At 71.1% G+C, this 57671-nt stretch carries 49 protein-coding genes, 1 tRNA gene and 4 pseudogenes (2 of these 54 running past the window's edge); 38 read left to right on the plus strand and 16 right to left on the minus strand.

Going from position 1 to position 57671, the window contains the following annotated elements; genetic code table 11:
- From ACIBJC_RS00570 to ACIBJC_RS00610, 9 genes and pseudogenes are all read left to right on the plus strand, one after another.
- Nucleotides 1-868: the 3' portion of a sugar-binding transcriptional regulator gene (locus tag ACIBJC_RS00570; protein ID WP_399285811.1), read on the plus strand. The gene continues 98 nt to the left of window position 1, outside the view; 868 of the gene's 966 nt are visible here — the last part of the coding sequence; its start codon lies beyond the left edge, outside the window; its stop codon occupies nt 866-868.
- Between the two features lie 35 nt (nt 869-903).
- Nucleotides 904-2520: a sugar ABC transporter ATP-binding protein gene (locus ACIBJC_RS00575; protein ID WP_399285813.1), complete on the plus strand. Its 1617-nt coding sequence runs from the start codon at nt 904-906 to the stop codon at nt 2518-2520.
- Nucleotides 2517-3530 carry an ABC transporter permease gene (locus ACIBJC_RS00580; RefSeq protein ID WP_399285815.1) on the plus strand — a complete coding sequence of 338 codons (1014 nt, stop codon included), beginning with the start codon at nt 2517-2519 and terminating at the stop codon, nt 3528-3530. Before ACIBJC_RS00575 ends, ACIBJC_RS00580 begins: the two co-directional genes overlap by 4 nt.
- A gap of 34 nt (nt 3531-3564) precedes the next feature.
- Entirely contained in the window at nt 3565-4497 is a 933-nt protein-coding gene (deoC, locus tag ACIBJC_RS00585; RefSeq protein ID WP_399288014.1) for a deoxyribose-phosphate aldolase, read from the plus strand.
- Between the two features lie 16 nt (nt 4498-4513).
- The gene (locus ACIBJC_RS00590; RefSeq protein ID WP_399285817.1) at nt 4514-5974 is read left to right on the plus strand and encodes an aldehyde dehydrogenase family protein; all 1461 of its coding nucleotides are present in this window, start codon (nt 4514-4516) and stop codon (nt 5972-5974) included.
- Nucleotides 5967-6875, plus strand: coding sequence for an aldehyde dehydrogenase family protein (locus tag ACIBJC_RS00595; protein WP_399285819.1), 909 nt, complete (start codon nt 5967-5969; stop codon nt 6873-6875). Before ACIBJC_RS00590 ends, ACIBJC_RS00595 begins: the two co-directional genes overlap by 8 nt.
- Before the next feature lie 95 nt (nt 6876-6970).
- Nucleotides 6971-8095, plus strand: a pseudogene (locus ACIBJC_RS00600) (IS630 family transposase).
- A 45-nt stretch (nt 8096-8140) separates the two neighbouring features.
- Complete coding sequence (locus ACIBJC_RS00605) at nt 8141-8611, plus strand: maleylpyruvate isomerase N-terminal domain-containing protein (RefSeq protein ID WP_399285821.1); 471 nt, start codon at nt 8141-8143, stop codon at nt 8609-8611.
- 260 nt (nt 8612-8871) lie between these two features.
- The gene (locus tag ACIBJC_RS00610; RefSeq protein ID WP_399285823.1) at nt 8872-9363 is read left to right on the plus strand and encodes a GNAT family N-acetyltransferase; all 492 of its coding nucleotides are present in this window, start codon (nt 8872-8874) and stop codon (nt 9361-9363) included.
- Between the two features lie 15 nt (nt 9364-9378).
- Here the strand turns inward: ACIBJC_RS00610 and ACIBJC_RS00615 are convergent, their stop codons facing one another.
- Nucleotides 9379-10344, minus strand: a complete 966-nt coding sequence (locus ACIBJC_RS00615) for a helix-turn-helix transcriptional regulator (protein WP_399285825.1) — start codon at nt 10342-10344, stop codon at nt 9379-9381.
- Nucleotides 10345-10407: 63 nt separating this feature from the next.
- Here ACIBJC_RS00615 and ACIBJC_RS00620 point away from each other — a divergent pair, with 63 nt between their 5' ends.
- Entirely contained in the window at nt 10408-10794 is a 387-nt protein-coding gene (locus tag ACIBJC_RS00620) for a VOC family protein (protein ID WP_399285827.1), read from the plus strand.
- Between the two features lie 2 nt (nt 10795-10796).
- Nucleotides 10797-11120 (plus strand): putative quinol monooxygenase, encoded by a 324-nt coding sequence (locus ACIBJC_RS00625; RefSeq protein ID WP_399285829.1) that lies wholly within the window; start codon nt 10797-10799, stop codon nt 11118-11120.
- 58 nt (nt 11121-11178) lie between these two features.
- On the opposite strand, the gene ACIBJC_RS00630 is transcribed toward ACIBJC_RS00625, so the two are convergent.
- The 4 genes from ACIBJC_RS00630 to ACIBJC_RS00645 are packed head-to-tail and all read right to left on the minus strand — an operon-like array spanning nt 11179 to nt 12966.
- Nucleotides 11179-11751, minus strand: a complete 573-nt coding sequence (locus tag ACIBJC_RS00630) for a DUF6262 family protein (protein ID WP_399285831.1) — start codon at nt 11749-11751, stop codon at nt 11179-11181.
- Nucleotides 11748-12305 (minus strand): hypothetical protein, encoded by a 558-nt coding sequence (locus tag ACIBJC_RS00635; RefSeq protein WP_399285833.1) that lies wholly within the window; start codon nt 12303-12305, stop codon nt 11748-11750. The genes ACIBJC_RS00630 and ACIBJC_RS00635 overlap by 4 nt, the downstream gene beginning before the upstream one ends.
- Nucleotides 12248-12721, minus strand: a complete 474-nt coding sequence (locus tag ACIBJC_RS00640; protein WP_399285835.1) for a hypothetical protein — start codon at nt 12719-12721, stop codon at nt 12248-12250. The genes ACIBJC_RS00635 and ACIBJC_RS00640 overlap by 58 nt, the downstream gene beginning before the upstream one ends.
- Before the next feature lie 47 nt (nt 12722-12768).
- Nucleotides 12769-12966 carry a site-specific integrase gene (locus ACIBJC_RS00645; RefSeq protein WP_399285837.1) on the minus strand — a complete coding sequence of 66 codons (198 nt, stop codon included), beginning with the start codon at nt 12964-12966 and terminating at the stop codon, nt 12769-12771.
- A 68-nt stretch (nt 12967-13034) separates the two neighbouring features.
- Here ACIBJC_RS00645 and ACIBJC_RS00650 point away from each other — a divergent pair.
- The 4 genes and pseudogenes from ACIBJC_RS00650 to ACIBJC_RS00665 form a co-directional block, all read left to right on the plus strand.
- Nucleotides 13035-13385, plus strand: a pseudogene (locus tag ACIBJC_RS00650) (IS701 family transposase); the annotation flags it as partial.
- A gap of 94 nt (nt 13386-13479) precedes the next feature.
- On the plus strand, nt 13480-13797 hold the full coding sequence (locus ACIBJC_RS00655) for a hypothetical protein (RefSeq protein WP_399288185.1): 318 nt from the start codon (nt 13480-13482) through the stop codon (nt 13795-13797).
- A 144-nt stretch (nt 13798-13941) separates the two neighbouring features.
- Nucleotides 13942-14151 carry a hypothetical protein gene (locus ACIBJC_RS00660; RefSeq protein WP_399285839.1) on the plus strand — a complete coding sequence of 70 codons (210 nt, stop codon included), beginning with the start codon at nt 13942-13944 and terminating at the stop codon, nt 14149-14151.
- A 66-nt stretch (nt 14152-14217) separates the two neighbouring features.
- Entirely contained in the window at nt 14218-14907 is a 690-nt protein-coding gene (locus tag ACIBJC_RS00665) for a restriction endonuclease (RefSeq protein ID WP_399288016.1), read from the plus strand.
- A 206-nt stretch (nt 14908-15113) separates the two neighbouring features.
- On the opposite strand, the gene ACIBJC_RS00670 is transcribed toward ACIBJC_RS00665, so the two are convergent.
- Nucleotides 15114-15890: a methyltransferase domain-containing protein gene (locus tag ACIBJC_RS00670; RefSeq protein WP_399285841.1), complete on the minus strand. Its 777-nt coding sequence runs from the start codon at nt 15888-15890 to the stop codon at nt 15114-15116.
- Between the two features lie 437 nt (nt 15891-16327).
- On the opposite strand from ACIBJC_RS00670, the gene ACIBJC_RS00675 reads away from it, so the two are divergent.
- On the plus strand, nt 16328-17203 hold the full coding sequence (locus ACIBJC_RS00675) for an NAD(P)-dependent oxidoreductase (protein ID WP_399285843.1): 876 nt from the start codon (nt 16328-16330) through the stop codon (nt 17201-17203).
- Between the two features lie 26 nt (nt 17204-17229).
- On the opposite strand, the pseudogene ACIBJC_RS00680 reads toward ACIBJC_RS00675, so the two are convergent.
- A pseudogene (locus tag ACIBJC_RS00680) lies at nt 17230-17808 on the minus strand (transposase); the annotation flags it as partial.
- 316 nt (nt 17809-18124) lie between these two features.
- On the opposite strand from ACIBJC_RS00680, the gene ACIBJC_RS00685 reads away from it, so the two are divergent.
- Together ACIBJC_RS00685 and ACIBJC_RS00690 are read left to right on the plus strand one after the other, a co-directional pair.
- Nucleotides 18125-18196: transfer RNA gene (locus ACIBJC_RS00685), tRNA-Gln, on the plus strand.
- A 3-nt stretch (nt 18197-18199) separates the two neighbouring features.
- Nucleotides 18200-20503 carry a hypothetical protein gene (locus tag ACIBJC_RS00690; protein WP_399285845.1) on the plus strand — a complete coding sequence of 768 codons (2304 nt, stop codon included), beginning with the start codon at nt 18200-18202 and terminating at the stop codon, nt 20501-20503.
- A gap of 680 nt (nt 20504-21183) precedes the next feature.
- Here ACIBJC_RS00690 and ACIBJC_RS00695 read toward each other — a convergent pair.
- Nucleotides 21184-22289, minus strand: a pseudogene (locus ACIBJC_RS00695) (DUF11 domain-containing protein).
- Between the two features lie 639 nt (nt 22290-22928).
- Between ACIBJC_RS00695 and ACIBJC_RS00700 the strand changes: the two are divergent.
- The 6 genes from ACIBJC_RS00700 (at nt 22929) to ACIBJC_RS00725 (ending at nt 30183) form a co-directional block, all read left to right on the plus strand.
- The gene (locus tag ACIBJC_RS00700; protein WP_399285847.1) at nt 22929-23333 is read left to right on the plus strand and encodes a nuclear transport factor 2 family protein; all 405 of its coding nucleotides are present in this window, start codon (nt 22929-22931) and stop codon (nt 23331-23333) included.
- 316 nt (nt 23334-23649) lie between these two features.
- Nucleotides 23650-24939: an ABC transporter substrate-binding protein gene (locus ACIBJC_RS00705; RefSeq protein WP_399285849.1), complete on the plus strand. Its 1290-nt coding sequence runs from the start codon at nt 23650-23652 to the stop codon at nt 24937-24939.
- Nucleotides 24940-25191: 252 nt separating this feature from the next.
- Nucleotides 25192-26139 carry a carbohydrate ABC transporter permease gene (locus ACIBJC_RS00710; RefSeq protein WP_399285851.1) on the plus strand — a complete coding sequence of 316 codons (948 nt, stop codon included), beginning with the start codon at nt 25192-25194 and terminating at the stop codon, nt 26137-26139.
- Nucleotides 26140-26166: 27 nt separating this feature from the next.
- On the plus strand, nt 26167-27009 hold the full coding sequence (locus ACIBJC_RS00715; protein ID WP_399285853.1) for a carbohydrate ABC transporter permease: 843 nt from the start codon (nt 26167-26169) through the stop codon (nt 27007-27009).
- 71 nt (nt 27010-27080) lie between these two features.
- Complete coding sequence (locus tag ACIBJC_RS00720) at nt 27081-28082, plus strand: LacI family DNA-binding transcriptional regulator (protein ID WP_399288019.1); 1002 nt, start codon at nt 27081-27083, stop codon at nt 28080-28082.
- A 166-nt stretch (nt 28083-28248) separates the two neighbouring features.
- Nucleotides 28249-30183 (plus strand): cellulase family glycosylhydrolase, encoded by a 1935-nt coding sequence (locus ACIBJC_RS00725; RefSeq protein ID WP_399285855.1) that lies wholly within the window; start codon nt 28249-28251, stop codon nt 30181-30183.
- Nucleotides 30184-30490: 307 nt separating this feature from the next.
- Here the strand turns inward: ACIBJC_RS00725 and ACIBJC_RS00730 are convergent, their stop codons facing one another.
- Complete coding sequence (locus tag ACIBJC_RS00730) at nt 30491-30763, minus strand: zinc-binding dehydrogenase (protein WP_399285857.1); 273 nt, start codon at nt 30761-30763, stop codon at nt 30491-30493.
- 57 nt (nt 30764-30820) lie between these two features.
- The gene (locus tag ACIBJC_RS00735; protein ID WP_399285859.1) at nt 30821-31918 is read right to left on the minus strand and encodes a serine hydrolase domain-containing protein; all 1098 of its coding nucleotides are present in this window, start codon (nt 31916-31918) and stop codon (nt 30821-30823) included.
- Nucleotides 31919-32263: 345 nt separating this feature from the next.
- Between ACIBJC_RS00735 and ACIBJC_RS00740 the strand changes: the two genes are divergently transcribed.
- From ACIBJC_RS00740 to ACIBJC_RS00770, 7 genes are all read left to right on the plus strand, one after another.
- The gene (locus tag ACIBJC_RS00740) at nt 32264-33286 is read left to right on the plus strand and encodes an LD-carboxypeptidase (protein WP_399285861.1); all 1023 of its coding nucleotides are present in this window, start codon (nt 32264-32266) and stop codon (nt 33284-33286) included.
- Between the two features lie 209 nt (nt 33287-33495).
- Nucleotides 33496-34800, plus strand: coding sequence for an alginate lyase family protein (locus ACIBJC_RS00745; protein WP_399285862.1), 1305 nt, complete (start codon nt 33496-33498; stop codon nt 34798-34800).
- 111 nt (nt 34801-34911) lie between these two features.
- A complete protein-coding gene (locus ACIBJC_RS00750) occupies nt 34912-35808 on the plus strand; it encodes a helix-turn-helix domain-containing protein (RefSeq protein WP_399288022.1) in 897 nt (298 codons plus the stop codon).
- Between the two features lie 120 nt (nt 35809-35928).
- Nucleotides 35929-36852 (plus strand): ABC transporter ATP-binding protein, encoded by a 924-nt coding sequence (locus ACIBJC_RS00755; protein WP_399285864.1) that lies wholly within the window; start codon nt 35929-35931, stop codon nt 36850-36852.
- The gene (locus ACIBJC_RS00760) at nt 36849-37907 is read left to right on the plus strand and encodes an iron-siderophore ABC transporter substrate-binding protein (RefSeq protein WP_399285866.1); all 1059 of its coding nucleotides are present in this window, start codon (nt 36849-36851) and stop codon (nt 37905-37907) included. The genes ACIBJC_RS00755 and ACIBJC_RS00760 overlap by 4 nt, the downstream gene beginning before the upstream one ends.
- A complete protein-coding gene (locus tag ACIBJC_RS00765) occupies nt 37904-40006 on the plus strand; it encodes an iron ABC transporter permease (RefSeq protein WP_399285868.1) in 2103 nt (700 codons plus the stop codon). Before ACIBJC_RS00760 ends, ACIBJC_RS00765 begins: the two co-directional genes overlap by 4 nt.
- Nucleotides 40007-40065: 59 nt before the next feature.
- Entirely contained in the window at nt 40066-41157 is a 1092-nt protein-coding gene (locus ACIBJC_RS00770; RefSeq protein ID WP_399285870.1) for a peptidase C39 family protein, read from the plus strand.
- A gap of 87 nt (nt 41158-41244) precedes the next feature.
- Here the strand turns inward: ACIBJC_RS00770 and ACIBJC_RS00775 are convergent, their stop codons facing one another.
- Nucleotides 41245-41742 carry an RrF2 family transcriptional regulator gene (locus tag ACIBJC_RS00775; RefSeq protein WP_399285872.1) on the minus strand — a complete coding sequence of 166 codons (498 nt, stop codon included), beginning with the start codon at nt 41740-41742 and terminating at the stop codon, nt 41245-41247.
- A gap of 108 nt (nt 41743-41850) precedes the next feature.
- Between ACIBJC_RS00775 and ACIBJC_RS00780 the strand changes: the two genes are divergently transcribed.
- Complete coding sequence (locus ACIBJC_RS00780; RefSeq protein WP_399285874.1) at nt 41851-42972, plus strand: NADH:flavin oxidoreductase; 1122 nt, start codon at nt 41851-41853, stop codon at nt 42970-42972.
- A gap of 170 nt (nt 42973-43142) precedes the next feature.
- Here the strand turns inward: ACIBJC_RS00780 and ACIBJC_RS00785 are convergent, their stop codons facing one another.
- From ACIBJC_RS00785 to ACIBJC_RS00805, 5 genes are all read right to left on the minus strand, one after another.
- Nucleotides 43143-43841, minus strand: coding sequence for a hypothetical protein (locus tag ACIBJC_RS00785; protein WP_399285876.1), 699 nt, complete (start codon nt 43839-43841; stop codon nt 43143-43145).
- A gap of 231 nt (nt 43842-44072) precedes the next feature.
- Complete coding sequence (locus ACIBJC_RS00790) at nt 44073-44840, minus strand: DUF1775 domain-containing protein (RefSeq protein ID WP_399285878.1); 768 nt, start codon at nt 44838-44840, stop codon at nt 44073-44075.
- 49 nt (nt 44841-44889) lie between these two features.
- Complete coding sequence (locus tag ACIBJC_RS00795; RefSeq protein ID WP_399285880.1) at nt 44890-45546, minus strand: DsbA family protein; 657 nt, start codon at nt 45544-45546, stop codon at nt 44890-44892.
- Between the two features lie 246 nt (nt 45547-45792).
- On the minus strand, nt 45793-46467 hold the full coding sequence (locus ACIBJC_RS00800) for a hypothetical protein (protein WP_399285882.1): 675 nt from the start codon (nt 46465-46467) through the stop codon (nt 45793-45795).
- A gap of 174 nt (nt 46468-46641) precedes the next feature.
- Nucleotides 46642-48516, minus strand: a complete 1875-nt coding sequence (locus tag ACIBJC_RS00805; protein ID WP_399285884.1) for an amino acid adenylation domain-containing protein — start codon at nt 48514-48516, stop codon at nt 46642-46644.
- 345 nt (nt 48517-48861) lie between these two features.
- On the opposite strand from ACIBJC_RS00805, the gene ACIBJC_RS00810 reads away from it, so the two are divergent.
- The 6 genes from ACIBJC_RS00810 to ACIBJC_RS00835 all read left to right on the plus strand — a co-directional run.
- Entirely contained in the window at nt 48862-53583 is a 4722-nt protein-coding gene (locus ACIBJC_RS00810; RefSeq protein ID WP_399285886.1) for an amino acid adenylation domain-containing protein, read from the plus strand.
- Nucleotides 53584-53585: 2 nt separating this feature from the next.
- A complete protein-coding gene (locus ACIBJC_RS00815) occupies nt 53586-54395 on the plus strand; it encodes a class I SAM-dependent methyltransferase (RefSeq protein WP_399285888.1) in 810 nt (269 codons plus the stop codon).
- A 21-nt stretch (nt 54396-54416) separates the two neighbouring features.
- Entirely contained in the window at nt 54417-55028 is a 612-nt protein-coding gene (locus ACIBJC_RS00820) for a phosphopantetheine-binding protein (protein ID WP_399285890.1), read from the plus strand.
- Nucleotides 55012-55830 carry a hypothetical protein gene (locus tag ACIBJC_RS00825; RefSeq protein WP_399285892.1) on the plus strand — a complete coding sequence of 273 codons (819 nt, stop codon included), beginning with the start codon at nt 55012-55014 and terminating at the stop codon, nt 55828-55830. Before ACIBJC_RS00820 ends, ACIBJC_RS00825 begins: the two co-directional genes overlap by 17 nt.
- Before the next feature lie 87 nt (nt 55831-55917).
- Nucleotides 55918-56229 carry a helix-turn-helix transcriptional regulator gene (locus ACIBJC_RS00830; RefSeq protein ID WP_399285894.1) on the plus strand — a complete coding sequence of 104 codons (312 nt, stop codon included), beginning with the start codon at nt 55918-55920 and terminating at the stop codon, nt 56227-56229.
- 40 nt (nt 56230-56269) lie between these two features.
- Nucleotides 56270-57671, plus strand: partial view of an amino acid adenylation domain-containing protein gene (locus tag ACIBJC_RS00835; protein ID WP_399285896.1) — the beginning only. 4217 nt of this gene lie beyond the right edge of the window; only the first 1402 of its 5619 coding nucleotides appear in the window; its start codon is at nt 56270-56272; its stop codon lies off the right edge, out of view.

Genomic DNA, 57671 nt, shown 5'->3' on the forward strand with positions numbered 1-57671 from the left:
CACCCGCTGGAAGGTCGGCCGGCTGCTGGCCGACGCCCGGCAGGCCGGGATCGTACGGATCGAGGTCGTCCACCCCAAGGCGCGGATGCGCGGCCTGGAGGAACGGCTGCGCGACGTCTTCGGACTGCGCGACGCCGTCGTGGTGGCCGCGGACCGGGGTGACGACGAGGAGCGGCTGCGCGCCCGGGTCGCCGAGGCCGGAGCCGACTACCTCGCCCGGCTCCAGCCCGCACCACGGCAGTTGGGTGTCTCCTGGGGCCGTACGCTGGACCTGCTCGCCGCCCGGCTCCACCCTGGGTGGGCGACCGGCGTGCATGTCGTGCAGATCAACGGCGGGCTCAGCCGCTCCCGTACCCCCACCTCCGCGCAGGACATGGCGGGGCGGATCGCACACCTCGCGCAGGGCACGCTCAGTGTGCTGCCCGTGCCGTCCATCGTGGAGCAGGAGGCCACCCGCCGGCTCCTTGAGGAGGACAGCGCCGTCGCGGACGTCCTGGCCCAGGCCGCCTCGGCGGACACGGTGCTGTTCAGCCCCGGCGGCATAGGCGCCGACTCCGTACTGGTCGGCTCCGGTTATCTGACGGCGGAGGATCTGGCGGGGCTGGCCGGCGCCGGCGCCGTCGGCGATGTCGCGGGCCGGTTCATCGACGCGCGGGGCGCGATCGTGGACCGCGCGCTGGACGACCGCACCCTCGGCCTCCCGCTGGACCATCTGCGGCACAGCGCCGTCTCGGTGGCCGTCGTCTCCGGCACCGCCAAGCACGCGGTATGCGCCGCGGTGGTCTCCAGCGGGCTGTGCAACACCCTCGTCACCGACCATCACACCGCGTCCCATCTGCTCAACCCGCCCTCGCGCGAGGAGCGATGAGCACGCGGAGCCCGGAGACCCGGGAAGGAGGAGCCATGAGCCATCAAGGCACCGGCGGCGGAACACCGCGGCTGTCGATGCGCGGCATCGTCAAGCGTTTCCCCGGCACCCTCGCCAACGACGGCGCCGAACTGATCGTGCGCGCCGGAGAGACCCACTGTCTGCTCGGGGAGAACGGCGCGGGCAAGAGCACCCTGATGAAGATTCTCGCCGGCTCCTACCGGCCGGACGGGGGCGAGATCCTGCTCGACGGCGAACCGGTCGAACTGACCAGCCCTCAGGCGGGGATGGCCGCGGGTATCGCCGTGATCTACCAGGAGCTGGACCTCATACCCGATATGACGGTCGCCCAGAACCTGCTGCTCGGCCACGCGCCCGCCTACGGCCCCTTCGTACGCCGCAAGGAACGCGCCGAGCTGGCCCGTACCGCCGTGGCCAGGGTCGGCGGCGACTTCTCCGTACACACCCTCGTCCGCGATCTGCCCATCGCCGCACAGCAGTTGACCGCCATAGCCAAGGCGCTCACCGCCGAGGCACGGGTCATTGTGATGGACGAGCCGTCGGCCACCCTCGGTGAGAGCGACCTGCGCAAGGTGTTCGAGGTGATCCGCTCGCTCACCGCGCAGGGCCGTTCCGTCATCTACATCTCGCACCGGCTGGACGAGGTGATGGAGATCGGTGACCGGGCCACGGTGATGCGCGACGGCCGGTCGGTCGCCGTACGGGATCTGGCCACCACCACGGCCGACGAACTGGTCACCGACATGATCGGTACGGCCGGGAAGCTGACCGGAACCAACGAACGGCCCCGGCCGCAGGGGCCGCCGCTGCTGGCGATCGGGTCCGTGCGCAGCCCCGGGCTGATCGACGTCGCCGGGATCGAGGTGCGGGCCGGGGAGATCGTGGGTCTCGCCGGGCTCGGCGGCGCCGGCCGCACCACCCTCCTCAAGGCGCTGTTCGGGGACACCGGGGCAAGCGTCTCGGTCACCCTGGACGGCGAGGCCGTACGGCTGCGCAGCCCGGCCGCCGCCGTACGGGCCGGACTGGCCCTCGTACCGGAGAGCCGTAAGGAACAGGGGCTGATGCCGGGGCTTTCGGTCGGCCGCAACGCCGCTGTCACCGCGCTCGGCCGGCCGCCCTGGCTGGCCCCCCGCAAGCTCGGCCGCCGGTTGTCCGCACCGGTCCTCACCGACCTCGGGGTCCGGTTCTCCTCGGCGGACCAGCCCGTCGGCAAGCTGTCCGGCGGCAACCAGCAGAAGGTCGTCCTGGCCAAGTGGATCACCAAGGGCTCCATCCGGGTCCTGCTGCTCGACGAACCGACGCGCGGGCTCGACGTGGGGGCGAAGGCCGATCTCTACCGCCAGGTGCGCCACCTCGCCGACCAGGGCGTGGCCGTCCTCCTCGCCAGCAGTGAACTGGGCGAGCTGACCGCCAACGCCGACCGGATCTGGGTGCTGCACGAGGGCCGCAACGTGGCCTGCTTCGACCCCCGTACCACCGACGAGACCACCATCGCGCACACCGTCATCACCGGAGCGAAGCCGGCCGACGCGAAGCCGGCCGACGCGACATCCACCGATGTGACATCCACCGGAACGAAACCGGCCGGCGCCACACCTACCGGAGCGACACCTCCTGGAGCACCCTCATGAGCACACCCACCACGGCGGCCGGGCCGACACCGGCCACCGACGACCGGAGCCCGGGGGCCACCCGCCGGCGCGGCGCCGACCTCGTCGTCAAATTCAACCTGGTGCTGGTCTTCCTGGCACTGTGCGTCGTCGCGACGCTGCTGGCACCGGAGTTCCTGACCACCCGCAACATGTCCAACCTGCTCCAGCAGTCGGCGCTGACCGGGATCGTCGCCGTCGGTATGACCCTGGTCATCCTCACCGCCGGGATCGACCTGTCGGTGGGAAGTGTGGCCGCCTTCGGCGGGATGACCGTCGCGCTGCTCATCGACAAGGACATCAACTTCCTGCTGGCGATCGGCGTCAGCCTCGCCGCCGGCGCGCTGTTCGGCGCCGTCATGGGCGGGCTGTCCGCCTATCTGTCGCTGCCCGCGTTCATGACGACGCTCGCCGGACTGACCGCCATCCGCGGTCTGACCTATCTGCTGACCGACGGCGAGCCCGCCGGCGGCGACCTGCCGCACACCTTCCAGCTGCTGGGCGGCGGATTCATCGGATACGTACCGATCGTGGGCCTGATCTTCGTGGCCGTCGCCGTCGCCGCCGGGCTGCTCCTGCGCGGCACCACCTTCGGCGAGTACATCTACGCCGTCGGCAGCAACAAGGAGGCCGCCCGGCTCTCCGGTCTGCCGGTACGCGGTGTGATCACGGCGGTGTTCGCCATCTCCGGGGCGCTCTCCGCGCTGGCCGGGGTGCTGCTCACCTCACGGCTCACCATCGGCCAGCCCACCGCGTTCAGCGGCCTGGAACTCGACGCCATCGCCGCCGTCGTACTCGGGGGCACCAACCTCTTCGGCGGGCGCGGCGGGGTGATGGGCACGTTCGTCGCCGTCCTGCTGCTGTCGGTCCTGCGCAACCTGTGCAATCTGATGGGCCTCGGATCGTTCTTCCAGATGGTCGTCACCGGACTGATCCTCGTCATCGCGCTCATCCTCAACATGCTCATCGAGAAGCGGGGTTCCCGTGCCTGACACCGACACCGCCGCGCTCCCGGCCCCGGCCCAGATCGCCACCGGCAACGCCGCGCTGCGCGCCTTCCTGAACGGTCTGCCCGGCGTCGACGAGGCCGGGGTGCACGCCCGGGTGGCCGACCTGGCGACCCGCTCGGTCAAGACCACCGCCAAGGCCCACGCCATCGACCTCGCCATCCGAATGGTCGACCTGACCACACTGGAGGGCGCCGACACCCCCGGCAAGGTACAGGCCCTGGCCGCGAAGGCCCTGCTGCCCGACCCCGCCGACCGGAGTGTGCCGCCGGTGGCCGCCGTCTGCGTCTACCCCGACCTCGTGCCCGTCGCCGTGCACGCCCTGCGGTCCGCCTCCGTCGGCGTCGCGTCGGTGGCGACCTCCTTCCCGGCGGGCCGTGCCCCGCTGGAGGCCCGGCTCCTCGACACGCGGGCCGCGGTCGCTGCCGGGGCCACCGAGATCGACATGGTGATCGACCGGGGCGCGTTCCTGGCCGGCGACTTCCGCAAGGTGTACGAGGAGATCGTCGCCGTCAAGGAGGTCTGCGCCCGCCCGGACGGCGAGCCGGCCCATCTGAAGGTGATCCTCGAAACCGGCGAACTGGCAGGCTACGACGATGTGCGCCGCGCCTCCTGGCTCGCCATGCACGCCGGAGCCGACTTCATCAAGACCTCCACCGGCAAGATCGCCCCGGCCGCCACGCCCGCCGTCACCCTGGTCATGCTCCAGGCCGTACGGGATTTCCGCGCCGCGACCGGGCGGCAGGTCGGCGTCAAGCCGGCCGGGGGCATCCGTACCACCAAGGACGCCCTGCGCAACCTCGTGCTGGTCAACGAGATTGCCGGGCCGGACTGGCTCGACCCGCGCTGGTTCCGTATCGGCGCCTCCAGCCTCCTCAACGACCTGCTGATGCAGCGGGCGAAGCTGACGACCGGCACCTATCCCGGTCCCGACTACTACTCCGCGGACTGAAAGGGACCAGGCACCCATGTCACAGACCACAGGCCCCGCCCCCGGCGGCCTCGTCTACGCGCCCGCGCCCGAGTCACGGGCGGCGGTCCGGCTGAAATCCGCGTACGGGCTCTTCATCGACGGCGAGTTCACCGAACCCGGCGAACAGACCCTGACCACCGTCAACCCCGCCGACGAACAGGCGCTCGCCGAGGTGACCACGGCCACCGAGGCGGACCTGGACCGCGCGGTCGCGGCAGCCCGGCGCGCCTTCGACGGAGTGTGGTCACGCACCACCCCCTCGGAACGGGGCAAATACCTCTACCGGATCAGCCGGATCATCCAGGACCGTGCGCGCGAACTGGCCGTCCTGGAATCCCTCGACAACGGCAAGCCCATCAAGGAGACCCGGGACGTCGACATCCCGCTGGCCGCCGCCCACTTCTTCTACTACGCGGGCTGGGCCGACAAACTGCCCTTCGCCCTGCCCGGTGCCCCCGCTCCCCGGCCGCTCGGCGTGGCCGCGCAGGTCATCCCGTGGAACTTCCCGCTGCTCATGCTGGCCTGGAAGATAGCCCCGGCCCTGGCCGCCGGGAACACGGTGGTCCTCAAGCCCGCCGAGACCACCCCGCTCACCGCCCTGGTCTTCGCGGAGATCTGCCGGGAGGCTGAACTGCCGCCGGGCGTCGTCAACATCGTCACCGGAGCGGGCGACACCGGACGCGCCCTGGTCGCCCACCCGGGAGTGGACAAGGTGGCCTTCACCGGCTCCACCGGCGTCGGCCGGGAAATCGCCCGTACCGTCGCGGGCACCACCAAGCGCGTCACCCTCGAACTGGGCGGCAAGGGCGCCAACATCGTCTACGCGGACGCCGCACTCGACCAGGCGGTGGAGGGCATCGTCACCGGGATCTTCTTCAACCAGGGGCACGTGTGCTGCGCCGGCTCGCGACTCCTCGTCCAGGAGTCCGTCGCCGAGGAGGTCGTCGAGCGTCTCAAGGAGCGGGTGTCCCGGCTGCGGCTCGGCGATCCGCTGGACAAGAACACCGACATCGGCGCCATCAACTCCGCCGCCCAACTGGCCCGGATCCAGGACCTCGCACGGGCGGGGCGCGACGAGGGCGGCGAGGAATGGTCACCGGCCTGCGAACTGCCGCCACGCGGCTACTGGTTCGCGCCAACCGTCTTCACCGGCGTCACCCAGGCACACCGGATCGCACGCGAGGAGATCTTCGGCCCGGTGCTCTCCGTACTGACGTTCCGCACGCCCGAGGAGGCCGTCGCGAAGGCGAACAACACCCCGTACGGGCTGTCCGCCGGTATCTGGACGGAGAAGGGCAGCCGCATGCTGTGGACCGCGAACCGGCTGCGCGCCGGGGTGATCTGGTCCAACACCTTCAACAAATTCGATCCCGCCAGCCCCTTCGGCGGCTACCGCGAGTCCGGTTACGGGCGCGAAGGCGGACGGCACGGACTGGAGGCTTACCTCAATGGCTGAACCGGCCACCACCCCCGACCGGGCGCCCGCGCGCCCTCCCGTACCCGCACGGCTGCCGGTCCTCAAGACGTACAAGCTCTACGTGGGAGGCGCCTTCCCGCGTTCCGAGTCGGGCAGGAGCATCCCCGTGACCTCAGCCGACGGCGCCCACCTGGCCCACGCCGCGCTCGCCTCCCGCAAGGACGCCAGGGACGCAGTGGTCGCGGCCCGCGCGGCGTTCGGTCCGTGGGCCGCCCGTACCGCCTACAACCGGGGCCAGATCCTTTACCGGATCGCCGAGATGATGGAAGGCCGCCGCGACCACTTCGTCCGGGCGACCACCGACGCACGGGGCGTCGCGCGGTCACGGGCGGAGGACCTCGTCTCGGCCGCCATCGACCGCTGGATCTACTACGCGGGCTGGACCGACAAGATCCCCCAGGTCCTGGGCACGGGGAACCCGGTCTCGGGCCCGTACGACAACACCTCGGCCCCCGAACCCACCGGCGTCGTCGCCGTCCTCGCCCCCCAGGACGCGCCGCTGCTCGGCCTGGTCGCGGTCCTCGCCCCGGTGATCGCCGCCGGCAACACCGCGGTGGTGGTGGCGAGCGAACGCGCCCCGCTGCCGGCCGTCGTCCTCGCCGAGGCACTGGCCACCTCCGACCTTCCCGGCGGAGTCGTCAACATCCTCACCGGCCGCACGGCGGACCTGGCCCCCACACTCGCCGCACACGCCGACGTCAACGCGATCGACCTGGCCGGTGCGGGCGACCTCGCGACAGAACTGGAGACGGCGGCGGCGGCCACCCTGACCCGCGTACTGCGCCCGGCCCCCCGCCCGGACTGGGAGACGCTGCCGGGCCTCGCCCGGATCACCCCGTTCCTGGAGACGAAAACGGTCTGGCAGGCATCCGGCCGCTAGTGCTCTGACCGCATAGGTTCACCGGGTTCCTGCCCGCGCTGAGGCTGGGGCCGATGGGATGGGGGCTGACATCCCAGCCAGCGTGTGGAGGTGTGGTGGCAGAGCCGGTCAGGGTCCGCAGACCGACTGATCAGGAGGGGCAGCGGCTGCAGCAGATCGTGCATCGGGGCAGCACCAGCCCGGTGCGCTACCGGCGGGCGATGATGCTGCTGGCCTCAGCCGGCGGGAACGGCGTCCCGGTGATCGCCCAGCTGGTGGCCGCCGACGAGGACACGGTCCGCGACGTCATTCACCGCTTCAACGAGATCGGCCTGGCCTGCCTGGACCCTCAGTGAGCGGGATGCCGTCCCCGCCAACTCAGTCTGGACGACGAGAACTTCGTCGTCCAGACGGCTACCACCCGCCCGACCGAGCTCGCCCAACCCTTCACCCGCTGGTCCATCCGCAAGCTCGCCGCCTACCTCCGCAAGGTCCACGACCGGGTGATCCGCACCGGCCGCGAGGCCCTGCGCTGCCTACTCGCCCGACGCGGCGTCACCTTCCAGCGGACCAAGACCTGGAAGGAGCCCACCGACCCCGACCGCGACGCCAAACTGGACCGGATCGAGCACGTCCTGGACCGCTTCCCTGACCGCGTTTTCGCGTTCGACGAGTTCGGGCCGCTCGGCATACGCCCGACCGGCGGATCCTGCTGGGCCAAGCAGGGCCGGCCGGACCGGGTCCCGGCGACCTACCACCGCACCCACGGCGTGACCTACCTCCACGGCTGCTACTCCATCGGCGACGACACCCTCTGGGGCGTCAACCGCCGCCGCAAGGGCACCGCCAACAGCCTGGCCGCGCTCAAGTCGATCCGCGCCGCCCGCCCCGACGGCGCCCCGATCTACGTGATCATGGACAACCTCTCCACCCACAAGGGCGCCAAGATCCGCCAATGGGCCCGGAAGAACAAGGTGGAGCTGTGCTTCACCCCGACCAACGCCCCATGGGCCAACCCCATCGAGGCGCACTTCGGACCGTTGCGGCAGTTCACCCTCGCCAACTCCAACCACCCCAACCACACCGTCCAGACCCGTGAACTGCACCGATACCTCCGTTGGCGCAACGCCAACGCCCGCCACCCCGACGTCCTGGCCGCCCAACGCCGTGAACGCGCACGCATCCGCAGCGAGAAGGACCTCCGCTGGGGCGGACGCCCCCTCGCGAGCGCGACAGCCTGACCGTGGACGGATGAACCCTCCTGGCCGCAGTCATAGCATCGCCGGATGCGCTACATCGACAACCGAGACGTCAACGAGGCGGTGACCGAGATGGTGCGGGTACTCGGCCCGCACGACGCGGAGGACTGGTCGGTACCGGCAGGTTCGCTGGACTGGAGTTGCTGGACGACGGCCGCCCACACCGCCCATGACCTGCTGGCCTACGCCGGGCAGATCGCCGCACGCCCTACGGACGCCTACCTGCCCTTCGACCTCGCCGTCCGCTCGGACAGCTCCCCACGCGAGGTGCTCCAGGTGGTCACCGCCTGCGCGGGGCTGCTCGGCAGTGCACTGGCCACGGCCGGCCGGGAGGCGCGGGCCTGGCACTGGGGTCCTTGCGACGCGCCAGGCTTCGCGGCGATGGGTGTCGCCGAGGTGCTCCTGCACACCCACGACATCGCCCAGGGGCTCGGTGTTATCCAGGGTTGTCAAGCTTCAGTGCAGACAGGCTGGTTGTGTGTAGTTCAGGGACGTTAGGCACGTGTGCTGTATGGGTGTCGATGTTGGAGGGCACCCCTGAGCGTGTGGGGATCGCAAGCGTGGGCCTGGGTGACGCGCCGCCACAGCCGCTCGTGAGGGCGACGATCTCTGTCAAGCGGCGTTGATGACTTCCCCGGCCTTCGACGCACAGACCCGGCGCCGTGAAGCGGTTGTTCTGTAGACGCATGAACACGACCGGCGCCGCAGCTGGAAATAACCGGTGGGTATGCCCCTCACCGTTGGTTAGTCTCGCGCCGATGGAGATTCGAACGTTTGAGGAGTCTGATTGGCCGCAGATCTGGCCGATCATCGAGCAGATCATCCGCAAAGGGGACACCTTCTGCTACGACCCGCTACAAACCGAGGTGCAGGCGCGCGACGGGTGGGTGGTACCGCCGCCAGGGCACGTCGTAGTGGCCGTGGAGGGGCAGCGCATAATCGGCACCTCCAACATGTACCCCAACCGGCCAGGCCCGGGTTCGCACATCGCCAGCGGAAACTTCATGGTCGCGCCAGAAGCACGCGGTCGAGGTGTCGGCCAAGCGTTGGGCGAGTATCTGCTGGACTGGGCACGGAGTCGCGGGTTCGCTGGCGTGCAGTTCAACGCTGTCGCGGCCTCTAACGCACCGGCAGTCAGGCTGTATGAGCGTCTCGGGTTCGCCATGATCGGCACCGTTCCCGGCGCGTTCTGGCATCCAGTGCTGGGTCCGGTCGGCCTGCATGTCATGTACCACAATTTGGACTCGTGACTGCCCAACGTGCCTCTATTGGAGCTGACTGTTCACGTTGTCCTCGAACAGCTGCCGGGCACGGCGCAACAGTGCTTCCCGCACATCGTCCGGCGACAGGACCCGGAGCGGTGTACCCAGGCTGAGGAGGTACTTGGCGAGCCCGTCCGCGTCGGGGCCGCCGATGTCGACAATCGTGGCGTCGGGGCCTTCCGGGCGGTGGGTGCCGACCGTCGCCGGGATCAGCCTCAGGGCCTGGTTCATGGGCAGCGGGAGGCGGATCGTCACGTAGAGGGGGTAGGCGCCGCTCGCGATGGAGCGGGAGACCAGCAGTGCTGGGTCTGGCGAGTCGACGAGTTCCACTGGATGCCCGGTCGGCCGTATCTGCCCGACTCTGTCGGCCCGGAACGTCCTCCACTCGCCCCGCGTCACGTCCCGGGCGACGAAGTACCAGCGGCGTCCCGTGTGTACGAGGCGGTATGGATCGACGTCCCGGACCGTCGCCTTGCCTTCCCGGTCGCGGTAGGACAGGCGGGTGCGCTCGCCCCGGCGGCACGCGGTGGCCAGTTCCAGCAGCATGCCGGGCGCGATCTGCGGCTCGTCGGGCCGGGAGGTGTGCACGAATGCCGCATCCATCTCGCCCAGCCGGTCCGCGATCCGCGGCGGCAGGACCTGCCGCAGTTTCAGCAGCGCCGACAGCGCGGCCTGGTCGCTGCCGAGGACGCCGCTGAGCGCGGCCTCCCGCAGCCCGACAGCCACGGCGAGTGCCTCTTCGTCGTCGAGGATGAGTGGCGGTATCCGGGTGCCGCCCCCGAGGCGGTAGCCGCCCCACGGCCCGGGGTCGGATTCGATTCCGTAGCCGAGTTCCCGGAGCCTGGCGACGTCCCGCCGCACCGTGCGCTCGGTGACTGCCATCCGCTCGGCAAGCTCGCCGCAGGTCCACGACGGCCGTGCGGACAGCAGTGAGACCAGTCGCAGCAGGCGGGCGGATGTGCTGATCACATCGTGAAGTGTCCCGCATGACCAGGACCGAATCTGTCCTGGTCCCGTCATAGCGTCTGTCCCATGAGCACTGGAAACACATCCGCGCCCGCGATCCGCTATGCGGCCGTCACGTTCGACTGCCCGGACCCCGCCGAACTGGCCCGCTTCTATGGCGACGCCCTTGGCCTGCCCGTCGTCTACTCCACCGACGACTTCGTCCTGCTCGGCCAGGAGGGCTCGGCCGGACTGGGGTTCAACCGGCTGGCCGACTACCAGCGTCCCACCTGGCCGGACCCCTCTCAGGAGAAGCAGGCCCACATCGATCTGGGCGTCGACGACCTGGACTCCGCGCAGGCTCACCTGCTGGCCCTGGGCGCTGTCGAGCCCCCGGCCCAGCCCCAGCCCGATCGGTGGAGGGTCCTGCTGGACCCCGCCGGCCACCCGTTCTGCATCTCCACCCTGGTCTGAACATGATCGGCCGATTGATGACCATGACAGCGCACCCGGGCAGGGGTGGCGAACTCGCCGCCGTCCTGCTGAGGGTCGCGGAGAGGCTTCGCGGCTTCCCGGGCTGCGAGATCTACCTGATCAGCCAGGACAGAGCAGACCCGGACACGGTGCACGTCACCGAGGTCTGGCAGGACGACGCCAGCGCGCAGGCCGCCCTCGCTGCTCCGCCACCCGCTGACGGTCCGGCCCCCGCCGACGTCCTTGCCCTGCTGTCGGCCGCACCGCACCGCACGGATCTCACCGTTCTGGGCGGGGTGGGCCTCCCTGCCGACGGCCGGCTCTGACGAACGGGCCTGCGCAGGAGTCCCGACCGGAGGACCTCGCCGTCCGGTATCGCGGCTGTCACTCGCCGGGGCGGTTCTGGTCGCGCATCATGTTCCGCAGGGCCTGCCGGGCGGAGATCAGGTCGTCCTGGGCCTCGGTGAGCGCGGGCTGCAGGCCGTCCCGGTCGGCTTCGGCGCGAGTCAGCTTGTCGGCGAGTGCCTGGTTGGTCGCGGTGAGTTCGTTGATGCGGGCGACGAGTTCAGCGTGTCCTGCTTGCCCGACTTGCTGTCCGAGGCCGCGCTGGACTGCGGCCTTGAGCCGGTCCCGCTCCTCCCGCAGGGCCCGGAGCTCGGCGCGAGCCAGTTCCAGGTCGGTCGCCATGCTCGCCGGACTGGCGACGGCACCGGTCTTGCGCTGCCGAACTTTTCCTGCGGTCTGGGCCTTGCGCGCGGCCTCGATGTGCTCGCGCACGCCTTCGGCGTAGACGAGCCAGTTCGACACCCGGGCGGCCTTGGCGACGCCGAGGAACGTGATCGGCTCGCCCTTGGCCTTCATGTCATCGACGACCGCGAGGACTTTCGCCCGTTTGGCCAGGCTGTCCTTCTTCCTGGCTTCGCGGAGCACGTCGGCGGGGGTGCGCTTGGTGGTCACGCCCCGGCCTCGTCGGCAGGGCGGACGACGGGCATGGGCAGGGCGACCGGTCCGGAGGCAGCGGAGCCGGCGCGCAGGCGCCGCAAGATCTTGCTGGCCTCCTCGACCTCGTGGCGTTCCTCGTCGGGCATGGACTCCATCTTCGCCTTCATCCTCTTGACCACGTTCAGGTAGTCCGCGAACTCGCCTTCCATGCCCTTGATCGTGTAGTCGGCCGCGCCCATCGCGCGGGCCAGTTCCAGGTTGGCCTTCAGGCTGCGGACCTGGTCCTCGATGGCGGGCAGGTGTGAGGGGTCGGGGCGGTAGGAGCCGCACCCGGAGCGCTGGAAGCGGATCGGGCAGGCATTGCCTCCGGCCTTCACGTTGGACGGCTCGACGCAGTTGCCCCAGGGCACGGCGACCGACCGCACCTCGTATGCTGTGGCCGAGCCCATGGGCGCGGAGTTGCCCTGCCGGTCGATCGCGAGGACCCGCAGGGTGTCCACCGCCTCGCGCTTCATCTTCTTCGACACCTGGTAGTACACGGCTGTGGTGTTCGCCGATCGGTGGTCCATGAGCGCTTGCAGGACGTGCTGTCGGCGTACTCGCGTATGTGCAGAGGTGAGTACGCCGACAACACGGCACACGTGGCGAGACTGCGATGCGCGGCGACGCGACGGAACGTCCGTGTGTAGGTCGCCTCGAACTTCTCCTCGGTCAGGCCGCTCTCACGGTAGGCGTCGCGGCAGGGCTTGCAGTAGCCCGGATTCAAGATGGTCGCCCCGCAGGTGGCGATCCGGCAGACCGCGACGCTTGTCCGCGGATTGTGCGGATCACCGACGAACAGCAGCACGTCCGCGTTCCATTCGCCGGGACGCCAGCCGGGATCGAGCTCCCCACGGAGCCACTCGGACCACGCGGCAACGACCAGGTCGCCGTCGGGACGGCGGTCCAGCAGCCGAGGCTGGGCCGGAACGACTGCGACGGTCACGGGCGAGCCTTCCCGAGGGTCGCGACGTGGTTCACGGCGTCGCGTTTCTACTGATCGCCGGCGTGCGTGTACTGGTCCATGGACTGCCGCGACACATGCCCGGCCATATCCATGATCAGGTAGTCGGGCTTGCCCTCACGGCGCCAGCGGGTGATGGCGGAGTGGCGGAGCATGTGGGGGCGGGCGGTGAACCCGGCCTTCTTCGCCAGGCGCTGGAACAGCTCATATGTGCTGGGGTACTTCATCGCCGACCGGGATCCAGCGGAGTTTGCGGGTCTTGGCCAGGGCCCCGTTGGCGTTTTGCCTGCGCCGGACACAGCCGGGCAGCGGCCGCAGCGGATTCAAGCGCATGTACTCGCGCTTCGTGGCCCTGCGGATCCGGCCCGCCGGACGCGAGATCCGCAAGACCACGGCCACCGCCGAGCTTCCGGTCCGTCGGCTGCCGGCCGAATGGCCCGCCGACCAGGACGAGCCCGTGCAGTTCTGGCTCTCCAACCTGCCCGAAACCACCCCGCTGCCCGTCCTCGTGCGCACCGCGAAGCTCCGCCGGCGCATCGAGAACGACTACCGCGAGATGAAACAGGCCCTCGGCCTGGCCCACTTCGAAGGCCGAACCTGGCCAGGCCGGCACCACCACGTCACCCTCGTCTCGGTCGCCCACGCCTGTGCGCCGGGGTCGGTGTCCTTCGGTGCGGTGCCGAGCCGGGCGGCGGGTACGGCTCGCAGTTCGGCTGGACGCACTACTGGAGCAGGTGGAGGTGTCCCGGCGGACCTTCTTCCGCAACTTCCGCTCCAAGGAGGACGTGGCACTCACCGCCGTCACCCACCTCCGGGACGTCTACCTGGAAGTCCTGGACGGCATCAAGAAGTCCGGGCCACTGGCCGACGTCTTCCTCGACGGACACAACCGTCTCGAACTGCGGCTCCTCATCGAGTTCTTCATGGCAGCCTGGCACTGCACCCTGGACGAATTGCTGCCCAACCGGGCGAACTGCCCACACTCCTGCACCGGACCTGCTCGTCCAGTGCAACCGATGGCCCGTCCGTCCGCCCAGTACGTCGTCTCCGGCTCCTGATCAGGATCCGGCCACGCGATCACTTTGCGTCAATCACCGGTAACCAGGGGGTGCGGGCGGGTGGTTGCGCGATACACAAGGGGGCTGAGAGGTCCGTCCTGCGCAGTCACACCAGGACGGCCGAGGCCTGACAGGGGGCGGCCGGTGCTGACGATCGACGTGGCCATTCTGCTCGCGGTCATCGTGGTTCTGCGGCTGCGACGGCGGACCGAGGCGAGAAGCCGGCTGGACGAGAAGTTCACCGTCGTCATCGTGCTGGCCCTGGGCGTGCTGCTCGCCCCCACTCCGGCGGGCCAGGGGATCTTGAACATCTTGGGACAGCTTGTGAGCGGTGTCGCCCAGGCCGACCGATGAGCCCACACACAGGTATGGGCCTGTCGGTGCCCGCTGCGGAGCACGGGCCCGGGGAGCGGAGGAATGATGGCAGCACGTCGACGGCGTCGACGCTTGAAGAAGCGGACGCGCAGGCAACTGCGGGGCTGGGGCGCGGTGGCGGCGGTGGCCACCGCGGTGTGGGTGGCCGGGCACTGGGCGGTGGTGTGGCCCGTCCTGGTGGCCGTGCTCGCTGCGGCCGTGGTGGGCGGGGCCGGATGGGCGCTGTTGCGTGCGCACCGTCTCGCGGTCGGCAAGGACCGCGCGTGGCGAGCGCGGGAGGAGGCACGGGCACGGGAGTTGTCGATGTCCGAGGTCGACGCCTTGTCGTGGCAGGAGTTCGAGACGTACGTCGCCGATCTGTGCCGCCGTGACGGCTGCACGAAGGTCGTCGTCAGCGGCAAGAGCGGCGACCTGGGCGCGGACGTCGTCGGTTACCTGGCAGACGGCCGCAAGCTTGTCGTCCAATGCAAAAAGTATGCGCCGCACCGCAGCGTCCCCTCGCAGGACATGCAGAAGTTCGTCGGCACCGCCCGCCTCGAACACGGAGCGGACATCGCGTTGTTCGTCACCACCTGCCGCACGTTCACCAAGGCAGCACTGGGCCTGGCGCTACGCCAGGACATCGTGGCCCTGCACCGCGACCTGCTGGGCTCCTGGGTCAAAGGCGCTCATCTGGAAACCTTGATCCCGCTGAACGGCAGTGGCGGCGGCACCGGACGGCGTCCCTCTGCCTGACGGGGCCATCTGCTACGGGGCCGCTCAACCGCGTGCGAGCCGGCCGGCGGCGCGGCCGGCGCGTGCGAGCCGGCCGGCGGCGCGGCCGGCGCGTGCGAGCCGGCCGGCGGCGCGGCCGGGCTTGAGTGGGGTGTCAGTCACTGTTCGTGCCCGCCGGGAGCTGTTCCCGACGGGCTGTCGTCGCTGGACTGACGGCTATGACTCGGCTACGACTGGGCTACGACGATGTAGAACGTCACCGCCGCGAGGAAGGGCCCGGTGGAGAGGTGGTCCAGCCAGCGTCCTGCCGCTTCCTCGGTGAGGTATCCGGCGGCCACAGCACGCCGGGTCGTCCGCTCCAGTCCGAGGATCTTGTCTGCTGCCTCGGCGTCTCGGAATACGGGGGTGATCGGGATGACCGAGGGCACCGTGAATCCGGCCGCTGTTGCCAGTCGGGGGAGCTGCCTGCCGATGCGAGAGTTGCGGACGGCCTTGTCCGTGACGTACTGGGTGTAGGCGCGCGAAAGGACGCTGTCCGGATGGTCGACAGTCAAGGTGTCCCAGTCCGGCTCCCCCATGACGAGCCGCCCGCCGGGTCGTAGCACGCGGTGAATTTCCCGGAGCGATTGGGCAGGGTCGGCGACGTGTTGTAGTACCCGGTCGGTGCGGGCACGATCGGCGGTGTGGTCGGGCAGGGGCAGGTCGTGGAGGTCACCGAGTCGCACGCTGGCAGCGTGCCGGCCGGCGGTGCGATCCCTGGCGGCATCGACCGTGGCCTGGTCGTGGTCGACACCGATCACCGTGCCTGTCTCGGTGACGGCTTGGGCGAGCGAGGCGAGATCAGTGCCGGGACCGCAGCCCAGGTCGAGCGCCGTTTGGCCCGGACGGATGTCGAGTTCGTCGAGCATGCGCCCCTTGTAGGAGCGGCCGAGGTCGGTCGCGGCGACCCGATCGAGGTAGGCGATCGGGTCGGGGGTGTCGGTCTCGAACGCTGTTGAGGTCATGGGAAGCAGTCAATCAACTCCGGAGGGCAGGCGTCCTCGGCACCGGCCCCAGGTGGCACCAGGCCCTTCGGCCGCCGGCCCGACCCGCACGAAGAGCAGGGCTGAGAACTCACGCGGATAGGTGTGATGGAGCACCCCAGGAGCAGGACAGGCTCAAGGCTTAACGATCACGAGTTGCGACGCTCTGTGATCACCGGGAGACCTGTGTCTGCGATCCGGCCCTTCCGCTCCCAGAGGATGAGCGACTTCCACTTGCCGGCGACTACGTCCATCGCCGCGTCGATGCCACAGAAATAGGGACCCGCCGCGCTGAAGTCGTCATCCCCCAAGAGGTACTTACTCACGGGTGGGTACCCGACTAATTTGTCCGTACTGGTCAACACCACTGGCTGCGGAGAGGATCGAGCCGAAGGACAACACGAGGGGGAGCGCCAAAAATGACAACTGACAACAGCGTCCAGGTGAGTGTTCTCGGGCTGGGGGCGATGGGAAGCGCTCTCGCGGGCGCGCTGGTGAGGGCCGGATACGCGACCACATGCTGGAACCGCTCACCGGGGAAGGCGGACGACCTCGTTGCGCAGGGCGCCAAGGCCGCCGACACGGCCGGAGACGCGGTCCGGGCCAGCCGATTGGTGATCGTATGCCTGCTGGACCACGCGTCGGTCCATGAGGTGCTCGTTCCGCTCTCCGATGAGCTGGCCGGACGAACCCTGGTCAACGTGACCACGGCGTCACCTGTTCAGTCACGAGAGTTGGCCGACTGGGCCGCCCAAGCCGGGGTCGCGTATCTGGACGGCGGCATCATGGCCGTGCCGCACATGATCGGCCGGCCTGGGGCATCGATCCTCTACAGCGGATCGGCCGATGTCTTCAACCAGTACAGGCCGCTGCTCGACCTATGGGGAACCAGTACCTACTTCGGTGAGGACGCCGGGCTTGCGTCCCTGTACGATCTCGCCCTACTCGCGGGCATGTACGTCATGTTCGCCGGATTCATGCACGGCGCCGCCATGGTTGCGCCAGCCGGAGTGACGGCGGGCGAGTTCGCTGCCAAGGCCACGCCTTGGCTGACCGCCATGACCGGCGCCTTCCAAGGATTCGCCGCAGTCATCGACGGCGGGGACTACACCGTCGAAGGGCAGCAGAGCCTCCAGTTCTCCAACCTCGGTGACCTCCTGGCCGCCAGTTCCGACCAGGGCATCAGCACCGAGGTGGTCACCATGGTCCAGCGGCTCGTCCAACGCCAGATTGATGCAGGCCATGGGGAGGAAGGCTTCGCCCGAATCATCGAGAGCATCAAGCAACCGGGCTGAGAACTCGCGCGGAAGGGCGTGGGTCGTGGTCGCCTGGTGGGCCGGTCGTCCCGGCGGTGAGTGGTCCAGGCGCGGCGGATGAGGCCGCGTAGGGTGATGACGGCAGCGGCAAGGTCGAGGAAGGCGTCGATGACGCTGGTGCGGCTTTCATAGCAACGTGCAAGGCGGTGGAAGGCGTTCTGCCAGGCGTGCGTGCCGCTCTATGTGCCAGCGCTGGGCGGCCTGGACGAGGGCCCTCTCGCCTCTGTGTGCGATCTGACCGCGTAGCCCGCGTTCGCTGAGGGCGGTGCGGGTCCTGGCCGAGTCGTAGCCGGCATCCAGGTGCACGGTGATGTCGTCGGGCAGTGGACCGAGGCCGTCCAGCAGGTCGAGGGTTGGGGCGAGCAGCGGAGAGTCGTGGCAGTCTGCCCCGGCCGGGACACGGCCCGGCGCGATTCCGTACCCGTCCGTCATAGCTGAGCGTTTGAGACCCTGATCGCCCCGGTCGACCGGCGAGCGTCCAGCGGCTTCTCCGCCTCCGGGCGCCTTGGTGATCACCCGTCGACGGCGATCTGGTCCAGGACGAGGCCGATGATGCGGTCGTACGCCTCCAGGGCAATGCGCCGGCACACGTGTTCCTGCCCGAGCGCTGGGCACGCGGCGACCCCGAAGCCACCAGTTCTCGCCGCCGTGCACCGTACCCGTCCCCTGAGCGGGTCGGCGCCGCCAACGGCTTCTCGCTCGATACCGGAATTCGTCGGTGGGTAACGCCGCGGGGGCACGGGCAGCCAGGTGTTCGACGAAACGGCCGAGCGGGCTGTCGGCTCGCCCGGCCAGTCCTGCCGGCACGCGGTCCGCGACTCGCTGCGCAGTTCCAGATCGCTTTCCCGAAGGGAATCCGGTTGCCGGGTGATCAGCCGGACATCTACCCTCAAGCGTCATCGACGTGTAGCTCAGCAGCAGAGCACCGGGCTCTGGACCCGGAGGGCGCAGGGGCGGAACCTGCCACGTCGGCTTATGAACGACAACGCTGAACAGCAGCCTCTCACCGCGGCCCTGTCGTATCCGCAGGACCAGCTGGCCAAGGCCTTTGTGACCGCGCTGACCCACGAGGACGCCGACACCCGGCGCCGGGCCGAGGTGCGCGGGCAGCGCTGGCGAGAAGTCCTGGAGGCAATGGCCGCAGGCCGGCTGTCGGTCGGTTCGCGTACACCCGTGGACGGGCTTCCGCCCTGGGTGACCCCTGAGGTGGTGCGGGGCGGCTTCGCCACCGGGACTGCGAGTGCGGGCGGCCCGCTCCATGCCTACGAGACCGAGGCCGCGCAGAGCTTCGGGGTGCCCGCTGAGCGGCGCGCGCTCTTCGCCTACTGCCTCACCGAGCCCGGACTCGCCTGGCTGTGGGCCCGGTTGGACAGTGGCCGCTACGAGGTCGGCGTGGCCGAGGAGGCCGCGCTGCTCACCATGGCCTGGCTGGTCCGACAGGGGGAGACCGACGCGGCGCTCGACCTCGTGGCGGAGCTGGAGCCGTTCGCCGACCGGCTGCGGTTCCTGCCCCGGCCGGCTGACGGGCCCGCGACGGACGCCACCGCCGCCGTCCATCGGCACACCGTCTCCGAGGCCGTCGACACCCTGATACGTCGGCGGCCCAACACAGCCGTCGAGACGCAGCGCGAGGCGCTCGCCGTGTGGCAGCCCTTCAGCGACGAGCTGCTCGTCCACTGGCTGCGGACGGCGCGGGACGGACAGGTCCTCGAACGCGTCCCGGATGCCGACTGGTTGGCACAGGGCGAGGTTCTGCTCGGCCGCTACCGGCTGCTCGCCGCGGAACACACCCGCTGCACCAAGCACCGCGACCCCAAGGAGAACCTGGGCATTCTGCGCGGCACGCTGGAGGAGACTGTTGCCGGACGTCCGCTGGATATGCGCCGGCTCGGTCTGCTGCGGCACGCGGTGCAGTCCATGGTGCGCAGGCGCGGTCAGCCCGGCTCCGCCGCGCACATGGCCCTGCGACATCGCCAGGCCGAGCAGGCGGCACTTCCCTCCCACCATGACCTGGCCCAGCTCATGCTGCGTCGACTCGCTGTTCTCCCGCACGAGACGGGTATCACCGACGTCGCCTCTTTCCTGGGCACGGTGACCGACGAGGAGAGCCGGGAGACCGGCCTGCCCGCAGGAGCAGTTGTACCTGCCACGATCCGCCAGGTGGTCGAGTCCGCGCTGAGCGCACCGCTGGGCACACTCGTGGAGCGGGGCGTCGTCCCGTCCGCTGAGGTCCTGGCCGAGCTGGTGCCGCAGTTGGTCGCCGCCACCACAGCGTACGCGTACGGCGACGACACACTGCGAGCGCTGATGGCCGCGAACTACCGGGCGTTCCGCAGCCGCCGCTCATTGCTCCTGCTCAACCTGGAACGGCAGATACGTGTGGAGGAGCTGCCCTGGGTACGAGCGGTGTCGGGGCAGCGTTCCGCAGTGCTCGGCAGTCCGGAGGGCGACGGTGCCCTCGACGTACTGCGGCAGCTGGGCGAGCTGGCCGTGCAGGGATTCCCGGGCACCATCCTGCCCAACCCGCTGATCCGCGAGTTCGGCGTTCTTGAACGCCAGTGCGATCTGGGCGCCCCGTTCGTGGAGGAGCTGGCCGCCGACATCTTCATGGGCACGTTCAGCCCGAAGTTCCTCACGGCGGCGCGGGTCGCGGGCGAACTGCTCGGCGGCGGCACACTGTACGAGCGGTACTACGGCATCGACTACGCGGCGATCCGTAATCTGGCGATCACCGAGATCAGCACGGCCCTGACCCGTTCGTACAAGGCCCGCACCTCTCCCGGTTTCGCGCGGCTGTGCGCCGAGCGGGCCGGAACGGCGTCGCGGTCCTGGTCCGTCGCGGCGAACGGCACGGTGATCGAGCAGGCGCAGATCCTCACCACGCACAACCTGGCCACGCTGGTCCACCGGGTGGGCGTCGCCCCACGGCCCGGTTGGGCCGACCTGGCACGCCGCTGCTTCGTGACCGTGTGCCGACTGACCTCTCGTGTGCACCACAACCCACGGCCGCTGGGCACCATCAAGGATGCTGCGTACGCATGGCGCCAGATGGTGTTCCACCTGTCCCTGTGCCCGCCGGAGGAGCAGCGGCGGGTCATCGCGGGCCTGAACGAGGAGACAGGCCGTCACCCGGCCCATGCCGCAACCCGGCTCGCCCCCGTCCTGGCGGGCCTGGCCCTGGTCGTCGAGGGCGGAGCCTTCGGCCATGACGGAACGGCGGACAGCGGCCGCGCCCGGCGCTTTCTGGGGTGGAGCACCGACGGGCACTGGATGCGGTGAGGACAGAAGCGGGGGCGCGGCGGTGTGAGGCTGCCGGCGGCCCGGCGTCCGCCGCAAGGCGGATCGGCATCGTGCCTGGATCTGCGGTCGGCGTGCAGCCTGAGCACCCGGCAACGGTGCGCTTCAGCCGCGGCGGGTAGCGAAGTCGACAACGGCCTGGGCGGCCCCTGAACTGGGTCAACGAATGAGCGGCGTCTGCGAGGAGACGGCCGAGCAGCAGGCGTACCTCACGCGCCTCCTCCACACGGTCGACCTGACCGATTGGTAACGACCGGCCACACCGCCCCAAGGCTGGAATGGGGGCACTTCATGGAGCGGCAGGCCTGCCACTTCGCTCGGCAGCGCCCCGTACAGCGGTGTGCGTCCGTGCTTCTTCCCCATGAGGGCAGAAGCACGGCCACGGATCACATCACCCGGTCGTGCGGTGGCAGCGGTCCATGGCTGACAGCGCTGCGCCGTGCCCGGGTCCGGCTACCGGAGGGCGGCTCCGTCGCCGAGCAGTTGCCCGGCCCGGCCGCCGACCGGGATGCCTGGCTCGCCGAGGGCATCGCCTCGTACAAGATCTTCATCTCGGCGCTTGATGCGCGGCAAGTGAGGCCTGACCGACGGCGGAGTGCCCTGGACGGGCCCCGGCCACCAGTGCCCCGGGTCGTCCGACGTGGCCCGGGGCATGCGTAGCGCTACTTCGCGGGGGAGCAGGGGGTGCAGCAGGTGGGGGCTCGCTCTACGCAGACGGTGACGGCGTCGGTGTTGTTGCCGGGGACGGGATCGCGTTCGTTGCCGCTCGCGGTGGCGGTGTTGGTGACCGGGCCGGTCCGCGTGGCCTTGGCCCGCAGGGTGAGGCTCGCGGTGGCGCCTTCGGCGAGGGCTCCCAGGGTCCACTGTCCGGTGGCCGGGGCGTACGTGCCGGTGGAGGCGTGCTCGGTCAGGAAGGTGAGGCCGTGGGGAAGCCGGTCGGTGACGACGACTCCGGTGGCCCCGTTCGGGCCCGTGTTGCGGACCGTGATGCGGTAGGTCACGGTCTGGCCGACGGTGACGGTGGTGGCGTCGGCCGCTTTCACCACGGTCAGGTCGGCTGCCGGCCTGACCTCGGTGACCGCCTCGTTGGACGTGGCGCTCAGCGGTTCCGCCGTCGGACCGAGGCGGTTCTCGTAGGTGGCGGGTCAGGACGTCGGCACCGCCACCGCCTTCGTTCCTGGCGGTGATGCGGTAGGCGATGACATCGCCTACCTCCAACGGTCCGACCGGGATCGCGGACTTGGTGAGAACCACGTACGGGGCGGTGCCGAAGAAGATGCCGTCGAGGAAGTTCCCGATACCGCGGTTGCCGCCCGCGGCGGAAATGGAGCGGAAAGCGAAACGCGTCAGCGTCTGGCCGGCGGGGACGGTGTGGGTGCCCGTGTAGTAACCCCAGGCCGTGTTGCCGTCGGTGCACCTGCGCTGCTCGACCGCGGAGCTCGGAGCGCCGATGTCCAGCGCCATGGTGTCCTGCCCTTGGCGGCCACGGTGGTACAAGCGCCAGTACAGCTTGGTCCCCGGGGTGGTCGGCAGATCCTGGTACAGCGTGGCGACCTCGTTCGCGTTGAGCTCGGCGAACTGAGTGCCCTCGGCTGCCGGCACACCGTTGAAGCCTGACCGCCGCAGTTCGATCATGTGGTCGGAGGCGGTGGTGTGCCGGCCGGGAAACCCGTTTCGGCGCCTGCGTCTGCGAGGCGTCCGGCAGGATCTCGTAGTTGGTGACGGCAGGCTGTTCGAAGCCTCGCCTGCCGCCGCTCCCCCGGCGCACGACGGGTGCCCGCGACTGCGACCGCGTCCGCCACCGGTTCACTCGAAGGTGGGGTTTCTGCCTCGACGGTGCACTCCTCGGGCAGCACCACTGTGAACTGACGTACGGGGTACGCGAGGCGGGCCGTGAACGCGGCGCCGATGCGCGACGGGCGATCGGTGGGCGGAGCTCCACAGCCGATCATCGGCCCGTACACATCGATCAGCGGAACCGTCTGCTCTGCCCCGCGGGTCGGAGCACTTCCCGGAATCGCATCACCACCGGGTTGAAGCCCAGTGCACTGCGATTGATCCCGGTAGCGGACGATGCCGCAGAGCCCGCGAGCGAGCAGCGGCGGCGCGGTCCTGCCCGCAGGAGAGGCGTACCACGCTCTTCCGGCACCGGCACCGGCCCTGGCACTGGCCCTGACCGGCACCGCGCCGCTCTGGTGCGGGCCTCGTCATCCTTGTGGGCCAAGCACTCCTCACAGAATGGCTCGAAGATGGGGTGAGCCGGGTGGCTGTCGCTCGACGCCGTTGCCACGGTGGTCGGCTGCCGCCCTCCGATCCGGCCGAAGGAAGGACCTGGCTGCCCAGGCCCGGCCCGGGGCGGCTGTGGCCCGGAGCGCCTAGGCTGTCACCGCTACGGAAGGGCGGTGCCATGGATGCTGATTCCCGGACCAGGGCTGCGGTCGAGGAGCATTGGCGGGCCTCGGAACACGGGGACACCGAAGCCGAGCACGCCATCTACGCCACGGACGCGATCCTGGACTACCCGCAGTCAGGCGAGCGGTTCCGGGGCCGAGCGGCGATCTCGGCACAACGGGGCGGGCACCCGGCGGACCGGCGCTTCACCGTCCAGCGGATCACCGGCCATGCGAATCTGTGGGTGAGTGAATGCCTCATCACCTACGACGGTGTGCCTTCGTACTCGGTGAGCATCATGGAATTCGCTGACCAGCACGTGGTGCACGAGACGCAGTACTTCGCCGACCCCTTCGGCGTGCCGGCCTGGCGGGCCGCGCTCGTGGAGCCGATGCCGGGCCGGACCATCGCCGGAGCCTGATTCTTGGGCCTGTTCGGGTCAGCCGGGTGACAGGCCTGTCACTTTGTTGAAGTTCCAAGAACTCCTCATCCGAGGGCTTCAAGCGCCTCCAGCGGATGAGCGCGTATGCGAGGGTGAGGAAGGCTACATGGAGGTCGTCGCGGATCTCCCGGCGGATCCGCAGGCGACGGAACCAGTGCGGATGGGCGAACATACGCGTCCCGCCGCCCGCACGAGGGGTTGACCGTACACACAACTGCCCCTACCTTTCTCGCAACCCGCTGGTACATCGATTAACCATCACTGGTTGACGTCCTCTGGTTGGAGACATCCCGCTGTGCGCTCACCTCTGAGTCGGCGTGGCTTCCTTGCCGCAGGTTCCGGTATCACCGCCGCCACCGCTCTCCCCGCCCTGTCCGGCTGCTCCTCCATCGCCGCGGCCGACTCCGATCCCGACACCCTGCTCGTCCATACCCAGTTGGGCACCACCGCACCCGGTTCGGTCACGTACACCGCCATGGTGAAACAGTTCCGGAAGGAGAATCCGGGACTCCGGATCAAGAACCTCGTCAACGGCGACGACCTCGCCCAGGTGTACGAGACCTCCCGGCTGGCCCGCAAGGAACCCGACCTGGTCATGGTCAACCTGTACGACAAGACGCTGGCCTGGACCGATGTCGGGGCGACCGTCGACGTCAAGGAGTACCTCGACGAGTGGGGGCTGCGGAAGCGGGTCCTCCCCGCCGCGCTGGCGGCCTGGACCGACGGGGAAGGACGGCTGCGCGGCTTCCCGTACTTCGCCACCAACTGGCCCATCGCCTTCAACACGGCCCTCCTGGACCGGGCCGGGGTGAGCGCGATACCGACCACCGGGGACGAACTCATCGGCGCGGCACGCAAGTTGCGCGCCAAGGGCATCGCCCCCGTCACCGTCGGCGGCAACGACTGGACGGGACAGAAGCTGCTCGCCCAGATCATCCAGACCTTCCTCACCCGGGAGGAGGCCCAACAGGTCTACGCGACCGGCGACTTCGGCGGCAGGGGCGTCCGCGAGGGCATCGAGTACTTCGTCTCCCTACGGGACGCCGGGGTCTTCGCCGACAAGGCGCAGGGGCTCACCTCCGACACGATGACCACGCAGTACAACACCCAGGCCGCCGCGATGGCGTCCGCGATGTCCTCGGCCCTCGCGAAGGTGCCGGCGGAGGTGGCCGCGCACACCGAGGTCGGCGGCTGGCCGCTCGCGCCCGGCGCCGCGCACGACAAGCCGACGATCATGCGCGCCTTCACTCTCGTCGGCTTCTGGATCAGTCCCAACGGCACGAAGAAGCTGCCCGCCGTCGAGAAGTTCCTGCGCTTCATGTACCGGCCCGACGTGGTCTCCCGCTTCATCACCGAGAGCGGCCGGGACATGGCGCTGGTGACGGACACGGTCAGCACGGACTTCCCGCTCGTGGCCGCGGCGCAGCGGCTCGGCGACCGGGTCGGGCAGGTGCTGCTGCCCGATCTGTACGTGCCCCCGGCGGCCACCCAGCCGCTGATCACCGCGACCAGTACCGCCTTCACCCAGGGTACGAGCGCCGCCTCCGTACGCTCCGCCCTCGAATCCGCGTACCGCGGGGCCTGAGCGGTGGCGGGGGGGGGGGGGGGGCCCCCCCCCCCCCCCCCCCCCCCCCCCCGCCCCCCCCCCCCCCCCCGCCCCCCCCCCCCCCCCCCCCCCCCCCCCACCCCCCCCCCCCCCGCCGCCCCCCCCCCCCCCGCCCCCCCCCCCCCCCCGGCCCCGGCGGGGGGCGGGGGGGGGGGGGGGGGGGGGGGGGCCCCCCCCCCCCCCCCCCCCCCCCACCCCCGGATCCTCGCCCGAGCCTCCGAAAGTCAGGCCATGACGATGCTCTCGTCCGCCACCCCCGGCGGCACCACGGCCCACCGCGTCCCCACCCGTCCGTCCCCCTCCCCCGCCGGCCGCGACCGCCGCAACCAGGGCGGCGTCATCCTGGCCGTTCCGGCGCTGTTCTGGTACCTGGTCTTCATGGTCGGCCCGCTGGTCGCCATCTTCGTCATCGCGGCCCTGCACTGGCCCGGCATGCTCCAGCCGGTCTCCTTCGCCGGGCTGGGCAACGTCCGTACGGTCCTCGCCGACCCGGTCTTCCGGGACGCCGTGGCCAACACGGCCGTCCAACTCGCCGTCGCGCTGCCGGTGATGATCGTGGCCGCGTACATGCTGGGCTACTACGTGGCGCAGCAGCCGCCGGGCCACCGTGTGCTGCGCTACCTCCTCTTCATCCCCGGTCTGATCTCGACCCCGGCCAAGGCCATGGTGTTCTACGCGGTCCTCTCTCCGGACGGGCTGTTCAACGGGGCACTGGAGAAAGCCGGCCTGGGCTCGCTGGCCGACGCCTGGCTGGCCTCGCCCTCCACCGCGCTGCTCTGCCTGATCGTGGTGGACGTGTGGAGCGGCATCGGTTTCACGGCGGTCCTGTTCGCCGCGCGCCTGGGCAGTGTGCCGGACGAGATCGGCGAGGCCGCGCAGCTCGACGGCGCCGGACACTGGCGCACGATGTGGCGCGTCCACTTCCCCGTCATCCGGGACTTCGTGGGCGTCGTGACGATGCTCCAGTTCCTGTGGACGCTGTTCGGCTCCGCCCAGAACGTTCTGCTGCTCACGCAGGGCGGCCCGGGAAGCTCGTCGACGACGTTGTCCTTCCTCGTGTACCAGAAGGCGTTCATCGCGGCGGACCTCGGCTACAGCCAGACCGTCGGTGTGATCCTCTTCCTGGTCGGGCTGGCCGGTCTGCTCGTCATCCGCCGTGTCTTCCGCCAGAACTACTGACCGATCCGCAGATCTGGAGCCCGTGCCATGAAGCCCAGTGCCACGAAACTCGGAAAGTCCTGGCTGCCGGCGCACATTCTCGCGTGGCTGTACGCGGTGCTGCTGGTGGTCCCCCTCTACTACCTGCTGGTCTCGGCGTTCAAGACGAACGACGAGGTTTTCGGCAGCCCCTTCGCGCTGCCCACCTCCCTCTCCTTCGACAACTTCGACGAGGCGTTCTCCTCCGCCGACCTGGGCCTGGCCGTGCTCAACTCGGCCCTCGTCACCGTGTTCGCGCTCGTGCTGACCCTGCTGCTCGCCATCCCAGCGGCCTTCGCGATCGCCCGCGCGGAAGGGCCGCTGGGGGCGCTGGTGGAGCGGGTGTTCTCGCTCGGGTTCCTGGTGCCCACGTTCGCCGCGCTCTTCCCGACGTTCCTGCTCTCCGCGGCCACCGGGCTGTTCCACACACGCTCCTTCATGGTGCTGTTCCTCCCGGCCACGGCGATGCCGCTCTCCGTCGTCATCCTCGTCCAGTTCATGCGGACCATCCCGCGCGAGATGGAGGAGGCCGCGCGGATCGACGGCGCGTCCACCTTCGCGGTGCTGCGGCATGTCTACACACCGATGTGCATGCCGGGCATCGCGACCGTGCTGCTGCTGAACTTCCTGACCTTCTGGAACGAGTACCTCTACTCGCTCGTGATCATCGGCCCCGATCCCGCGCAGCGCACGGTGCAGGTGGCGCTGCCCACCCTCAGGTCCGTGACCGGCACCGACTACGGAATCCTGACCGCCGGTACGGTATTGACCCTGGTGCCGGTATGGATCGTCTACACCTTGCTCCAGAAGCGGATGCAACAGGCTCTCGTCAGCGGGGCGGTGAAGATGTGACCCCACATCCCCACAAGGCACCCCGGCAACGGGACACCCCGCCCGTCCGGGCGCGCCCCACCATCAAGGCCGTGGCCGCCGCGGCCGGCGTCTCCACCGCCACGGTCTCCCAGACCGTCAACGGCACCGGCCGGATCACCGAGGCCACCCGCCGCCGTGTGCTCGACGCCGTCGCCGAGCTGGGCTGGTCCCCGAGCGCGTCCGCGACCGCGCTGCGCCGGGCCAGGACCCGTACGATCGCGCTCGTCGTACGCCGCCCCACCGACGTCCTCGGAGCCGACCCGCACTTCGGCGAACTCATCACAGGCCTGGAGGGCGAACTGGCCCCGCGCGGCTACGGTCTGCTGCTCCACATGGTCTCCGACCTGGCTCAGGAGAGCGCGCTGTACGAACGGCTGGTCGCCGAGGGCCGGATCGACGGAGCGGTGCTGACCGACGCCCGCGCCGACGACCCGCGCCCGCCGCTGCTGCGCGGCCTCGGGCTGCCCGCCGTCCTGCTGAGCGCTCCCGATCTCGCCTCCCCGGTCGTGAACGTGGGGCTCGGACAGCAGGACGCCGGGGTGCGCGAAGCCGTCGCGCACCTGCTGGCGCTGGGCCACCGACGGATCGCCTGTGTCACGGGCCCCGCCGATCTGACGCACACCCGGCTGCGGCGCGCCGCCTTCGAGGGAGCGCTCGCCGACGCCGGGGTACGGCCCGTCGCCGTGCGCGAGACCGACTTCACGGAGGTGGCGGCGGTCGCCGCCACCGAGGAACTGCTGGCCCTGGCCGACCGGCCCACGGCCGTCGTGTACTCCAACGACTCGATGGCCGTCTGCGGGATCGGCGCGGCCCAGCGCGCCGGGCTCGGGGTGCCGCGCGACCTGTCCGTCGTCGGGTACGACAACCTGCCGCTCGGCCGCTGGATGTACCCCCGGCTGACCACGGTGGACCAGCAGGTGCAGGCCGTCGGCGCCGCCGCGGCCCGGGCCCTGCTCGCCGAGTGCGGTGAAGACGTACCGGCGCCCGTGCTCGACGGCCGACCCCGGCTGGTCGTACGGGAGACCACCGGCCCTGCGCCCTCCGCGACCTGACCGCCTCCCGCTCCCTTTCCCTTGCCCCCCTTCCCTTGCACTCCTTCCCTCGTCCTCCTTCCCTCGTCCCCCTTCCCTCGTCCCTCTTCCCTTGTCTCTTTCCCGCCTCCTCATCTCACCTCCACGTCTCGAACCGTCCACCCGCCGAGATCCAGAGAAAGACCCCATGCGACGCCACAGCGCCCAGCTCACCCATGACTCCGCCGTTCTGCCCTGGCTCGGGGCCAACTTCTGGTCCCGCAGCGGCGGTCCGCTGATGTGGCGGGACTACCAGCCGAAGACGGTCCGCGAGGAACTGGCCGTCCTGCGCGACCACGGCCTGACGATGACCCGGTCCTTCTTCTACTGGCCGGACTTCCACCCGGAACCGCACCGGATCGACGAGGAGCTGTGCGACCGCTTCCGTGACTTCCTCGACGCGCACACCGAGGCGGGGATGGGCACGGTCCCCACCTTCATCGTCGGCCATATGTCCGGGGAGAACTGGGACCCGGCGTGGCGCGGCGGCCGGGATCTGTACGAGGACGTCTGGCTCGTCGGCCGCCAGGCCTGGTTCGTCTCACAGATGACCCGGCGCTTCAAGGGCCATCCCGCCGTCACCGGCTGGCTGATCACCAACGAGATGCCGGGCTACGGCCGTGTCTACCAGGTCGACCCGCCGTCCTCCGACGTCGTCACCGCCTGGGCGCAGTTCATGTGCGACGCGGTGCGCGCGGCGGGCGGTACGCAGCCGGTGTCGCTGGGCGACGGCGCGTGGGGCATCGAGGTGACCGGCCGGGACAACGGCTTCTCGCTGCGCGACACCGCGGAGTACGTCGACTTCGTCGGACCGCATGTGTACCGCTCGGACACGGACCGGCCGCGCCAGCACTACCGCGCCGCCTTCGAGTGCGAACTCGCCGCCGTCACCGGGCAGCCGGTCGTGCTGGAGGAGTTCGGCCTGTCCACCGACACGGTCTCGGCGGCGAACGCGGGCGTCTTCTACCGGCAGACGCTGCACAACTCGCTGCTCGGCGGCGCCACCGGCTGGATCGCGTGGAACAACACGGACTACGACGACCTGTGGGAGCGGTCGCCGTACGACCACCACCCCTTCGAGATGCACTTCGGCATCACCGACCACACGGGCCGGCCCAAGGAGCCGCTGCGCGAGCTGGCCGCCTTCGCGAAGGTGCTGGAGCGCGTCGACTTCGCGCGCTGCCGTCGCGGCGACGCCGACGCGGCGCTGGTGGTGCCCGCGTTCCTGGAACGCGGCTACCCCTACAGCCGGCCCGCCGACCGCCCGCTGATCTTCACCTCGCTGCATCAGGGGTACGTGGCCGCGCGCGCCGCCGATCTGCCCGTCGCCCTCGTCCGCGAGGCGGACGGGCTGCCCGAGGACGCCAGGCTCTATCTGCTGCCCTCGACCCGGCAGTTGACCACACGCACCCGGCGCGAGCTGGAGCGGCGGGCGCAGGCGGGGGCGACGGTGTACCTGTCGTTCTGCTCGGGCGAGCACCCGACGACGCGCGGCCCGTGGTTCCACGACCTGGACGGGCTCTTCGGGGTGGAGCTCCAGCTCTCGTACGGGGTGGCCGAGCCCATCGAGGACGACGTGCTGGAGATGACGTTCACCGAGGACTTCGGCTCGGTCGCGGCGGGCGAGACGCTGCGCTTCCCGGTCGCGGGGAACGAGGACAGCCGTGCCTATCTGCCCGTCGTCCCCGCCGGGGCGCGGGTCGTCGCCACCGACGCGCACGGCCGCCCGGCGCTGCTGATCCACGAGACGGGCCGGGGCCGTACGGTCCTCGCCACGTATCCGCTGGAGCACATGGCGGCCCGCACCGTCCGGGTCAACCCGGAGCAGACCCACCGCCTGTACGCGGCGCTCGCGCGGATCGCCGGGGCGGCGCGGCCGGTGACCGTCGACACGCCGTACGTCTCGGCGGACACGCTGGTACGGGAGGACGGAAAACACTTCGTCTGGCTGGTGAGCCAGGCGGAGCGAGAGCTGACCGTGCGCCCCCACGCGGAGGGTGAACTGCGCGACCTGGACAGCGGGGAGCCGGTGCGGGACGTGGTGATCGCCCCGTACGGAGTTCGCGTCCTGGAGCTGGACTGAACGCGCTCCTCCCGGGCTCCGGCATCTCGTCCCCGCCGTCCGTCGGTCCCGTCCGTCCTGCCAATCCCGTCAATCCCGTCGAGGAGGCGGCGGCGCTCGCGGCGGGCGTCTGATCTTCCACGTCTTCGCCGCGCTCGCGGAGTTCATCCGCGAGCTCTTCGTCGCGGGGACGAACGAGGGCCTGACCGCAGCTCGCGGCTTCGATCGCGTCCGCGGTGCGCGTGCCGATGACGAGCCGGGCGGCCGCAGCGCCAATGCCCCGGCTCGCACCCATGAGTCGACGCCGAGACACCCGCCGCGCCGGGGGTCACATGGTCACGACCAGCTTGCCGACGGTGTGCGTACGGACGAGGTCCACACACGCCTGGGGGCCCTGGTCGAGCGTGTACCGGCGGCTGATGGTCGCAGGCAGCCGGCCGCTCAAGGCCAACTCGCCGACCTCCTGCATGCCGCCGAACCTCCCTTCGAGGTCGAGTACGAAGCGCACATCGACGTCTTCGCGACCGACCTGGCCGGGCTGCGGTGTCGGTGGCGGTGGCGAAGACCTCCTGTGCGGTGCGGTCCTGGACAGCTCCACCACCCTGGAGGTCTTCGCCCGGCCGAGGTCGGTTCGGTTGGGACGAGCTTGACGATGGTCCTATCGGACCGAGTCGTAGACGGCTGTCACGTAGGCGGCGCTCCGGTCGGAGCCGATGATGCCCGGCGCCATCCTGTTCATCATGTACGAGATGGTCATCCGCCGTTCGAGGTCCATGATGATCATCGAACCGCCCCAGCCGCCCCAGAAGCAGATCCTGCCTTCGGGGATCCACGGCAGGGTCGCCGGTTCGGGCAGCGCGTAGCCGATGCCCCAGCGCAGCGGTATCCCCAGCACCAAGTCCACGCCGCGGGCCTGCTCGTCGAAGATGAGGTCGATCGTGTCGCGGCCGAGCAGGCGGACACCGTCGACCTCGCCGCCGCGGGCGATGACCGACAGGACGCGGGCCACGGAGCGGGCGTTGCCGTGTCCATTGGCGGCGCCCAGGTCCGCGTGCCGCCAGGCAGGGCTGTTGGCGTGGGCGGCGTCCCCGCCAGACCCGGTCAGGGTCTTGAACGCCGGACTGCCCTGGCTCAGCGCCTTGAGGTCGAACTCCATCGGAGGTGGCGGGACCACGTCCGCGATCCGGCTCCAGTCCCGCTCGGCGGCCCCGATCTGGAAGTCGGCACCCAGAGGGCCGGCGATCTCCTCGGCGACGAACCGCTTCAGCGGCTTTCCGCTCACTCTGCGGACCACTTCGCCGATCAGGTGCCCGAAGTTGGAGAGGTGATAGCCCGACGCCGTCCCCGGCGGCCACCAGGGCGCTTGCGCGGCCATCCGCGCGGTGGACGTCTCCAGGTCGTAGAGATCCTCGGGGACCGCGGGCTGGTCGAGTCCGGACACCCCGGAGGCGTGGGAGAGCAGGTGCCGGATCTCGACGTCCGCCTTGCCGTTGGCGGCGAACTCGGGCCAGTACTCGGCGACCGGCGCGTGGAGGTCGATTTCACCGCGGTCGGCGAGCATCAGCGCGGCGAGGCTGGTGACGGTCTTGGTGGTCGACCACACATTGGTGATCGTGTGCTTGTCCCATGCCGTGGTGCGGGCAGTGTCGCGGAAACCGCCCCAGAGGTCGACAACGGCGTCCCCGTCGATGTCGACGACCAGGGAAGCTCCGAGTTCCTCGCCGGAGTCCAGGTTCGCACTCAGAGCGTCGCGCACCGCATCGAAAGGTGGAGCGCAGAAACCTTGCAGATCGGGTGTAGTCACCAGCATGTCCCCTTCGGAGAGTTGGTTTCTCTTCAGATCGGCGGAAAGTCGAATCCTCATCCTGCTCGGTGTACAGGGCGGCCGTGCGCACGGCGTGCGTGACGCTCGAACGGCGGCTCGGATCGTACGGGTTGGGCCAGATCCACGTCGGCCTCCAGCAGGCCGGCCGGAACGGACGTCCGCGCATGTCGTGCCGACGTCCGTTCCGGAAGCCGGCCGCGATCCGGCACCCGCCCTGCGGGGCAGGTGATCGGTAAATGGGTGGCATGTTGCCGAGGGCGTCGAGAGACTGCCTCGGTGATTCCTGCTGAGTTGCCTCAACTGCTGCGGCCTCGCGCCCTGCAGCCCGGAGATCTCGTCGTTGTCGCATCGCTGTCCGGGCCGCTCCACGCCGCGTACGAGCCCGACCTGGAGCAGGCGGTGGTCGTGCTTGAGCGGATGGGATTTCGCGTGCGTCGGGCGCCGCTGCTCGAAGCGGGGCGGCACCGCTGGTGGAGCGCGGCGACGCCGGCGGCGATCGCCAAGGAGCTCAATGCTCTTCTGCGTGATCCCGAGGTGCGCGCGATCATCGCGCATGACGGAGGCCAGACGGTGTTCGGCTACCTCGACCTGATCGACTTCGAAGCAATCACAGCCGACCCCAAGCCGATCCTCGGCTACAGCGACATCTCGCTGCTGCATCTGGTGCTCTACGCGAAAACGGGTCTGGTCGGGTTCCATACCGACGTGGCCACCCCGGGGCTCGGCGGACACTGGCAGGCCGCGCCCGCCGCACGCAGGGCGGAACTCGAAAAGCTCTACTCGACGCTGCTGACGAGTACGGAGCCGATCGGTGCGCTGCCGGCCACCCCGTCGTGGGAGTGCTGGCGTGCCGGTCGCACCGAAGGCCGGCTGATCGGCGGGGTGATCAACCGCATCGTGCTGGCGCAGGCGACGCCTTACGCGCTGCCACTCGAATGGTTCGACGGCGCGGTGCTGTTCTGGGAGGAGTTGGGCGGCCATGCATCGCATGTGTGGAGCTATCTCCAGGTAATGCGGCACGCCGGCATCCTCGATCGGATCGCCGGCATGGTCGTGGGCATCCCGACCGCGATCGACGGTCTCGACTCGCCCGACGCGTCCCCGACCCTGCAAGAGATAGTCCTCGACGTCCTCGGCGACCGCGACATCCCGGTCCTGGGCAACGTCGAGGTCGGACACGCCGGACCGAATCTGCCGATGCCCGTCGGCACCCGCGTCGCCCTCGACGCACAGCAGCGGACCCTGTCACTGCTCGAACCGGCGGTACGCCCGCTCACGGTGACCGGGCCGGGCTGCTGAGGAACGGCTGAACACGTCCGCCGGGACGCGGCGTTGGCGGCCCTGGCTCACGGGACGCTCGGAGCATCTGCCCTCGCCGTTCGGAGCATTGGCCACGGGGACACGGCAACTTCCGTGCCGCGCACACCTGTTGTCAGGGATACGCCGCGCCTCTACGCTCACACGGTCTCGTTCGTGAATCGTGTTCATATACATGATGGGAGCGTTCGATGAACGGCACTCCTCAGTCGCGTCCGGCAGCCCTGTTCCTCTCGGTGACCCTCGCCCTCGTCACCCTCTCCGCGGCGCTCGCCCCGACCGCCACCGCCACCTCCACCGCCCCTGGCCACGGCACGCGTGCGATCCCGGCGACCGTCGTGATCGACGGCAAGCGGATGCGGCAGACCCGTATCGCCCTCGACCGGGGCGACCCCGTGCTCCGTCAATCCGTCGCCACCCTCGCCGCGCAGGCGGATTCCTGGCTCGGACGGGGCCCGTGGACCGTCACCGACAAGCCGCGACCCGCCCCCAGCGGCGACCCGCACGACTATCTGAGCCAGGCCCCGTACTGGTGGCCCTCACAGCCGAAGACCACGGAGAACCCCTGGGGCTGCCCGTACGTCGAACGCGACGGCGAACGCAACCCGGACCTGGAGACCGGCACCGACCGGCCCGACCTCAGCCGGGTGGTCACCTCCGCCACCACGCTCAGCCTCGCCTGGTACTACACCGGCCGCCAGCGGTACGCGGAACACGCCGCCGAGATCCTGCGCACCTGGTTCGTGGCCCCGGCCACCCGGATGAACCCGAACCTGAACCACGGACAGTTCATCCCGTGCAAGTACGACGGCCGCTCCATCGGCGTCATCGACTTCTCCCAGCAGTACACCGCCCTGTTGGACGCCCTCGCCCTCCTCGACACCGGAGCCCCGGGGTGGACCAGGAGCGACCGGGCCGGGATGCGCGCCTGGAACCAGGAGTTCCTGGACTGGCTGGTCAACTCCCCCTTCGGCCAGGAAGAGTCCGCGGCCAGGAACAACCACGGCACCTTCATGGACATGCAGGTCGCCGCCCTCGCCCTGGCCACCGGCGACCGGGCCCTCGCGCGCCGGACCGTCCTCGACGCCCGTACGAAGCGGATCGACGTACAGATCGCCGCGGACGGCAGTCAGCCCCAGGAACTCGCCCGCACCCGGAGCTGGCACTACTCGACCTTCAACCTGGTCGCGTACGCACGCCTGGCCGCCACCGGCCGGCAACTCGGCGTGAACCTCTGGGCGTACGAGGGGCCACAGGGCCAGAACCTGCACAAGGCCGTCCGCACGCTGCTGCCGACCGCCACCGGCGCGGCCAACTGGCCTTACCCAGAGCTGGAGTTCTACCGCTACGCGGCGACGGACATCGTCCACGCGGCGGCGGACGCGGGCGACCGCGCCGCCCGCGCGGCGATCCCCCGCCTGCAACCGCCACCGGGCGGCGACCTGTGGGCGCTGCGCCCGGCGGCCGAACAGCTCGACGGGCCCCTCTTCCCCTAGACCAGTCATGGCCGCCGCCGCCGGGCCGCAGGCCGGATCCGGCCTGCGGCCCGTACCCCGGATAGACTCCTCCGCATGGTCCGATCGTCCCCTGCCGGCGCGAGCCCCGGCATGTGGCGGCGCGAGAAGGGGACCGTGGTACGCCGGGCCTCGGCGCTTCCGGACCGGGCGACAGGCCCCTTCGTCATCATCGCCGGGTCGCGGGTTCCGCGCGTTCCCACGGAGTGGGCGCCGCACGCGCATCCTCTGCACGAGCTGGTCTGGGTACGCGGGGGAACGCTTACGTCCCGTGTGGAGGACCGCATCTTCACGGTGTCCGAGGGGCACGGACTGTGGATGCCGGCCGGAGTGGTGCACGAGGGGCGGTCGACGGCGGGTGCGGAATTCCACGACGCCTTCTTCGCCCCCGACCGAACGCCGTTCACGTTCGAGGAGCCGATGGCGGTCGCGATGACGCCGGTGCTGGAGTCGCTGCTGACCCATCTGTCCCGCACGGATCTTGACGCCGGGGCCAGGGCGCGCGCGGAGTCGGTGGTGTTCGACGTGCTCCAGCCGCTGGAGCACCAGTTCGCGTTGCACCTGCCCGGCGACGCCCGGATCGACGCGATCGCCGAAGCCTTGCTGGACGATCCCGCCGACTGCCGTTCGCTGGAGGAGTGGGCGCGCGCGCTGGGGGTCAGCGACCGCACGATCACCCGTGCGTTCCGTCATGCGACAGGGCTGTCCTTCGCGCAGTGGCGACAGGTGCTGCGCGTCCATCGGGCGCTGACGCTGCTCTCCGAGGGGCTCGATGTGCGGACCGTCTCCGAGACGCTCGGCTACGCGCAGCCCAGTACCTTCATCGCCGCCTTCCGTCGGGTCACGGGAACCACGCCGGGCGCGTTCTTCGGCGCGGGCGACGGGACACCGGGCGGTGTCCGGAACCCCGTATCGGGTGTCCGGAACACCGGATTGCCGACACGGCGAGTGGAATATAACCTTCCTCCAGTTAGGCAAGGCAACCCTTAGTTGCCGCTCGCCGCGTACGGGGGGATCTCTCCCGGCGCTGGAGGGTCTCTACGGCCCGGTCGGCAACGTCCGGACGGAGGGTGCCGTAGTCGTTGCCCCTCCAAGCGTCCGGAACCACCCATGTTCACAAACCCCTCCCCGCCCGCCGGTCGGCGCGCGGCCGGTCAGGCCACGCCGGTGGCCGCGGTGGCCGCCCTCAGCGGGCACGACCTGGTGCTGCGGTACGGCGGGACGCCGGTCGTCCACGGCGTCTCGCTGGCCCTGGAGCCCGGTCGCGCGACCGCTCTGGTGGGACCGAACGGCAGCGGGAAGTCCACGCTGCTGCGCGCACTCTCCCGACTGCACAAGGTGGACGACGGCCGGGTGACGCTCGGTCCCCGTGACGGGCACCCCGAGCGCGAGGCGGCCCTGCTCAGCGCGCGCCGGTTCGCGCGCGAGGTCACGCTGTTCTCCCAGTCGAGGCCCGCGCCCCAAGGCCTGACGGTGACGGAGGTCGTGGCCTTCGGGCGCCACCCGTACCGGCGTGGCTTCGCCGGCCTGTCCGCCGACGATCGGAGCGCCATCGAGCACGCCATGGGTGTCACCGGCGTGCGGGACATGGCCGGCCGGCCGGTCGGGGAACTCTCCGGCGGGGAGATGCAGCGCGTCTGGCTCGCGGCCTGCCTGGCCCAGGACACCGGCGTCGTCCTGCTGGACGAGCCGACGAACCATCTGGACCTGCGCTACCAGATCGAGACGCTCGACCTGGTGCGCGATCTCGTCGAGGAGCACGGCGTCGCGGTGGGGATCGTGCTGCACGACCTCGACCAGGCTTCCCGCGTCGCGGACACGCTGGTCCTGATGCGCTCCGGCCGTGTGCATGCCGCGGGCGCACCCGCCGACGTCCTCACCGCGGAGAACATCAGCGCGGTCTACGACATCCGTGTCGAGGTCGGCGTCGACCCTCGCACGGGCCGTCTCCGCATCGATCCACTCGGGCGGCACTCCGCCCGGAGCGGCGCATCCGCCGCTCCGACGCATCACAAGAAAGAAGACCCTTCATGAACCGTGCCCGTCACCTGGCGGCGTCAGCCGCCGCAGGGCTCGTCGTCCTCACCGCAACGGCTTGTGGCACGACCGCTGTCGACAAGGCCGAGACCAGCAGCAGCGCGTCACCCTCGTCGAAGAGCTGCGCCGAGGACACCACGACGACCTCGAAGAAGCCGGTGTCCTTCAAGGACGGCGTCGGCCGGCAGGTGAAGCTCGACAAGCCCGCCGAACGGATCGCGGTCCTGGAATGGCAGCAGGTCGAGGACGCGCTGACACTGTGCGTCACCCCCGCCGCGGTCTCCGACGCGAAGGGATACCGCACCTGGGTCAGTGCGGAGAAGCTGCCCGGCGGGGTGACCGATGTCGGTACCCGGGAGGAGCCCGACCTCGACACCCTCTTCGCGGCGAAGCCCGACCTCGTCATCGTGGAGGCGTTCGACGCCGACGACGAGACCATCGCGAAGCTGGAGAGGCGAGGCGTGCCGGTGATGGCCACGCTGGGGGCGAATCCGGCCGACCCGATCGGGAACATGCGGGACGTGTTCAGCATGATCGGCGAGGCGACGGGGCGCACCGAGCGGGCCGAGCAGGTGCTCCAGGAGTTCGACGAGCACCTCGCGACGGCCAAGAAGCGGGTGAGCGCCGCCGGGCTGCCGACGAAGGACTTCCTGTTCTTCGACGGATGGCTTCAGGGAGGCAACCTCACCGTCCGCCCGTACGGTGAGGGCGCCCTGTTCACCGCGATAGGCGAGCAGCTCGGCATGACCCCCGCGTGGACCGACGACGTCAACAAGGCCCACGGGGACGGGGGCGTCGATCCCTCGTACGGCCTTGCCCAGACCGACGTCGAGGGACTGACCGCGGTGGGGAAGGCCAACCTCTTCTACGCCAACGACGAAGGGGTGGGAGGGTACGTCGAGGCACTGGGGAAGAACCCGATCTGGAAGTCCATCCCGGCCGTGAAGGAAGGCCGCGCGCACGCGTTCCCGGCGAGGGTGTGGGGCGCCGGCGGTCCGCGGTCGTGTGCGCAGGCGATCGACGCGTACGTCAACGTACTCGCCAAGAAGTGAACACACCGCGAATATCGGCACCCGGACGGAGAGCGCTGCCGCACGCCGACCACGGCGGCGGTCCCACCGGGGTGGCCGTCCTGGCACTCCTGCTCGTCGTGACCGCCCTGGTGGGCATGTGGCACCTGACGCAGGGGACGTCGGGCGTGGGCGTCGGGGACCTGGTGCGGTATCTCGTCGGTGGCCCGGAGAGCACCGGCGGGGCGCCGGTCGGCGAGATCCTCACCGGATCGCGCCTGCCCCGCCTGTTCGCGGGTGTCGCGGTGGGCTTCGCCCTCGGCTCGGCCGGCGCGCTGCTGCAGTCCGTCACACGTAACGCGCTCGCCTCCCCCGACACCCTGGCGGTCACGGCCGGGGCCTACTTCACGCTCTCGCTCGTCGCGGCCCTCGGTCTCGCCGTCCCGCTGTGGGCGTCGGGCGCCGTCGCCTTCGCCGGGGGCCTGCTCGCGGCGGCGCTCGTGCTGGTCCTCGCGGGCCGGGCCGCGGGCACCACGGGTACGCGCCTGATCCTCGCCGGATCGGCGACGGCGATGGCCCTGGACGCGGCGACCGCGATGCTGCTCATCCTGTTCGACCAGAACACGACCGGTCTCTTCGCCTGGGGAAGCGGTTCGCTCGCGCAACTGAACATCGACGCGTCGGTACGCGCGTTCCCGCTCGTGGCCGTGGTGCTGTGCGTCGCCCTGACACTGTCCCGGAAGCTGGACGTGATGGGCCTCGGCGACGACGCCGCGTCCACCCTCGGCGTGCCGATTCGGACCATCCGCGTGACCGCCGTGCTCTGCGCGGTGCTCCTGACCAGTACGGCGGTGACGCTCGCGGGCCCGATCTCCTTCGTCGGCCTCGGTGCCCCCGTTCTGGCCCGCCTGATCGCGGGACGGGTCCGGGCGCTGCACCGGCATCTCCTCCTGGTGCCCGCGTCCGGGCTGCTCGGCGCGTTGCTCATCCTGCTCGCGGACGCGTCGTTGCGTGCGGTGCAGGGTGCCGACGGGGCCGCCTCCATTCCCACGGGCGTGCCGACCGCGTTGCTCGGCGCCGTCGTGATCGTGGTCCTCGCGCTCCGCCTCCGCGATACGGGCCACCTCCGGCAACCACCGCACGCGCGGGTCCGCACCCGGTCGCGCCGCGCGTTCCTCCTCGTCGTGCTCGGCGCGGTGGCACTCCTGGCCGGGGCGGTCCTCGTGGCGGTCCTGGCGGGGAGCCTCTGGCTGCGGACGGGGGACATCGCGCTCTGGGCCCGGGGGGCCGCCCCGGACCTGATCGGCCAGGCACTCGACGACCGGGTCCCGCGCGTGGCCGCCGCGGTCCTCGCCGGCGCGGCGCTCGGACTGGCCGGATGCGCCGTGCAGAGCGCGGTGCGCAACCCGCTGGCGGAGCCGGGTGTGCTCGGCATCACGGCGGGCGCCGGGCTGGGCGCGGCGAGTGTCGTGACGTCGGACCTGCCCGGCGGACGGCCGCTGCTCATCGCAGCGGCGGTCGCGATGGGGCTCGCCACGTTCGCGGTGATCGCCCTGCTGACCTGGCGCGGCGGCTTCCTGCCCGACCGGTTCGTGCTGGTCGGTATCGGCTGCGGGTACGGCCTCAGCTCCGTCACCACCTTCCTCCTGCTGCGTGCCGACCCGTGGAACACACCCCGGCTCTTCACCTGGCTCTCCGGCACGACCTACGGGCGCACACTGCACGACGTCCTACCGGTCGCGGTGGCACTGGCGCTCGCGCTCCCCCTGCTCCTCGCCATGCGCGGTCAACTCGACCTGCTCGCCGTCGACGAGGACACCCCGCGGGTGGTCGGTGTCAGGCTGGAACGCACACGCTTCGCCGCCCTGGCGATCGCCGCGGTGCTCGCGGCGCTCAGTGTGATCGCCATCGGCGTGGTCGGTTTCGTGGGACTCGTCGCCCCGCACCTCGCCCGGTCACTGGTGGGTGCCCGGCACGGCCGCGCGATCCCGGTCGCGATGCTGCTCGGCGGGCTGCTGGTCTGCGTGGCCGACACCCTCGGCCGCACGCTCGTCGCACCTGCCCAGATGCCGCCGGGCCTCATGATCGCCCTGGTCGGAGCGCCGTACTTCGTCTGGGTGCTTCGCCAGTCACGCGCATGACGCCGAAGTCCCCGCCCCCGCCCTCGCCCCGCCCTCTCCGAACCGCCAGGAGTGCCGGAATGCCGCCTCATCAGGAATCGCCCGTGAAGAGCACCGTCGTCCCGTTCGAGCCCGATACGTTGCCCGCCCCGCTGAGGCGGCTCGGACCCCACGACGTGCTGGAGCGCTGGCGCGCGGTCGACCGTTCCGCCCACGCCCCGCACCTGGTGGCCGTTCCCGGGCACGACGGCGAGGACTGGGCCGCCGCCGCGCTCGTGACAGCGCGCCCGGACACGGCCTATCTGAAGATCGTCGATGCCGTCGGTGACGTGCCGGCGGCCGTCGGCGCCGTGGTCTCCTCCGCGCTCCACCGAGGGCTCGCGCAGGTCAAGTGGGAAGGGTGGACTGCGAGCGCCGAGATGGCCGCCGGCGCCGGCTTCGCCCCGCTGGGTGTTCCGCTCGCGCGGGCGGAGGACGCGGGAGGGCCTGCTTCCGGCTACGTACGCTGGCTGTGCGACGGTGCGGTGACCGAGCCCCCGTACTACGGACAGACGACACACTTCACGTGCGGCGCCGTCACCGCTTTGGTCGCGCAGGCACACGCGGGGACACTGCCGCGGGAGTCGCTCGACCGCACGGCGGAGTTGACCCTGTGGCGCGACGCGACGAACTTCCCCGCGTGCGAGCCCGTCGGACTGGGCGTCGCCGTGCGTCGGGCGTGGCCCTCGTCCCCGGTCACGATCTTTCTCGACGTGGACCGGCCCGTCCTGCTCGACCACTTGACGGAGAGTGAGCGGGAGTGGCGTGCCGTGCTCCAACGCGTGTCGCGAAGGAGCGCCGGAGAGACCGGTGTCCCGATCGACGCACGCCACCTGCCCATGACCGCGATCCGGAGCGCGATCGGCCGACGGGAACGCGTGCTGCTCCTGGTCTCGCTCGCCGGGATGCAGGGGTTCGACGTGCCGCACTGGGTGCTCTGTCACGGCGCCGTACCCGGCGCGGTCGTGATCGAGGACCCCTGGGCCAACGCGGCCACGGGGGACACGTGGGTCGACGCCCACCTGCTGCCCGTACCCGATGCGTCGCTCGACGCGATGTCGCTGATCTCGTCGGACCGTTTCCGCGGTGCCGTGGTCATCGGCTCCCCGGAGCGGGGCGCCGCGTCCTTCTGACGGCCGACCGACGAGTAGGGCCTCGTCCCGTCGTGGCGCCGCCACCTGGGGCCGGTCAGGCCGGAGAAGGCGCGGAGCGCGCGGGGGTCAGCTCTCCTGGACGGTGTTGCGCTCCAGGCGGCGCACCTCCCGCAGGCCGTCGGCGAGGCTCTGGTCGGCGAATGCCCCGAGCACCGCCTGCTCGGCCTGTTCGGTGAGCCGGGTGAAGTAGTCGTTCATGTGGGCGGTCACCAGGCACATGTGCTGGCTCTCGGGGCGGCACGCCCACAACGGCTTGTCGCCGACGACGCAGCGGTAGACCTCGGCGAGGGTGACGTCCTCGGCGGGCCGGGCCAGCCTCGTACCGCCCGCGCGGCCCTTCACCGACGTCACCAGGCCCTCCCTGACGAGCGGCACCAGAAGCTTGCGGATCAGGCTGGGGTTGGCGTCCAGATGCTCGGCGAGCTGCGCGGAACTCAGCACCGGGGAGTCGGTCTCGGCCGCGACCGCGAGAAACAGCAGCACCTTCAGGGCGCTGGAGAACCTGACATCCAGCACTCTGCGCACCACCCTCCGTCGGTCGAGCCACAGTGCATCGAGCCGCACCGTCCCCACCATAATAGCAACAATCACTGTTGCATTTACATCCAGGGAAACTGTACCTTTCACAGGAACAGATTGCTCGATCGAAACGTCACTCAGGAGGACGGCATCATGCCCACTCGCGCGGCTCAGTCCCTGGCCCGGCCTTTCACACTCGGCTCGGCGGAACTGCGGAACCGGATCGTGATGGCTCCGATGACCCGCGCCCACTCCCCCGGCGGCATACCCGGGGAGAACGTCGCCGCCTACTACGCGCGCAGGGCCGCGGCGGGGACCGGCCTCATCATCACCGAGGGCACCTATGTCGACCACCCGAGCGCGGGCGACGTCGAGAGCGTGCCGCGCTTCCACGGAGAGGAACAGCTCGCCGGGTGGCGCCGGGTCGTCGACGCCGTACACGCCGAGGGCGGCAGGATCATGCCCCAGCTCTGGCACGTCGGCATCCAGCGCGGGGCCGGGAAGCCGCCGTTTCCCCAGGCACCGTCGGTCGGCCCGTCCGGCGTCGCGCTCGACGGCACCGCCGACGCGGGTGAGACACTGTCCCTCGCCGACATCGACAAGATCATCGAGGCGTTCGCCGACGCCGCGCGGGAGGCCGAGCGCATCGGGTTCGACGGCATCGAGCTGCACGGCGCGCACGGCTACCTGATCGACCAGTTCCTCTGGGGGCGGACCAACCGGCGCACCGACGCCTACGGTGGCGACGCGGTCTCGCGCACGAAGTTCGCCGCCGACATCGTCGCCGCGGTACGCGAACGGGTCTCACCGGACTTCCCGCTGGTACTGCGCTTCTCGCAGTGGAAGGCCAACAACTACGACGCCAAGCTCGCCACCGACCCGGACGAGCTCCAGGCGCTCCTTGAGCCGCTGGCGCAGGCCGGGGTCGACGCCTTCCACGCCTCGGGCCGCCGCTACTGGGAACCCGAGTTCCCCGCGTCCGGCCTGGACCTGAACGTGGCGGGCTGGACCAGGAAGCTCACCGGCAAGCCTGTCATCACCGTCGGCTCGGTAGGGCTGGACGCCATCTTCGACCCCAGCGCCTTCACCCCCGGGGCGCGGGCCGGGGTGGAAAGCGTGGAACGTCTCCTGGAGCGCCTGCAGCGCGACGAGTTCGACCTCGTCGCCGTCGGCCGCGCGCTGCTCGCGGACCCGGAATGGGCGGACAAGATCCTGGAGGGCAGGGAGACCGAGCTGACGCCGTTCAGCCACGAGTCGCTCAGCAACCTGCACTGATCCACCGCAGGCCACGCGTTGCCCCGGCCCGTGCCGAAAGCCGAGCGGGACATGCCCTTACGTGCCCGGGCACGGGCACGGCCGGCCACGTGTTGGAGAGGGGCGCCCCTCTCCAAGACGTGGCGCGCGTACCGTATCCGGACGAGTTCGCCGGAACCCGGAGCCTTCCGTCAGTTGGCGCTCTGGATCTGTTCGATCCTGGCGTTACGGATCAAGAACTTGCCCGGTTCGCGGACCTGCTCGAACGCCTCGTTGTTCAGCAGGGCGCAGCTACCCGACGTCGAAGTGACCTTCACCGTCGTGGACTTGTCGTTGTCGAGGTTGGTCACGCGGAGCGTGGTACCGACGGGGAACTGATTGCTGGAGGCTGCCGGGGCACCTGTCTCGCCGGAAAGGGTGACGGTGGATCCGGCGCACACGACAGCGCCTTCGGCGCTTCCGCCGGCGTCCCCGGCACCCGCGGCACTGCCCGCTTCCGCTCCGCCGCCCGCTTCCGCTCCACTGCCCGCGTCCGCCCCGCCTCCTGCTTCCGCTCCGCCTCCCGCCGGTGCCCCCGAACCTGCCTCATCGGCGGCACCGACACCGCTACCGCCCTCGCCGACCTCGCAGTTGGACGCCGCCTGCTTCCGCTTGATCTCCTCGATGACGGCGGCGCGGTTCGCGATCCGCGCCTCGGACTGCGCGTCCGGGGCGGCGCGCTGCGCGGCGATGAAGCTCTCGTTGTTGCCCAGGGCGGTGGCCAGCCCGTCGCAGACCACCGACGCCTGACTCGTACCGGTCATCGCCACCGCCGTACCGCCCACCAGCGCTGCGGCGCCGACCAGCAGGGAAATCGTCTTCTTACGGCTCAGGGTCTTCTTACGGGACACGTGTGGGGCTCCTGTCCCCGGCCGCGAAGGAACGAGGCCGGCTGGGTATCCGTGTGCCGTTACATACGAGTGATCCAGTCATCCCACTCACCCGCCACAAAGATGACTTCGGCCGAATCAAGGCGAGTTCATCCGGACGGCTTCGCCTCGGCGACGGTCCCGCTCGCGCACCCTCCGCATGGCCACCTGTGGGGCGGCACTGCTGCCGTCCCACAGGCCACCCCCACGCGGTCAGCTACCGCCGGCCGTCTTCTGCCGTCGGGCGAGCCACCACCACCCGCCTGCGCCGAGCCCGAGCAGCACCGCGACACCGACGCCGATCAGCGGCACCGGAGAGGAGTCGTCGCTCTCCTGAGCGCTGTTCTCCTGAGCCGTGTTCTCCCGAGCGCTGTTCTCCTGAGCACTGTTCTTCGGATCAGGCGTCTCGGTGCTGGACGGGGCCGCTTCAGTGGCGGACGGGGGCGCGCTGGTTGCCGGGCTCGGGCTCGCCGGAGCGGCCCCCGGTGCCGCGGCCTTGAGCTTGAGAACCGGGGCGGGCTGTTGCGGTTCCTCGCCGCCGCTGGGTACCTCGATCCAGCGGGAGACCTCTCCGTCGCTGTACGTCTCCACCGTCTTGAACGCGATCTCGCTGCTTTCCGGAAGCTGCCGGACCTTGATCTTGTGTTCGGCGTCGGTGCCGGCGGGGAGAGCCGGGCCTTCGACGGTGTAGCCGTCCTGAACGGTCTTCAGTTTCCAGCCCTTGGGGCCGTCGGTGAGCGAGACGTCGTCCGGCGCGATGCCTTGGGGCAGGACCACACGTAGCTGCGTGAAGCCCGCGGATGAGGATTCCGCCTCGGAGATGAAGCTGAGTGTGACGTCTTCCGCCAGGGCCTGCGGCTTGTCGGCGGTAACCTCCGCGTGAGCGTATGCCGTACCGGCCGTCGCGAGAGTGGCCGTCAGTGCGAGGGCAACGACGAGTCCGGAACGCCGTGTTGTGCGGGTGATGTGTTGCGTGGGCACGGGGGAAGCTCCTTGTTCGGGGAAGGGGACGCGGCGAAGTCTCCCTGCGTCATGGGCGGGACAGCCGGTTCTCGATGAGTGCCGTGAGTTCCTGGGGCGAGGCCGGGGTGACTTCTTCTCCGTCGATGAAGAAGGTCGGTGTGCCCTGCACACCGAGCCCGAGCCCGTCGCGCTGGTCGGCCCGCACGCGCTCGGCGGTCGCGGGATCGTTGAGCGCGGCATTGAACTCCGCCATGTCCAGGCCGAGTTGTTCGGCGAAGCCGCGGAAGACGGTTTCCTTCGACTCCTCGGCTTCGCCCCACTGGGCCTGGGTGGTGAAGAGCTTGCTGTACATCTGCTCGAACTTGCCCTGCTGGGCGGCGGCTTCGGCCGTACGGGCGGCGAGTTCACCGTTGCGGTGGCCGGGCATGGGGAAGTAGCGGGCGACGAAGGTGACCCGGTCCTTGTACTCCTCGCGCAGCTTCTCCACAACGGGATACGCGGCCCCGCACGCCTCGCACTCGAAGTCCAGGAACTCCACGACGGTCAGCTCGGAGCTTTCGGGCCGGGTGAGACGGTGGCTCGTCCCGCGTACGGGCTGGGCCTCGGCGACGGGCGCGGCGTTCACCGCGCCGCTGGGGCTGTCGGGACGGAACAGCAGGAAGGAGCCGAGTGCGGCGGCGAACGAGGCGACCAGCACGGCGGCGATGTACAGGTGCTTCTTCATGATTCCTCGGGTTGTCGGGGTGCGGAGAGCGCGCGGGTGGTCGATCCACGGCCGGTCGAGGGTCCCCCCACCACCCGGCGCCGGAAGAGCAGCCCGACGACATGGAAGTCCCCGAGCGGGGGCGGCACGGCGAAGCCGAGCACACTTCCTCTGCGGGTGACTGCGGAGCGTCGCGTACGGCGGGTGCGGGCGTACGGGACAGGCCCATCGCCGGCGTTCCCGCGTGCGGTCCGACCGTCGTGCCCGTCAGGGCAGGCAGGGACCGCCGACCGGCGCCGGCCGGGAAAGGGCGAAGGGAGCAAGCCCATGACGCGGCGGCGCTCTGCCCGAGTGGAGGCGCGCGAGCACGGCCGGTTTCAGGGGCGAGGGCCTTTCCCGGACTTCCTGTTCCGGGCCATGGCGGTGAGCGGCACGCGACGACGGCCAGATGAACAACAGCAGGTGTCCCACGGCCAGCAGCAACGGCCTGCTCTGCCACAGCAGCCGTTCCGTGATCCCCAGCAACCGGGCGCCGAGGAACAACGTCACCAGATGCCCCGCCAGCAGCACCGCGGGCGGCGGCCCGACGGCCGCACCGTGCTCGATCAGGGCGGGCAGGCCATCAGCGGTCCCGCCGCCTCCCCCCATCACCGTCCGACAGGCACCGGGCAGCGAATAGGCGACGTGGTAGGCCGCTTGTGAGGCGGCGAGAACACCGACCACCTGTGTGTCGGTCAGCCGACGGCGCGTCAGTGCCACGGCGCCGGGAACCGCTACCGCGGCGACTCCGGCGACGATGATCCACCGGGGTGTGTGTCCCTGGGCGAGAGCATGTCCGGCCAGCGGCAGCAGTACGCACAACACCGCGAGCGCCCCCGCGCGCAGCCCGCGGAGCACCCCGGTCGCCGGGGAGGCGGAGCACATCGGGCGGAGCGGTCGCATGGGTCGCATCTTTCGGGACGTACGCCTCCGTGGCGGACGGGTGGCAGGCATTGCGGCGTGCGCGTACTGAGCCCTGAGCCTACCTACTCCGGCGCACCGTCTCGCCCGAGCCCCCGCATCAGCCCCCGCCCCGTTCCCCGCCCCCCTCCCCCGCCGCGCCGAACCGGACGCGCGTCAGCCCGCCGTGGGGAAGAGGCGTACGGACAGCTCGGCGACGGTCGGTGCCTCGAAGAAGACCCTCACGTCCTCGATCTGCGTGCTTAGCGCGGTCTGGATGCCCGCGGCGTAGCGGACGGCGAGCAGGGAGTTCCCGCCGAGGTGGAAGAAGTTGTCGTCGATGGTCAGGCCGGTGGCGCCCAGGACCTCGGCGGCCAAGGCGCACAGCGTGCGTTCCACGGGAGTTCGCGGCTCCCGGCCGGTGCGGGCCGGAGTGGGGTTCCCTGGTACGGGGAGGGCGCGTCGGTCCAGTTTGCCGTTGGGGGTCAGCGGCAGCGCGTCCAGGGTGACGAACGCCGCGGGGACCATGTAGTCGGGCAGCCGTGCGGTCAGCGCGTCCCGCAGGCGTGCGGTGTCGGGGCCGTCCGGCCGGGCGGCCCCGACACCGGGGGCGGGGGCGGGGGTCACGTACGCCACCAGGCGGGGGTCGCCCGGCCGGTCCTCGCGCAGGACGACGACCGCCTGCCCGACGTCCGGACGCGCGGTCAGCGCCGCCTCGATCTCCGCGGGCTCGATACGGAACCCGCGCACCTTCACCTGGTGGTCGGCGCGCCCGTGGAACAGGAGGTGGCCGTCCTCGTGCCAGGCGGCGAGGTCACCGGTGCGGTACATGCGGGCGCCCGGTGCCCCGAAGGGGTCAGGGACGAAGCTGGACGCCGTCAGGCCCGGCCTGCCGAGGTAGCCGTGGGCGAGCTGGACGCCGGCCAGGTACAGCTCGCCGGTCCCGCCCGGGGCGACCGGGCGCAGCGCCCCGTCGAGGACGTAGGCGCTGGTGTTCCACACCGGCCTGCCGATCGGAACCGTCACGGAGGTGTCGCCGCCCGGGAGGCAGGGCCAGGAGGTGACGTCGACGGTCGCCTCGGTGGGGCCGTAGAGGTTGTGGAGGTCGGCCCCGAGCGTACGGAGGCAGGGCTCCACGAGGTCGGCCGGGAGGGCCTCGCCGCTGCAGAACACCCGGCGCAGGCTGTCGCAGCCGGACGCGCCCGGCGCCTGGAGGAAGTACCGGAGCATGGACGGTACGAAGTGGACGGTGGTCACCCGCTCGGCGCGGATGAGCCGGACGAGGTGGCCGGGGTCCTTGTGTCCGCCGGGCCGGGCGATGACCAGCGTGGCGCCGGTGATCAGGGGCCAGAAGAACTCCCAGACCGACACGTCGAAGCCGGCGGGGGTCTTCTGCAGGACGCGGTCGTCGGCCTCCAGGCCGTAGGTGTGCTGCATCCACAGCAGGCGGTTGACGACGGCGCGGTGCGGGACCACGACGCCCTTGGGGTGGCCGGTGGAGCCCGAGGTGTAGATGACGTAGGCGGGATGGCCGGGGGTGGGCGGGGCGCCGCGGCCCGCCGCGGTGGGTGAGGACGGGGGGAGGGCCGCCAGTGAGGCGGCGGTGCGCGGATCGTCCAGGAGAACGGCGTCGTCGGGCGCGTCCACGGCCTCGGCGACCGGGGTGGTGGTGAGCACCACGCGGGGTGCGGAGTCGCGCAGCAGACGGCGGACACGGTCGCGGGGGTGGTCGGGGTCGACCGGTACGTACGCCGCTCCGCTCTTGACGACCCCGAGCAGGGCGACCACCAGCTCCACGGAGCGCGGGACCGCCACAGCGACCCGGTCGCCGGGGCCTACGCCGCGTTCCAGCAGCAGGTGCGCGAGGCGGTTGGCGTCGGCGTCGAGCCGGTCGTAGCGGGTCCGGCTCCCCTCGAAGACCAGGGCGGTGCGGTCGGGTGTGGCCGCGGCCCGGGCCTCGAACAGTTCGGGGAGTGTGGCCGGGGGGATCTGGCGCGAGGGGCCGTGCCACGGAACGCGCGCGGTGGCGGGTACGGCGGATGACGGTGACAACTCTCAGCTCTCCCAACGGGGCAGGACGCCGCGTGCGCGTCGGCGGGGATATTCCCTCGCGCGTGAGCGGGACGGCGTTCACAGACGTGGTGGAAGGGCGGAGCCGCGATGTGCCGAAGCTGCCACAGGGGTGGGGGGCTGTCAACGGGGCGTCGTACCGCAAGGAACTAGATCGATGGCACCCAAACCTGTCAAGTCACAGGTTCTGGTGAATGGTGTGCGCGTCGGCCGTCGGCAAATGTGTCTAGTGGATTGGCGGGAGCTTGCGTAGTAATCCTCGGACAACGAAAAGCCGTGATGAGTAAGTACATGTGACGTACCGTCGGATGATGTGAGGAGACCGCAGTGGTCGATTCGGGGGCATGGGCGTCCGTATGCGAGGCATTCGCCGCGCGGCGGGCGGCACATCCCGACGCCGTGGCCGTCACCGGCGCATACGGTGATCTTTCCTTCGGGCAATTGGGCACGATGGCGGATTCCGTCGCGGCCTCGGTACGGGCGCTCGGCACCCCCTCCGAGGGAGCGGAGCTGCCCGTCGGCTACCTGGGGGCGCGCCGCCCGCACTTCCTGGCCACGGTGCTGGGGGTGCTCGGCAGCGGCGCGGCGTATGTGCCCCTGGATCCGTCGTGGCCGCCGGCCCGTATCGCGGAGGTCGCCGAAGTCGCGGGCCTGCGGCATGTGTTCGTCGACGCGGAGCACACCGCTCTCGCCCGCGACGCCGGGCTGTCCCTGGTGCTCCCGGTGGAGGAGGCACTGGCGCCGGAGCGCCCGGCGCCGGTGGCACTGTGGGCCGGGACGGGCGCGGACCTCGCCTACCTCGTGTTCACCTCGGGCTCCACCGGCGCGCCGAAGGGCGTACTGACCGAGCACGCGGCCCTGGCCAACACCTGTGCCCGGATGGCCGAACGCTGGGGGCTCACCCCGGCGGACCGGGTGCTGCAGTTCACCTCGCTCGGCGTGGACATCACGCTGGAAGAGGCGTTCAGCGCGTGGACGGCGGGTGCCGCGCTCGCCCTGATGGATCCCACGACCGCGGGCGACCTCGTACGGTTCACCGCGTTCCTGGAGGAGTTCCAGGTCAGCGCCCTCGATCTGCCGACCTCCTTCTGGACCGCGTGGCTGTCGGCGGTGGAGGCTGGGGATGTGCCGCCGCCTCCCGGATGTGTACGGACGGTCGCGGTCGGCAGTGAGGAGGTCGGCGCCGACGACATCGCCCGCTGGCAGGCCGTCGCCGGGCCGGGGTGCCGCACGTTCAACATGTACGGGTCGACCGAGCAGGCCATCACCTCCGTCGTGGACGGGCCCCTCGCACCCGGTGACCCGGTGGGCAGCGGGGTGATCGGCCGGCCGCTGCCCGGCGTCCACGCCTATGTGCTCGACGGGGGGCTGCGCCGGCGGCCACCGGGCGTTCCGGGAGAGCTGTACGTCGGCGGACTGGCCACGGCCCGCGGCTACGCGGGTCAGCCGGCGCGCACGGCGGAGCGGTTCCTGCCCGACCCGTTCGCGGGCCGCCCCGGCGCCCGTATGTACGCGACCGGGGACCGGGCGGTGGCCCTCACCGACGGCGGTTTCCGCTTCGCCGGGCGCATCGACACGCGCCTGAAGATCCGGGGCTTCACCGTGCAGCCGCGTGAGGTCGAGGGCGTGCTGGCCGAGGTGGCCGGGGTCGAGAAGGTCGCGGTGACCACGGAGCCGGGGCCGGACGGCAGGGATCTGCTGGTCGCCGAGGTGGTCGCGACGGCCGCCGCCGGGGAGGCGGAGCGGCTCGTCGGGGAACTCGGCGGGCGGGCGGCGGAGCGGCTGCCGGACTACGCCTGCCCGCAGCGGTACGTGGTGCACTCCCACGGGGGTGGGTCGCCGCGCACGCTCGGCCCGTCCGGCCGCCCCTCGCGGAGCGCCGACGCCGCCGGGGCCACCGAGGGCCCGCCGGGCGCAGGGCAGGCCCATCGCGCGGCGGTCGCGGCGGTCACGGCCGTGTGGCGGGAGCTGCTGGGCGACCAGGAGATCGCGGAACGGGACAGCTTCCTCGACCTGGGCGGCAACTCCCTGCTCGCCATCCAGTTGCTGACCCGGCTGCGCGGACGGTACGGCGTGGCCGTCGACGTCGCCCGGTTCTTCGACGAGCCCACGGTGGCCGCTCTCGCGTCGGCCCTCGTCACGGCCGGCGTGATGACGGAGGAGAGCGGGCGCGACGACGAGAGCGGTCCGCCCCGGCTGCTGCCGCGTACGGCGGGTGACGAGGGACCGTGCTGGTCCGGCCAGGAGCGGATGTGGTTCCTCCAGCGCCTGCTGCCGGAGTCCGCCGCGTACCACATCCCGCTCGCCTTCGAGGTCACGGGCGGTGTCAGCGTGCCGGCGCTGCGGACCGCGCTGCGGGCGGTGGCGGCGCGGCACGAGCCGCTGCGTACGGCCGTACGGCTCGACGGCACCCGGCTCACCCAGGTCGTGGTCGCACCGGACGTCCCCGTGGAGACGGGCTCCGTCCCGCACACGATCCAGGAGGAACTGGAGTCGCGGGACGGCCTGCTGGCCGCGTTCGTCTCGCGCCCGTTCGACCTCCGGGCGGGCCGGGTGCTGCGCGCCACGGTGGTCGAGTGCGCGGCCGGGCGGACCCTCCTCGCCTTCGCCGTCCACCATGTGGCGTTCGACGAGTGGTCGGTGGGGCTGTTCCTCGACGAGCTGAGCGACGCGTACGCCCGCGCCCTGCACGGCAATCCATCCGCGCCGCGCCCGCTCGGCGCGCGCTATCTGGACTTCTGCGGCTGGCAGGCGGACCCGGCGGTCCGGCGGCGCGTGACGGAGCGGCTCGGATTCTGGCGGGAGTACCTGGAGGGGCTGCCCGAACAGACCCTGCCCGCCGACCTGCTCCCGCCGGAGCGGCCCACCCGCGTGGGCGACGAGCGGCGCTTCACCGTGCCGCGCCGTCAGGCCGCCGCCCTCGCGGCCCTCGCCCGGCGCGAGGGGGTCACCCGCTACCACACCCTCCTCGCGCTGTTCTCCGTCCTGCTGGCGCGCTACAGCGGGACGTACGACCTGGCGGTGGGCGTGCCCGCCGCCAACCGGGGCTCGGAGGAGCTGGAGGAGCTGATCGGGTTCTTCGTCAACACCCTTCCGGTGCGCGCGCGGCTGGCGGACAACCCCACCTTCGCCGAGGCGGTGCGCCGCGTCAGCAAGAGCACACTGGCCGCGCAGGCCGCCGGGCACGTCCCGGTGGACGAGATCGCCCGCGCCGTCGGACGGCACGGGTCCGCGACCCGGAATCCGATGTTCCAGACGCTGTTCGTGATGGACGAGGAGCAGCGGGGTTCGCTGCGGCTGTCCGGCTCCGAGGTCCGGTCGGCGCATGTGCCGGTGCGGTCCTCCGCGCTCGACCTCACGCTGGCCGTCGGTGACGGCGACGACGGGACGTTGAGCGGGCGTCTGTGGTACTGCGCCGAGGTGTTCGGCCCGGAGACCGCGGAGCGCATGGTGGCGAGCTTCCTGACGCTGGTGGACCAGGTCGTCGCCGACCCGGATCTGCGGGTGCGGGACATGGACGCCGCGCGCCCGGCGGACCGGTCGCTGGCCACGGCCGCCGCCCCGGCCCTCGGGCCGGAGGAACAGGCGCCGCTCGCGGTGCGGTTCGAGGCCGCCGCCCGGCGGTGGCCGCAGCGCACGGCTCTCGTCGCGGACGGCCGGGGCGTGACGTACGGCGCGTTGTCCGGGCTCGTCGAGGAGGTCCGCGCCCGGTTGCGCGACGCGGCGCCGATGTCGGCGTTCGTGCCGCTCGTGCTCCCGGAGGGGCCCGCGCTGATCGCCGCGATGCTCGCGGTGAACAGCCTGGGCCGGGCCTTCCTGCCCGTCGACCCGCGCTGGTCGCGGGAGCGCGTCGCGGATCTCGTCGCACGGACCGGCAACCCGTTCGCCGTCGTGGCCGAGGACGCGGACACGTCGGCCGTGCCGCCGGGTGTGCGGCCGCTGTCCGTCGGGGCCCGGCCGCGGCCGGACGCGGGTGAGGCGTACGGGGCGGCGGACGCCGTACCGTACGCGGTGGACGCGCCCGGCGACGGACGGCGCCCGATGTACGCGGTGTGCACGACAGGGCCGGCCGACCCGCCGTATCCGGCCGTCGTCGCGCACCGGGCGTTCGCCCGCCACACCGCGTGGGCCGTCCGGTACTTCGGTACGCAGGCGCCCACGGTCCTGCACGCCACACCGCCCGCCCGCGCGCACGGCGTCTGGGAGTTGCTGTGGCCGCTCGCGCAGGGTGGGACCGCCGTCCTGCCCGGCTCCGGCGAACGGACCGACCCGAAGGCGCTGGCGGCGACACTGGCCCGGGACGGCGTGGACACGCTCTTCCTCCTGCCGAGCGCGCTGGCCGACCTGGTCGACCAGGTGTCGGCCGAGCCCGGTCGCGCCGATGACCTCGCGGCCCTGCGGACCGTGGTCACCATCGGTGAGGCGCCCCGGGAGCAGGCGGCGCGCCGCTTCGCCGCCCTGGCTCCGGCCGCGCGCCTGTACCACCTGCACACGGACGCGGGAGGGGGCCTGGCCGCGCTGGTCCGGGCGATGACCGGTGACCTGGAGGAGAGCCGTGGACTCGTCGCCGGTGACGGCTCGGCCGTTGTCGTCGACGACCGGCGCCGGGCGGTGCCCCACGGCGTTCTCGGCGAACTCTGCCTGACCGCCGACGACGACGGCGACGGGACCGGCGGTGTCACGAGCGCCGCCGTCGACCGGCGGCGTCTCGTGGAGAGCCGCCACCCGGAACTGCCGGCCGGTGCCCGTCTGGTGCGGACGGGCGAGCCGGCGCGGATGCGGCCGTCCGGCGACATCGAGCTGTGCGGTACGGCCGACGACCGGGCCGTGCTCCGCGGCGTCCGGGTGCGGCTCAGCCGGATCGCCGCCCAGGTGGCCGACCATCCGGGCGTACGTTCCGCCACCGTGGCAGCGACGCCGCCCGGCGCCGCCCCGGCGCAGCGGGTGGCCGCACTCCTGGCCGCCGCGCCGCCCGAGGTGGCCGCCGCCGCGCTGCGCGCGGTCACCGGGGCGGACGTTCTCCCGACCATCCCGCCGACCGGAAGGTGACCATGCTGCGCCGCTACAAGGACTTCGCCGTGGATCTCGACATCCGGCGGGACGCCTTCATCGACGCGCCGCGCGCGGAACAGCGGCGCTGGGTGATCCATCGCGCCGTCGACGAGCTGGCCGAGCAGCTACGTCATCTCGACGTCATCGCGCCGGACTTCATCGGCGGCACCACGCGCGGCGAGATCCACGCGAACTGGCACGAGAGCGAGGCCGACTACCACGACGACCAGCTCCTCATCGAGGGCCAGCAGGTGATGCAGGACTGGGAGGAACGGCTCATGCACCGCATGGCGGAGCGTGTGACCGCCACCCACGGCGACATCCTGGAGATCGGGTTCGGCCTCGGACTGTCGGCGACCTTCATCGAGGAGCAGGGGGTGCGTTCGCACACCATCGTCGAGTACAACGACGGCGTGCTCGACAAGGCCCGGCAGTGGGCCGCCGAGCGCCCCGGTTCCGACATCGAGCTGCTGCGGGGGCACTGGCAGGCCGCCCTGCCGCGACTCGGTGACTTCGACGGCATCCTGTGGGACGCCTTCCCCACCAGCGAGGCCGAGTTCGACCAGTACGTGCTGCGGGACAGCACGGTCGCGGAGGCGTTCTTCTGCGAGGCCGCCGCCCACCTGCGCTCCGGCGGGGTCTTCACGTACTACACCAACGAGCGGGACTCGCTGAGCCGCCGGCACCAGCGTGGGCTGCTGCGGTACTTCTCCTCGTTCGCGGTGGAGGTCGTGGACGGTCTCCAGCCGCCGCCGGACTGTCAGTACTGGTGGACGGACCGGATGACCGTCGTGACCGCGACCCGCTGAGCAGTGGCAGAAAGGAACTCCGTGTCCTTCCCCGGAATCGCCGGCCTCTCCCCTTCCCAGCTCGACGCGCTGGAGGACCTCCTCACAGCGGGTGGCACCGCGTCGCGGGAGAACGCCCTCGCCGAGCTGACCGTCTACTACGTGCCGGAGCCCGGGTCGCCGCCCGGCGAGGCGGAGCTGCGCGCCCACACCGCGCGGCTGCTGCCGGACGAGGCGGTGTGTCTGCGCTTCGTCCCGGTCACGGACCTGTCGTCACCGTCGGGGGACGCGACCCTCGGGGACACCGGCGAGCGGCCTGACGACGCCGCGTCCGAGGACGCCGTGGCGCCCGCCGGTGACCTTCAGCGCTGGCTGGCCGCGATCTGGGCCGACGTGCTCGACGCGCCCGTCGCACGGGTGGACGCGGACTTCTTCACGCTGGGCGGGAGTTCGCTGCGCGCCGTGCGGGTCCTCGCCCGTGTCCAGGCCGTCCTGGGCATCGAGCTGCCGGTGGCGACCCTGTTCGGTCACCGCACCGTGGCCGCTCTCGCGGAGGCCGTCGAGGCGCGCTCCGCCGAGGTGCCCCGCTTCGCCGAGATCGTGGCCGTGGCCGCCGAGGTGTACGGGGAGGAAACCGATGCCGGGCAGCGGTGACGCGAGGTCCGCCTGGGCTCCGCTCGTCCCGGACGCCGACGGGGATGTGGTGCTCGCGGTGGACTTCGCCACGACGGGGCGGCGCGAGGCGACGTTCGCCGAACTCGCCGGGCTGCTGCCGGGCTCGCTCGACGTACGGCAGGCGGTGCCGCCGCCCGACGCGGCACCGGAGGACGACCGGGCGCGGCACCACCTGGACTGGTGGGCCGGCCAGGTGGTGTACGGGCCCGCCGCCCGCCCGGTGCGCGCGGTGCTCGGCTACTGCGCGGGGAGCGTGTTCGCCGCGCGTCTGGCGGACCTCGTGGAACGCCGGCAGGGCGAGCGGCCGGCTCTGCTGCTCTTCGACCCGGAAGTGCCCGCGGTGGCGAGCCTCGACCGGGACATCCGCGTGGCGGTGGACGGGATGGACGGAGTGAGCGACGGGGAGCGGGCCGAACTGCGCCGCGGGATCGGCCGGATCCGCGACGCGGCGGGCGACGACTTCGACAAGGCGGCGGAGGCGTTCGTCGCCCTGTACCGCGAGGCGTACGGGACCGTCCTCGCGCGTATGGGCGTCGGCGGTGACTTCGCCGAACAGCTCACGAGGCTGTTCCGTTCCTACACCGGGTACCTCTCGGCGGCGCGGGCCCTGGGGCCGGGGCCCGGCTGGGCGTCGGCGACCTCTCTGCTCTCCACGGGCCGGACCGGTGGGCTCACCGGACGGGAAATCCGGTTCCCGGTCGGTCAGGAAGATCTTCTGCGCGACCCCGAAGTGGTCCGGACCGCTTACGAACTGATATCACCGACGGAATTCACCGGGTGACCACCCATCATGAGCCGCTGGAAAAGTCAAGAGGGCCCGAAATGGCGACCGCGAGCCAAGTGCCCTATATTTGACGTCCGTTGAGGGTTGACCGAGCTCGATTTTGCCGATGATCCGCAGGGGGAACGTGCGTTGCACAGGTCAGCGAGTAAACCCGAAGATGGGGCACACGTGAACGGCCAGAGCGTGTCGCCCAGAGAACTCCAGGTCGTGAAATACGTCGCCCGGGGTTTTACATACAGTCAGATCGCCACCCGGCTGGGAATCAGCGTACATACCGTCAATACCTATATTCGACGAGTACGTCAGAAATGTGAAGTGGAAACGCACGCGGATATCGTCCGCCTCGGAATTTCATTGACGAATGACATGGGCGGCTCGGGCGCCGCTGCCGCGTGATGTGCGACCGGGCGGACCAACGGGGAAGGGTGGGGCGCGCATGTCCGAGAATGGTGGATCCCGGAGCGTCGCGGGGCTGGTCGAAGCCGTCCGGCGGCACGCGGAGTCGGCCCCTGACGCGGTCGCGGTGGCGTATCCGGCGGAGGGGAGCACGCTCACCTATCGCGAGCTGGACCGGCGGGCCGCCCGGCTCGCCGGTGACCTCGCGTCGCGGGGCGTGCGCCCCGGGGACCATGTGGTGCTCTGTCTGCCACCGGGCGCGGATCTGGTGGTGGCCTTCCTGGCGGTCGTACGGGCCGGCGCCGCGTACGTACCGCTGGACCCCGGGCATCCGGACGAGCGGCGGCGGCTGATCGCACGCGACTGCGCTGCGCGGGCCGTCGTCACCCTGTCCCGGTTCGCCGACGCCCACGCGGACACGGGCCCGACCGTGATCGCCCTCGACGCCGCGGCCGAGCGGATCGCGGGCAGGGACAGCACCTTCGCCCCGGTGTCCGTGGGCCCCGAGGCGACCGCCTACGTGTGCTACACCTCCGGGACGACCGGCACGCCCAAGGGCGTCGTCGTCCCGCACCGCGCCGTCCTGGACCTGGTGAACTCCACGGACTACGTCCGCATCGAGGCGGACGACAAGGTCGCGCAGGCGGCGAACCCCGCCTTCGACGCCATCACGTTCGAGATCTGGGCCACGCTGTGGGCCGGCGCCACGGTCGTCGGGCTGGAGAAGGACGTCATCCTGGACCCGATCGCCTTCGAGACGGCGGTGCGCGACCACGGGGTGACCGTGCTCTTCCTGACCACCGCGCTCTTCCAGCAGATCGCGAACGAACGGCCGTCGGCCTTCGCCCCGTTGCGCACCCTGCTCTTCGGCGGCGAGGTGTGCGACCCCCGTACCGTACGGCGCGTACTGGACGCCTCTCCCCCCGCCCGGCTGCTGAACGTCTACGGGCCGACGGAGGCCACCACCTTCGCCACCTGGCACGAGATCGGCGCGCACGAGGACACCACCCGGCCCATCCCCATCGGCACGGCGATCGGCGCCACCGTCACCCGCGTGCTGGACGACCACGGCTCTCCGGTGGGGCCGGGCGGCACTGGGGAGCTGTACCTCGGCGGCCCCTGTCTCGCCCTGGGCTATCTGGGCCAGGACGGCCTGACCGGGGAGCGCTTCGTACCCGACCCGGCCGCCTCCGCCGGGAGCCCGGGTCCAGGCGACGGGGACGGGGACGGGGACGGCAGGGAGGACAGGGAGGACAGGCTCTACCGCACGGGAGACCGGGTCACGGTGCGCGAGGACGGCGCCCTCGTCTTCCAGGACCGCGTCGACAACCAGGTGAAACTGCGCGGCTTCCGTATCGAACCGGGCGAGATCGAGGCGGTGCTCGTCGGACATCCGAGCGTCGCCCAGGCCACCGTGGTCCCGCGCCGGACCCCGACCGGCG

Source organism: Streptomyces sp. NPDC050509, from assembly GCF_044457965.1.
GTDB lineage: Bacteria > Actinomycetota > Actinomycetes > Streptomycetales > Streptomycetaceae > Streptomyces.

Coding starts and splice junctions, on each gene's coding strand:
- ACIBJC_RS00780 (WP_399285874.1), top strand. CDS start 41,851: ATGCCCACTCGCGCGGCTCAGTCCCTGGCCCGGCCTTTCACACTCGGC.
- ACIBJC_RS00725 (WP_399285855.1), top strand. CDS start 28,249: ATGCGACGCCACAGCGCCCAGCTCACCCATGACTCCGCCGTTCTGCCC.
- ACIBJC_RS00625 (WP_399285829.1), top strand. CDS start 10,797: ATGATCGGCCGATTGATGACCATGACAGCGCACCCGGGCAGGGGTGGC.
- ACIBJC_RS00825 (WP_399285892.1), top strand. CDS start 55,012: ATGCCGGGCAGCGGTGACGCGAGGTCCGCCTGGGCTCCGCTCGTCCCG.
- ACIBJC_RS00675 (WP_399285843.1), top strand. CDS start 16,328: ATGACAACTGACAACAGCGTCCAGGTGAGTGTTCTCGGGCTGGGGGCG.
- ACIBJC_RS00575 (WP_399285813.1), top strand. CDS start 904: ATGAGCCATCAAGGCACCGGCGGCGGAACACCGCGGCTGTCGATGCGC.
- ACIBJC_RS00750 (WP_399288022.1), top strand. CDS start 34,912: ATGTGGCGGCGCGAGAAGGGGACCGTGGTACGCCGGGCCTCGGCGCTT.
- ACIBJC_RS00755 (WP_399285864.1), top strand. CDS start 35,929: ATGTTCACAAACCCCTCCCCGCCCGCCGGTCGGCGCGCGGCCGGTCAG.
- ACIBJC_RS00590 (WP_399285817.1), top strand. CDS start 4,514: ATGTCACAGACCACAGGCCCCGCCCCCGGCGGCCTCGTCTACGCGCCC.
- ACIBJC_RS00580 (WP_399285815.1), top strand. CDS start 2,517: ATGAGCACACCCACCACGGCGGCCGGGCCGACACCGGCCACCGACGAC.
- ACIBJC_RS00770 (WP_399285870.1), top strand. CDS start 40,066: ATGCCGCCTCATCAGGAATCGCCCGTGAAGAGCACCGTCGTCCCGTTC.
- ACIBJC_RS00795 (WP_399285880.1), bottom strand. CDS start 45,546: ATGAAGAAGCACCTGTACATCGCCGCCGTGCTGGTCGCCTCGTTCGCC.
- ACIBJC_RS00610 (WP_399285823.1), top strand. CDS start 8,872: ATGGAGATTCGAACGTTTGAGGAGTCTGATTGGCCGCAGATCTGGCCG.
- ACIBJC_RS00620 (WP_399285827.1), top strand. CDS start 10,408: ATGAGCACTGGAAACACATCCGCGCCCGCGATCCGCTATGCGGCCGTC.
- ACIBJC_RS00710 (WP_399285851.1), top strand. CDS start 25,192: ATGACGATGCTCTCGTCCGCCACCCCCGGCGGCACCACGGCCCACCGC.
- ACIBJC_RS00715 (WP_399285853.1), top strand. CDS start 26,167: ATGAAGCCCAGTGCCACGAAACTCGGAAAGTCCTGGCTGCCGGCGCAC.
- ACIBJC_RS00800 (WP_399285882.1), bottom strand. CDS start 46,467: ATGCGACCGCTCCGCCCGATGTGCTCCGCCTCCCCGGCGACCGGGGTG.
- ACIBJC_RS00700 (WP_399285847.1), top strand. CDS start 22,929: ATGGATGCTGATTCCCGGACCAGGGCTGCGGTCGAGGAGCATTGGCGG.
- ACIBJC_RS00605 (WP_399285821.1), top strand. CDS start 8,141: ATGCGCTACATCGACAACCGAGACGTCAACGAGGCGGTGACCGAGATG.
- ACIBJC_RS00745 (WP_399285862.1), top strand. CDS start 33,496: ATGAACGGCACTCCTCAGTCGCGTCCGGCAGCCCTGTTCCTCTCGGTG.
- ACIBJC_RS00815 (WP_399285888.1), top strand. CDS start 53,586: ATGCTGCGCCGCTACAAGGACTTCGCCGTGGATCTCGACATCCGGCGG.
- ACIBJC_RS00635 (WP_399285833.1), bottom strand. CDS start 12,305: ATGGACCACCGATCGGCGAACACCACAGCCGTGTACTACCAGGTGTCG.
- ACIBJC_RS00760 (WP_399285866.1), top strand. CDS start 36,849: ATGAACCGTGCCCGTCACCTGGCGGCGTCAGCCGCCGCAGGGCTCGTC.
- ACIBJC_RS00595 (WP_399285819.1), top strand. CDS start 5,967: ATGGCTGAACCGGCCACCACCCCCGACCGGGCGCCCGCGCGCCCTCCC.
- ACIBJC_RS00690 (WP_399285845.1), top strand. CDS start 18,200: ATGAACGACAACGCTGAACAGCAGCCTCTCACCGCGGCCCTGTCGTAT.
- ACIBJC_RS00645 (WP_399285837.1), bottom strand. CDS start 12,966: ATGAAGTACCCCAGCACATATGAGCTGTTCCAGCGCCTGGCGAAGAAG.
- ACIBJC_RS00670 (WP_399285841.1), bottom strand. CDS start 15,890: ATGACCTCAACAGCGTTCGAGACCGACACCCCCGACCCGATCGCCTAC.
- ACIBJC_RS00665 (WP_399288016.1), top strand. CDS start 14,218: ATGGCAGCACGTCGACGGCGTCGACGCTTGAAGAAGCGGACGCGCAGG.